Consider the following 46,343-nt stretch of genomic DNA (forward strand, 5'->3'; position numbering starts at 1 on the left):
AGGTGCGGACGGCAATGAGATCGTCTATGAATTCGTCGTGCGGCCATCGTTCTGGCTGGCAACGCTCAAAGCGGATTCACGCGCATTTAGCGGCCCCATCATCGACATTCTTCACGATGTCATGAGCCGTTATGGGCTGATCGAGTGGCGCCTTAGTAAGCGAATCAATCCGCAGCGCGACTATATCCGGCAGGCGTGGGAAACAGACTGGGATTTCTTCATGCGCCTGTGTGAGGAATGGGGTTTCGTCGCCTGGTTCGAGCATGACGAACAGATGCATACGCTCGTGATCGCCGATCACACCAGTGCCTGTAGCAAGCATGAACGTGCCTATGAAACGCTGCGTTATCACACCGGCGGCGGCCACATCGATCAGGAGCATATCGACGAGTTGATCCTGTGCAGCACGCTCACCAGTGGCAAGGTGACCGTTCACGATCATAGCTACAAGACGCCACGTTTAAGCCCTTACGCAACGCCGATGCGCGAAGCCTGCGATCAGCCGCGCAAAACTCAAAGCGCCGACCAGGAAATCTACGCGCGCGCGGACTTCGCACAGCCAGACACGCGGCGCGACGCTCCTTACGACGAAAGCCAGTGGCGTGAAGAGGCGCAGCATCTTGCGCGCGTGAAACTGGAGGCGCTGCGCGGTTGTGGCCTTCGTGCAGAGGCGCGCGGGGCGCTGCGCGGCGTCGAGGCAGGAAAAACGCTGTCGGTAACGCACTATTCGCACGAATCGGGCAATCGCGAATATCTCGTGATACGCAGCGACCTGGATATCCGTGCAACGGGGACGCTGTCCAGCACGCAGCGCGAGTATCAAATCAAGGCGTCATTCGTCATGCAGCCGGTGAGCGAGCCTTATCGCATGCCGCAAATTACGGTACGCCCGGTAATCGGCGCTGAATACGCCGTGATTGTCGGGCCCGAGAATGCGGAGATCTTTGTTGACGACCTGAACCGCGTGCTGGTGCAGTGCGACTGGGATCGCGATGGGAAATTCGACGGAAAATCGTGCATCTGGGTGCGGCTCGCGACGTCGTGGCAAGGCGATGGCATGGGCACCGTCACGCATGCGCGATGCGGTCAGCAGGTGCTCATTGGCCACATTCATGGCGATCCGGACAGGCCGGTCGTGACGTCCTTTTTCGTGGACGCAAACAATCTGCCGCCATGGAAACTGCCCGCGAACCAGTCGCTATCGGGCATCGTGAGCAAGAGCCTTGGGCGTGGCACGCAAACCAATCATCTGGCGCTGGACGACACAGAAGGCCGCATGCAGGCGCAACTGGCCAGCGACCACGGCGGTACCAGCGTTAGCCTCGGCTATATCACGCGGATTGCCGGCAGCGAAGGACGGCAGGACGCGCGCGGCGAAGGCTTCGAGTTGCGTACCGATCAGCATGGGGCGATACGCGCGGCGCGAGGCCTGCTGGTATCGACGTGGGGGCGGCGCGGCGGTGCGGGTAAGGTCAAGGAGATCGGCGAGACCATCGGCCAGTTGACCGCCGCGCGCGACGTTCATGAAGGCGCGGCGCGAGAGGCGCAGCGGCATGGCGCGCAGGAGATGCAGGGCGATCAGTCTGATGTGACGCGTGCGATGAAGGACGCCAATGCGCGCTTGAAGGGAGCTTCGGCAAACGGCCCGGATGATTTTCCGGAATTCGAGGCGCCGGATATTGCGGTTTCGAGTGCTGCGAACATGCATGTTGCGGCGAAAGGCTGCGTTCATATCGCGAGCGAAACGCACACTGCGGTGACTGCCGGTGGGCATTTGTCGATCGCGTCGGGCAAATCGTTGTTTGCGTCTGTGCGGGAAAAGATCGTGCTGTTTGCGCAGAAGGCGATTACGTTGGTTACGCCGGGGCCGGTGCGGATTCAATCGATCGATGGTTCGATGGCGCTTTCGGCGCAGGACGAGTTGGCTGTAAACAGTGCACGCGGCATCGTGCGGATCGCGGGGAAAAATGGCGTCGATATCGCTTGCGGTGGAACGCTGCTGAGGATTCGGCCCGAAGGCATTACCGGTTACACCGACGGGAAGTTTCTGGTGCACGCCGCGAATCATGCGACAGATAAACCTCAACCGCAGCCTGTTGATAACCCCGTTACGCCGGATAAGCCGGGTAGGCTCGCGGCGCATCATGTGCTGGTTGAGAAGCACGACGGCTTCGCCATTTCGAACCAGCCTTATCGCCTGACACTCGATGACGGGCAGGTTGTTCAGGGTGTCACAAATGAGTTGGGCGAAATGGCGTTGGTCACGAGCAATTCAACGACATTCGGCGTGATCGAGTTGATGTCGCAAAGCGCGCCAGACGACGTCATGGGTCTCGTCCACACGACGGTCTACCAGGATGCGAGTCCGTCAGCGTCTCCAATTGAAGCGGCCACCATGAAACGCTCAGTACAGGTTGGTGGCAAGACAGCTTCCACACCAGAAACAAGCGTGACTTCCCAAGGAAAGGAACCGATATTCCTGTCATGTGATCCGATGAATTTCGGCCTGCGAAGCTATCGATACATTAACGGCGCAAAGCCCGACCATTCACTAGGCCTTTCGCGCAAAGACGTCGAATATCCGGTTGCCAAGGCATATACGGCTGCGGTCAAGGAGACGCTCACAAAACTTGACTGGAGAGAATTGAGATCGAAAACAACAGAAAAAATTGGAGACGCGATTTTATTGGCCGTCAAACAGCCGCTCTACGACGCGCTCGGATCTGGTGCTTTTGGGTTGCCATTCACCGCAATGCCGGGCATCGTTGTTGTTACGGTTTCGAATGCAGCCGCTTACGGCTTCGCACTAGCTGGATGGGAAGCAGCCGTTTTCGGTGCCAATAGCTGGAAGATCGGTATTGCTGACCCGCCGCTTAACCTACTCTATAACGCGCTAGACAAGATCGACGCGGCCGAAGACGAAATCAAGAAGCAAGCTGCGCTCGCGAGTTTCGATGCGAGACTGGGAGACCTGGCGGCAACCATCTATCACGAATCCCGGCACTGCCAGCAGATATTCTGGATGGTGTCTCTTCTCCACACGTATCCCGACGATTACAAGCAATTCTCCGGCATCGAAATCGTATTTGAGTCCAGCGTTCTTGAGTCGCCCAGAAAGATCGCTGATAGCACATCTTTTCCAAACGACAGCCTTGCCAGGATTGGCGTGCATCGCATGCTCATTTTCTACTACTGGTGGTTTATCACCGTCAACAGAGAAAAAGGGAGCTTATACGAGCCGTGGGCGCCGATTTTCGCAGATGCAGACAAGGTACATGCAGAGGTTGCGAAGATGCGTGGCGTCACGCTGGAACAGGCCACCCAGATGGGGCAGCGCGCAGAACCCGGATACTACACTCACTATCACGAGGAAGACGCTTATGCGGCCGAGGATTCAGTTAAACAATATTGGGCTCATCCTGACCACGCTGCTTTGGTCAACCCAGGTACATGCACAAGACACTACCGGGACGCGCTTGAAAAAATCGGAGTCAGCGGCAATGGATAACGAAATTACTGAGGTTCAGAGAAACGCGATCATAGACGTACTTCAAGAGGCAATGCTAATCCTGCGGAGTAACAAAGCTATTGAATTGGAAAATTCGGCCTTTGGAAAACTATCGCGGATAGAGGATCAATACAAGCAACCTGGGTACATCTACCACTACACTAATTCTCAAATTCCAGAAGGCACGATTATTCTGGCGACAGCAGATGATCCGCTTGATTATTCAGAGGATCGTGCTCGCGTCGCGACTGTGCCCTCAAAATTCGAACTGTACTTCTACGTGACAGTCCGTGGAATCACGCCATCAATGCTGAAGGAACGGCTCAACTTGGCGGATTTCTGGATCAGTAGCAACGGGAAGAAAAACGACTATAACGATATGGGGCCAGGCATTCCACCAATGCCTCTACTTCACCGCTATCGTTACCGTGCAAATGGCGACTCTAGCAGCCAGTTTCCAGTTGACGTCGAGCTATTCTACGGAGATGGGCCACTCGACGCTCCGCCGGGCACTCAACCTAGTTTGGGGATGGTCATTATCAATCGCGCTTACCCATATCTCACGCCCGAAATGCGCAAGAAGAAGCGTGATGAAGCAGCAGCAGCACGCGCGCAGACCGCGTATGGCAAGGGCGCGAGTCAATGAGGAAGTCTGCTCACGTCGTTCCGTCCATTGCCGACCTTCTTCAAAACACTAGCGCCAATCGCACACTTGATGTCGGCGAGTCACATCGTGCGGCTACTGCGAGGCAGCGCAGTCACCAAGAAGAGCCTATTCGGCCGAAAGTGCTGCTTCGCGATATTGGGATCATCCTGACCATGCTGATCTGGTCAACCCCGGTACATGCACAAGACATTACCAGAGCGCCCTTGAAAAAATCGGAGTCAGCGGTAATGGATAACCACTTATCGGCCGTTCAGCGAGATGCGATCATGACCTTATTGCAAGAGGCACTGCTAATCCTGCGGGACGACAGACCACTGACGCCGGATGATCCAGCATTTGGGAAGATTAGATGGGTAAAGAAGTCACCGTTTTCTGAATTTGGAAACGTGTACTCCTTTGACAATGATTCGATTCCTGATTCAGAAATTAAACTAAGGAAAACAGATTATCCATTTGATTTTTCGGAGAATAGATCTCATGTTCCGATAGTACCGTCAAACTTCGAACTGTATTTTTATGCAGCCGCCCGCGGCTTCACGCCTTCGATGCTGAAGGAACAGCTAGATCTGGCGGACTTCTGGATCGATGGCGACGGAGAAAAGCATGATTACAACGATATGGGGCCAGGTATTCCACCAATGACTGCGCTGCGGACGTACCGTTATCGGGCTAACGCTCAACCTGACAGCAAGTTCCCAGTCGATGTCGAATTGTCTTTCAACGATGCTCCGCCTGGTGCGCCACCAGGTACGCAGCCTAGTTTGTGGATAGTCGATATTCACCGAGCTTACGCACATCTCACACCGGAAACACGCAAGAATAAGCACCTCGAAGCTGCGACACGCGCTCAGGCAGGCAATGGCAAAAGCAGTGGAGCAAGCCAATGAGAAAACCTGCTCACGTCGTTCCCACCATAGCCGATATGTTTCCCAATCCTGGACGGGCGATCTTGAGAGTGCTTCTGTTGCTCGCTCTATCGAATCCCTGCCTCGCGCACGCGTGTCGCGTTGCCGATGACATAACTTGGTACTTTGGATGGGAGCAAGGAATCAACGACGGGGATTTCGAGCTTGACGAAGTGGTTTCGGAGAATATTAAACGCACTAAAACGATAACCTTTGAAGAGGAACCAATCATCTTCGAACACCATCGCTTCTATCTCCGGCATGGCATGCTTTATGTAAAAGGCGTACCAACGGAATTCATAGACGGATCATTCAAATATCTCGGTAACGGCTATTTCAGGCTTCATGGGCAAATCTATTATCGAGGGCAACGCGAAGGAGACTATCCTGCTGGCGCAGTAGTAAGGACGTGGAGTTACATGCACGACGATCCGCCACCAGTTCATCAAGATGGGCCACCCATTTTGCCTATCTGCCCAAGTTTCGCACGCCCCGTGTTCGTGCTTGAAACTAGTACCGGGCTACACCTTGAACATGAAGAGCGTCCCGGTCATTCACAGCTTCCGGGCGGTAGAACCTGCAAAAGGTGGACAGGTCATACCTGCGCGGAATTACGCCGTATGGGTGAATTCGACGACAGTCGCTTTCGAATCGGCGAATAAACGAAGAATCCGTTAAACGCGCACGCTGCAGGAGCAGCACCGTTCGGTGTTCAATTGAACGGTATCTGCGCTAGACGCTCGCCTGCTCGCGCTCAAACCTTCCCCGCCAAATGAAACCGCGACGCTGCGTGCCAAAGCTGCACCGACGTCGCCACGGCCTCGCCGACCCACGTTCGGCGCTCGACCATCAAGCAAGGCTCGCCAATTTCGATATCCAGATGATGACGCACATACGCATCGGGCTTGCGTGCGTAGATGCGGAACTCCGCGCGCTGGATCGGCGCGAGCCGCACCATGTAGTGATTCGGCGTCTCCTGCGTGAAATCCTGCTGCAAATACAACGGAAACAGCGCGGGATTCACAAAGCGATCCTCATACTGGATCGCCTCGCCTTCTTCGCAATGAACGATGCGCGAGTGAAACACCGGCCCATGCGTCACATCCAGCGAAGCCAGCGCCGCCGCATCGTCGCTCGTTTGCAGCGCCAAAACACGCGCCGTATGCCGATGCCCGCGCGCCGCGATTTCATCGGCGATATTACGGATCTCCAGCACCGTCGATTCATAGTCGCGCGGCGCGACGAACGTGCCCGAACCCTGCACGCGCTTGAGCACACCTTCGTTCGTGAGTTCGCGCAGCGCGCGCGACACCGTCATGCGGGCAACGCCAAACTCCTTGACTAGCACCGTCTCGGACGGAATGGAATCGCCTGGCTTCCACGTCCCGTTTTCGACGCGCTCCAGCACGTAGCGTTTGATCTGCTCATAAGGCGGCGCGGTGCGGCGTGTCTGTGCCTGTGTCTCCAGACCACGCCGCGTATCGTCGGCCGCGAGTGCGAAAGCGTCGAGGTTCATCGTCGTTGCGTTCCCTTCTTCGGACGGTTCGCCGCGAATCAGTGGCCGATCGCGCCAGCCAGCGCATCGTTCGCCGAGGGTGCAGCGCCTGGCGCGACTTCGTGCAATGCCGGTTGCGGTGCGCAGGCGCGACGTTCGACAGGCTGCTCCGCGAGCGGCCCCGGCAGCGGCGGCGGCCCGCCGTCGGCGATCATGCGGAACGCCACCGACATATCGCCCGCCAGCGGCCGGTCGTCGCGATAGGTCGGCAGCACGGCGCGAATGCGGCCGTAGAGCGCTTCCGTGTAGTGCGCGCGCGCCGCATCGACCGGTTGCAGGTCGTAGGCCTGCGCGGCTGCCAGCAATTCGATGCCGAGAATGCGACTGCTGTTCTCGATCACCGCCAGCGCCTTGAGCGCGGCAGGCGTGGCGTGGCACAGGTGGTCTTCCTGAAGGCCCGAGGTCACGCCGCCATCGAGGCTCGCGGGCGCGGCGTCGCGGCGGTTCTGCGCGACCAGCGAGGCCGCCGTGTACTGCGCGATCATGAAGCCCGAGCGCGTGCCGCTAGCGTGCGCAAGGAACGCGGGCAGGCCGCTGACGAGCGGGTTCACGAGGCGGTCGAGGCGGCGCTCGGCCATCGCCGCGACCTGGGCGACGGCAGCGGCCAGGCTGTCCATCGCGAGTGCAATGGATGCGCCCACCGCGTGCGCCTGCGAGAACACCTGCGGCGCGTCGGGCGTGCCGTCGACGATGGGGTTGTCGGTGACCGACGCCAGTTCGCGGTTCACGACTTCGGCGGTTGCCGCCAGCACGTCGCGCGCCGCGCCGTGCACGTGCGGGATCGTGCGCATGCTCAAGGGATCCTGCGTGCGGCGGCCCAGCGCTGCGGCCAGCAGCCCGCTTTCTGCGAGTGCCGCGCGCATGCGTGCCCCCACCTGCGCCAGCCCCGGCGAGACGCGATACGCGAGCGACTGCGCGTCGAACGCCGCCATCTGGCCGCCAAGGTTTTCGAAGCTCATCGCCGCCACGGCGTCGGCCCAGTCAAGCAGGCGCTGCGCGCGTTCCAGCGCCAGCGCGGCCAGCCCCGTCACGCACGGCGTGCCATTCACCAGGCTCAAACCTTCCTTCGCTTGCAGCGACAGCGGTTGCAGGCCAAGCCGCTCAAGCGCTTGCGCGCCGTCCAGACGTTCGCCATGCCAGCGCACATGCCCCGCGCCCACGCAAACAAGCGCGATGTGCGCCATATGGCTCAGGTATCCCACCGATCCGAACGCAGGCACTTCAGGCAGGCAATCGGCTTCGAGCAATGCCTCCAGCTGGGCGACCAGCTCCACCCGCACGCCCGAATGGCCGTGCGCGAAGTTGTTGATCGCGGCGGCCATGATCGCGCGCGTTTCCTGCGCGCCCAGGGGCGTGCCCACGCCCACTGCATGGCTCATGAGGATGTTGTGCGAAAGATCGTGCTGCTCGGACTGCGAGACCACTACGTCGCACAGCGCGCCCACTCCGGTATTCACGCCATACGCGCGAATGCCGCGCACAACGATCTGGTCGACCAGTTCGCGGGCCGCGCGAATGCGCGCGCGGGCTTCATCGGCGAGGTGCAGCGGCTCGCCCGCAGCGACAGCGGCAATATCGCGCCACTCTAGCGGACGTTCGGAACGGATGACGGCCATGGTCTGGATACCTGATTATTTCATGGAGGGCCTGCACGGCCCGCTCGAATTCAAGCTGATGCTGCTCAATGCGTGCTCAACGCACGCTCAGTGCGCGTTTCGATCCTGATGGCTCGACACGAACTGGCGGAAGCGCTCCGACTTCAGTTCGCCGAACACTTCCTGCGGCGTGCCGTCCGCGTCGACCAGGCCTTGATGCAGGAACATCACGCGATTCGACACATGCTTCGCGAAGCCCATTTCGTGCGTGACGACCAGCATCGTGCGGCCCTCTTCCGCCAGTGCGCGCATCACGCGCAGCACTTCACCTACGAGTTCCGGGTCGAGCGCCGACGTCGGTTCGTCGAACAGCATGACCTTCGGGTGCATCGCCAGTGCGCGCGCAATCGCCACGCGTTGCTGCTGGCCGCCCGAAAGATGCGCGGGATAGTGGCCGCGTTTATCGGCGAGCCCGACTTTCGCGAGCAGTGCTTCGCCCTCTTCCATCGCTTCGGCGCGGGTTCGCTTGAGCACGCGCATCGGCCCTTCGATGAGGTTCTCCATCACGGTCATGTGCGACCAGAGATTGAAGTTCTGGAACACCATGCCAAGCTGCGAACGCACGCGATCCACCTGGCGGCGATCTTCGGGTTGCAGCTTGCCGTCGCGGCGACGCTTCATTTTCAGCGCTTCGCCTTCGAGGGCGACGGTGCCGTCGTCCGGCATTTCCAGCAGGTTCAGGCAGCGCAGAAACGTGCTCTTGCCCGAGCCGCTCGCGCCAAGAATCGAAATGACGTCGCCCTTATGGGCGTCGAGTGAAATGCCCTTCAGGACGTGGTGATCGCCAAAGGACTTGTGGATGTTCTTGACGGACAGGGCGACCGGTGCGGCTGCGTTCATGAGTGACTCCGTAATATCGATCAGGACGGCCGGTCAGGATGCGGCGCGAGGGGTTTCGAGCGACGTCAGCTTGCGCGCGGGCGCAGTGGGCGCGGCGCGCAGGTGGCGCGACAGGCGCTTTTCCAGCATGCCGATCAGTCGCACGATGATGAAGTTGAGCGCAAGGTAAATCAGCGCAGCGCAGGTAAAAACCTCAGTTGTCCGATAGGTTTGCTGAATGATCTGCTGGGCCACGCCCGTCACTTCCCAGACCGTCACGAGGCTCGCGAGCGCCGTGGATTTCACCAGCAGCACGGCTTCGGTCGAATAGGCGGGCAGGCACTGTCGCAGCGCAATCGGGCCAATCACGCGGCGCAGCAGCGCGAAGCCCGAGAGGCCGATCGAGTAACCCGCCTCGATCTGGCCGACCGGCACGGCCATCAGGCCGCCGCGAATGATTTCGGCGGTATAGCCCGCCGTGCACAGCGCGAGCGACAGCACCGCGCAGACATAGGGTTCGCGCAGCACGGGCCACAGAAAGCTTTCGCGGATCACGCCAAACTGCCCGAGGCCGTAATAGACGAGAAACATCTGGATCAGCAGCGGCGAGCCGCGAAACACCAGGATATAGGCGCGCGCGAAGCGGTTGGGCAGCCAGTGCGGGGACACGCGCATGGCCACGATCACGAGCGAAAGCAGTCCGCCGATGACGAGCGAGGCGAAAAACAGTTCGAGCGTGGTCGGCACCGCTGCGATCAACTGGCGCAGCGTGTCGAGCAGGAAGTCGATATCGATATGCATGTCGGGTTCCGTCGCGGGGTCGGTGGGTCGGGGGGTCAGTTGCGCGCGAAGTTGCGCTTGAAGGACCGGCCCACGTACGCTTCCGCGCGGCCGAAGATGCGGTTCGATACGCCCGTCATCGCCAGATAGAGCGCGCCGCCCGCGACGAAGAACAGGAAGTATTGGTGCGTGGAACCGGCCGCCACCTGGCTTGAGCGCAGCAACTCGGCGAGACCCGTCACCGAAATCAGTGCGGAGTCCTTGAGACTGAGCTGCCACACATTGCCGATGCCCGGCAGCGCGAAGCGGAACACCTGCGGAATCAGGATGCGGCGCGCCATCGTCAGCGTCGGCATGCCGATCGCACGTGCAGCTTCGAGTTCGCCGCGCGAGACCGCCAGCACCGCCGCGCGATAGACCTCGGCCTGATACGCACCGGAGATCATGCCCACGGCCACCGCGCCGATCAGGAACGGCGGCACGCCGACGAAGCCGTCGGCGCCAAACAGCTGGCCGATGCTCGTCACGAGCGCCGATCCGCCGAAGTAGAACAGATAGATGACGAGCAGCTCGGGCACGCCGCGAAACACGGTGGTATAGCAATCGCCGAGCACGCGCAGCACGCGAAAACGCGAGAGCTTGGCCGCCGCGATGAGCCCGCCGAAGACCGCGCCCAGCGCGAGCGCCGCAATGGTGAGCACGACCGTCATGAGTGCGCCGAGCAACAGCACGCCGCCCCAGCCTTCGGCGCCAAAGCCGAGCATTTCGATCACTGACATGGTGACTACCTCAAACGAACAAGCAGGTTCAGGCTAGATTCGGCATGGGAGACCGCGACGGCCTCCCATGCGCATCGATCAGGGCGTGACGTCGGTCTTGAACCACTTGAGCGCGAGCTTCTTGACCGTGCCGTCGGCTTGCGCGGCGGCGATGGCGGTGTCGAATTTCGCCTTGAGGTCGGTGTCCTGCTTGCGGAAGGCGAGGCCTTCGCCCGGGCCCCAGACCGGGCCGGCGATCTGCGGGCCGGCCATCACGATGCTGCTCGAATCAGGCTTGCCTGCCGTGGCGGCGTAGTAGGTGACGTCGTCAAACGAGGCGTCGATACGACCGTTGGCCAGGTCGAGGTCGCGCTCGGGCGAGGTCTTGTAGACGCGGATCGACGCGACGTCCTTGAAGTTGTCGTTCACGAAGCGCGTGTAGATCGTGCCCGATTGCAGGCCGATGGTCTTGCCCTTGAGCGCCTTGCGCAGGCCGTCGATGGCGGGCAGGTTGCTGCGCGCGTCATTGTCGAGCTTCACCTGGCTTGCGTTGGCCGCGGCCTTCGGCAGGATCTTGGTGTCGGACACGGCGAAGGTCGCGGGCGTGGCGGCGTAGGGCTTCGAGAACGCGAGGATCTTCTCGCGGTCGGGCGTGATCGAGATGGCGTCCATCAGGACATCGAACTTGCCGGCCTGGAGGCCCGGGATCATGCCGTCCCAGTCCTGCGTGACCAGGTTGCACTGCAGCTGCGCGCGGGCGCAGAGATTGGCGACGAGTTCCGGTTCGAAGCCGCCGAGCTTGCCGCCCGGCAAGGTCAGGTTCCACGGCGCGTAGCTGCCGTCGAGCGCGATCGTCACCGTTTTCCATTCCTTCGCGCTGGCGTTGCCGCCTGCCAGCAGTGCCGCGCCGAACGCGGCTCCGATCAGGGCCTTGACCAGTCTGGTGCACTTCACCTGCATGTCGCCACTCCTTGTAGTCGAGCTAACCGTGATGAGGCGGGCGCACCGTGTGGCCCGTCCGTGTTGTCTAGACAAGATTGAGGCAACAAAATGCAGGACGCAAGCGCTTTTCAATAAAAACGGGTCGATCCAGGGAATGCCCTGGGAAACCCTGTCGAATGCACTGGGATGGCGCATTCCGCGGACGAATATCGAGTCATTTCGCCGGATTGAAGCGGTTCGGACGGGGTTTGGATGCGGTTCGCAGACTGGAAATCGCCATGAGTTAACTAGACGACTTATCGCGGATCGTATTGCGCGGCACGCGCCGCGCACCAGCCGGTGTCATAGCGAGGTCACGCAAGAAAGCCATCGTTTCGCCGGCATTCAGCGACATTTCCCCTGCAAAACTCGCAGCGCGGCACGCGATCGCGCTGTCCAGTCACGAGGCGATTCGACATGACGAAGAAAAATATCCCGGATACACCGTCCCATGATGCAGCCAGCGGCGTCTCGCGCCGCGGCTTCCTGAAGCTCGCCGGCGCGTCCGGCTTCGCGAGCGCGGCGGGCGCCGCTGCCGCGCTCAGCGGCGTGGCGAAGGCCGATACGGCAACGCCCGACGGCACGCCCGAGCAGATCCACCTGACCTGGGGCGCAGACCCGACGAACGAAGTCGTGGTGTCGTGGGCGTCGCTTGCGGCCGCCACGCATCCGCGCGTGTTCTACAACCCGGATCGCGGCCGCCGCGAACGCGTCGATGCGATCCAGCGCACCTACACGGACGGCCTGACGGGCGTGGTCGTGTTCACCTATCACGCGCGCCTCACCGGCCTGCATGCGGATACGACCTATCGCTACGAGGTCACCGCCGATAACGACAGCCACGCGGGCAGCCCCTTCAGCGCGAGCTTCAAGACCGCGCCGCGCGGCCGCAAGGCGTTCCGCTTCACGAGCTACGGCGACCTGGCCACGCCCAACACGGGCTGGGTGCTGTCGTCGCCGCAAAGCCGCTTCGCGGTGGAAGCCGTCGAGCGCTTCCAGCCGCTGTTTCATCTGCTGAATGGCGACCTTTGCTACGCGAACCTGAATCCCGCGCACCAGACCGAGGTGTGGCGCGACTTCGGCAACAACGCGCAGACGTCGTCGTCGAACCGTCCGTGGATGCCATGCCCCGGCAATCACGAAATCGAGTTCTACAACGGCGCGCAGGGGCTGGACTCGTATCTCACGCGCTACACGCTGCCCGACAATGGCTCACGCTTTGCGGGCCGCTGGTACAGCTTCCGCGTGAGCAACGTGCTGTTCGTCTCGCTCGACGCCGACGATGTGGTGTACCAGGACGCCGCCGCCTTCGTCGCGGGCCCCGCGCCGCTCACGCCCGCCGCCAGCACCGGCAATGCGCCGCTCGCCGCAGGCACGTCGTTCTACGTGCGCGGCTACAGCAAGGGCGAGCAGACGCGCTGGCTCGAAAAGACGCTGCACCATGCGTCGCAGGACGACGATATCGACTGGATCGTCGTGCAGATGCACCAGGACGCGCTGAGTTCGTCGAAGACGGGCAATGGGTCGGACAAGGGTATCCGCGAGGCGTGGCTGCCGCTATTCGACCGTTATGGTGTCGATCTGGTGGTGTGCGGCCACGACCACGATTACGAGCGCAGCTATCCGGTGCGCGGCTGCAATCACCACGCGGGCGTGGACGCAAACACGGGCGAGCCGGTCGATACGCTGCAGCCGAAGCCGGTCGCGCACGCGCAACTGTCCCAGGCGAGCGCCAATACGTTCGACACGAGTCACGGCACGATTCACCTGATTCTCGGCGGCGGGGGCACCAGCGCGCCGCTCGACGTGTATGGCGTGGATATCGGCAACGGCAATCCGCAGGCAAAGATCTTCACGAAGCCCAACCGGCCGGTGCCCAATACGGCTGCGAACGCGGTGCCGGGTTCGTATGTGCGTGCCGGCGCTGACGCGCTCGAAGACGCAATCTGGTCTGCGCAACGCGATACGGGTACCGGTTATGGGATCGCGGTGTTCGACGTGGATCCCGGCGAGCACGGCGGCAAGACCACCATCACGATGAACTACTATCACGCGCCGGGCGCCGACCAGACGCCCACGCCGAACTACGAGCTCTTCGAGACGGTGACGCTCACGAAGTCGCGCGGCTAAACAGTCGCGCGCTTCATCGAGCCTAGGCGGCGCACGCGTCTCTGATGAGACTCAAGCGAGACTCAAGCGAGACTCAGGCGAGACCGGGCGCCGCCGCCTGCTGCACGTCCACGCGTCTGGGCACGAGGCCCAGTTCGTGGAAGGTATCGGCGATTTGCTGCTGTTCGCCGAGAATGGGCTTCGTGATCGCGACGGTGCCGAATTCGGTGCGATCGATTGCCTGCTGCACGATGGGCGCGGGCAGGCCCCAGAGCCTGGCCAGCTCGGCAGCGTAGTCCGCGCGATGGGTCTTGCCCCATGCATCGGTCTGCGCGATTTCGTCGATGACGATGCGCAGCACGTCCGGATTCTGGCGCGCGTAGTTCTGCGACGAAAAATAGAACCCGCGGTTGCCGTCCACGCCGCTCGCATCGGCGAGCAGGCGTGCGCCCAGGCTCGCCTGCGCCGCCGCGTAAAACGGATCCCAGATCACCCAGGCATCGATCGAGCCGTTCTCGAACGCCGCTCGCGCATCGGGCGGGGCCAGGAAAACGGGGCGGATATCGCCGTAATCGAGGCCATGCTTGCGCAGCAGCTGCACGAGGAAAAAGTGCACGTTGCTGGCCCGGTTGAACGCGACGCGCTTGCCCTTCAAATCCGCCACGTCGCGCAGGGGGGAATTGCGCGGCACGATCACGGCCTCGGAGCGCGGACGCGGCAGCGTCGCCGCCACATAGGCGAGCGGCGCGCCCGCGGCCTGGGCGAAGATAGGCGGCGCATCGCCTACGTCGCCGAAATCGATCGAGCCCACATTGAGCGCTTCGAGCTGAACCGGGCCAGCGTTGAACTCCGTCCAGGTGACGCTCACGCCCAGCGGCGCAAGACGCTTTTCCAGCGATCCACGGCCCTTCAGGAGGCTTAGCGCGCCCTTCTGGTTGCCGATGCGCAGCACACGCGGCGCGGGGGCCGCCAGCGCGCCTGGCACATGCAAGGACGAGAACGCAGGGAGCGCCGCGGCGGCGGCGCCCAGCGAGCGTTTGAGGAAATCGCGGCGTGTGCTCATGGGAGGTCTCTTGAATCGGTTCGAAAGGTTCAACCGATTCTACGAAGCACGCCGCCAAAGCCTAACGATGGAGTTTTCCAATTCAAAGCAGCGTGCGGACTAAGGCGCACGCCGCGTCCTGTTATGGCGCCGTCTCGCTGCGGATGCGCGCGGCAGCGGCGGCAACATCAGTCCACGCAGGCTGGCCCGCGATATCGGTGCGCAGATAGTTCGCCAGCGCAGCCAGTTGCGCGTCGTTGAAGTTGTAGCGGAACGCGGGCATGTAACCGAGATCGCGCGTCGCCGCATGCCCGATACCGCCCAGCAGCACGCGCAGCACGTTGTCCGGACTGTCGGCATAGAGGTTCGTGTTGAAAGCGAGTCCCGGACGCACGCCGAACAGCACCGGTGCGTCGTTCACGCGATGACAGCCCGCGCATGCGCCGCCAAACAACGCAGCGCCGGTCTGCGCACGCGCGGCCATGACGCCGTCGCTCAGGACGCCAAGCGTGACTTCACGCTGCGCGAGATCCGCAGTCGTTCCCATGTTGAGCGGCGCGAACGAAGCCACATACACGGCAATGGCGCGCACGTCGTCTTCGGGCAGCATCGACAGTTGCTCGACGACGGGCGCCATGGGCCCGGCCGCAACGCCGTGGCGAGCGCTATAGCCCGTGCGCAGATAGTCGTAAAGATCGTCGGCGTTCCAGGCGATGGGCGCGCGCGACGCCGTGTTGAGCGCGGGAACGTGCCAGCCGTCGACCACGCCGCCGCCGGCGAACAGATCCGCGCCGCCGCGTTCGGCGCCGAACGCATTGCGCGGCGAATGGCACGCCGTACAGTGTCCCGCCGATTGCACCAGATAAGCGCCCCGGTTCCACTGCGCGGAGCGCGCGGCGTCGGGCTTCCACGGCGTGCGATCGAGGAACAGGAGGTTCCAGCCCGCCATCAGGATGCGCAGGTTGAACGGGAACTTGAGTTCGGACGGCGGCGGCACCGAATGCACGGGCGCTTGCGTCATCAAGTACGCGTAAAGCGCGCGCATGTCCTCGTCGTTCAGGCGCGTGAACGACGTGTAGGGAAACGCGGGATAGAGATGGCGTCCCTCGCGGTCGACGCCGTGGCGCATGGCGCGCTCGAACGCTGCATAAGGCCACGCGCCGATCCCGGTTGCGCGGTCGGGCGTGAGATTGGAGCTGACAATCAGGCCGAACGGCGTATCGAACCGTCCGCCGCCCGCATTGCGCACGCCGCCCGGCGCGGTGTGGCAGACGGCGCAATCGCCGGTGCGCGCGAGACGTTCTCCGCGCGCAATCTGGGCGGCGCTAAAGTCATTGGTGCCGGGCGGCGCTGCGGCGATTTCCGGTTGATGCGCAAAGAGCGCGAAGCCGCCGGCTGCGATTGCGACAAAGGCGACGATGCCCGCAAGCCATCGATTTCGAAGTTTCATGCTGCGGCTCCTTGCGCGCCGCGCGCACGGGCGGCTTGATTCAGGGCGGACTTGACGCGATCGGGAGTGAAAGGCACCTCGCGCAGGCGCACACCGGTGGCGTCGAACACGGCATTGGCAATCGCCGCCGCACCGGGCACCGATGCCGATTCGCCCGCGCCGAGCGGCATCTCGTCGGGACGCTCCATCAGCAACACGTCGATCTCAGGCAAGTCGGTAAAACGCAGGATCGGATACGCGCCCCATTCGAGGCTGGTCACGCCCGCACTGTCGAAAGCCACTTCCTCCTTGAGCGTACGGCTCACCATCTGGACGACGTTGCCGTGCACCTGATGACGCACGCCGTCGGGGTTGATCATCATTCCGCAATCGTGGCCAACCACGACGCGCTTCACGCGCACGACACCAGTCGCGGTATCGACTTCGACGTCCGCGACCCATGCGGCCCACGCCGCGCCGAAGCCGGGAAACGCGCTGTGAAAGTAGCGGGCGTACGCGAACCCGCGCCCAGCGAGCACACCGGCTTTCTCGCCTGACCAGGGTTCGGGCGCCACTGCGCGCGGCTGCCAGCTGGCGCGCTGCGCCACGGCCTGCACCAGTTCGCGGGCGCGCGCATCGGGCAAATGACGCAAGCGGAACGCCACCGGATCCTGTCCGGCGAGCGCCGCGAGTTCGTCGATATACGACTCGTGCGCAAACACGCTCGGCAATGCCGACACGCCGCGCATCCACGACGCGCGCACGATGGGCGGCGTGTCGTGCACCGCCACGCGCATGTTCGCGTAACGGTATGGCGCAATGGCAGTGCGGTCGCCCATCTGCTCGACCGGCGCGGGCATTGCGGGCACCGCGCCCGTCAGCAGCAGCGCAAGCGTCACCGCATTGTTCGACGGGTAGCGGCTGCTGAAGTCGTAGGCCGCGACCTCGCCCCGGGCGTCGAGACCGCCATCTATGTCGATCAATTGCGCCGCGCCCTTGGGTTCCCAGCCGTGCTCCTGTTCGCGCATCAATTGCACGCGCACGGGCTTGCCCACGGCGCGCGAGAGCAGCGCGGCGTCGGCCGAGACATCGTCCGCGCAGTTGCGGCCATAGCAGCCCGCGGCCTCCATGCGAATCACGTGCACCTGTGCGGCAGGCAGCTTGAGCAGCTTGACGAGGTCGCCGCGCAGATCGTGCGGGTTCTGCGATCCGCTCCAGACCGTGACGCCATCGTCGCGATAGTCCGCGAGCGCGCACGAAGGGCCAATCGAGCCGTGCATCTGGTACGGCCATTGATAGGTCGCGCGCAGCCGGTGCGCGGCGTGTTCCGTCGCGTCCTGCACGTTGCCAATGGTGCTCAGCGTGCGCAGCGTCGAGGGGCTGTTGCGCAGCGCGGCTTCAAGCTGCGTGTTCAGGTCGGGCAGTTGGGCCCACGGCTTCCAGGTGACCTTCAGTGCGTGCATCGCGCGGATCGCCTGTTCTTCGCGTTGCGCGACCACACCCACGAAGTCGCCGATGGTGACGATCTTCACGATGCCGGGAAGATGCGCAATCGAACCGGCATCGACGGAAACCAGGCTGCTCCCGATGGGCGCCGTGTTGTCCATGCCGATATAGGGTGGACGGATGACGCGCCCATGCAGCATGCCAGGCACGCGCATATCGTGCACGAAGGTCAGCGCACCGGTGACCTTGGCGGGGATGTCGACGCGCGCCACCGGTTGCCCGACGACGCGATACGCGCTGCGCGGCTTCAGGGGCGCATCATCGGCGATCCTGAGATGAAACTGCTGGCCGTCGACAAGCTCGCCGTAGGTCAGCGAGCGGCCGTTTTTCGCCATGACGACGCCGTCGCTCACGCTCAACGTATCGGCGGCGAGCGCGAGGCGCGACGCCGCTTCGCGAACCAGGAACTGGCGCGCCTGGGCCGCGGCGCGGCGCATCGGCACGGCGGAAATCTGGATGCTTGAGCTGGCGATGGTCGCCCCCTGGTCAGGCGTACGCGCGGTGTCGCCGAGGATCATGGTGACGCGCTGCATCGGCACATCGAGTTCTTCGGCGACGATTTGCGCAAGCGCGGTGCGAATGCCCGTGCCCAGATCGACGTGCCCGCAAAACGCCGTCACAGCGCCGTTGCGATCGATGGCGATGAAGCTGTCGACCTGATCGAGCGCCAATGTGGCGGGGGAGTCGGTAGACGCGCCCGCTTGCTGTTGCTGGGCCGCAGTGAGCGCCGCCGCGGGCAACGCGGCGGCAATGAACAGATAGCCGCCCGATTTCAGAAAGTCTCGTCGCTTCATGCCGGGCCGCCTTTGGCGGTGCCCGTGGCTGCCTGCGCGTTCAGGTCGGCGGCGCGCTTGACCGCGTTCACGATCTCGCAGTGCGTGCCGCAGCGGCACAGGTTGTACGCGAGCGCATGACGGATCTCGTCGTCGCTGGGATGCGGATTGCGCTCAAGCAGCGCCCTGGTCGTCATGACCATGCCGTTCGTGCAGTAGCCGCACTGCGCGGCCTGGGCGTCGATAAACGCCTGCTGGACGAGATGAGGCTGCGAAGCGCTACCCAGCCCTTCAAGCGTCACGATGTCCCGTTCCAGCGCGGCTTCGACAGGGATGATGCAAGCGCGCGCGGGGATGCCGTCCATGATGACGGTGCACGCGCCGCATTCTCCCAGGCCGCAGCCGAATTTCGGCCCGTTGAGCGCGAGGTCATTGCGAAGCACATAGAGCAGCGGCGTGCCGGGCTCCACGTCGACGGTGTGCGAGATCCCGTTGACGGTCAGGTGAAAAGCTTGAGGCATAGCGATTTCGAGCAGGGACTTTGAAGTAGCACGCGGCACCAGAACGGCTTCTATATGCTTGCGGCCGCAATGATGTTTCGATGCGGATTGCGCGTGCCCGGAGAGATCGAAATGCTATTGCCCGAGATCCGATTTAGATAGCCATACGAAGCCGGGGCTGGATTTGCGTCAAACTTGCGGGCAATGAAACCGCCTGATCATGTTCTGTCAGATCGACCGGCGCGTCGCCCACCGCGTCGCCAACATTACGCACGGCTTTCGCCCCTTCCTTCAACGATTCCTGGCGTTTGTATAAACGTTTCTTCATCGTCCTGCATCGGGTTCGATAGGCTGACCTAACTATTCTCTCCTTACCGGGATGCGATCTATCGCATTCGCTCACCGGCCAACGATCAAGTTATCTGGAGGATAGTTCCATGAAGTCGCTCATGCTCGTCGCTGCATTCGCAGGTGCCATCGTCACCACGTCCGCTTTCGCCCAGACCGCCAGCACGGCCGGCGCGGCGCCGTCGCAGAACAACCTGCCGGCCACCACGACCCAGGTCGCCATGAACAACACGGCCACGTCGTTCGACAACGGCAATTGGGTAGCGCCTTATGGTCAACCGGTGCATCAGAAGACGCGCGCCGAGGTCTATCACGAGCTCGTGCAAGCCGAGCAGGATGGCCAGCTCGCATACCTGAATTCCACGCTGTACGCGCATTAAGCCCTTGTTTTGCAGGCCCGAAGCGCCGCCAGCGCGGTGCACGCTGCACAATCCAGCTCCATGCGAAAGCGGCACGCTCAATGCGTGCCGCTTTGTTTTTTGCGCGACAGGTACACGGTTCACGGCACGCATGTGACCTGAAATCCCATAGGCGGTTACCTTTGGTTCAGGCGCTGTGCTCGCAGGGTTACGCGTGCTTCGGCAGCGTGAGTTGATAGCCGTATCGGCTGATGGTTTCGATGCGCACTTCGATCGCTTCGCGTTCGAGCTTGCGACGCAGCCGCGAGACCACGAGGTTCACCGTCGAGGGATCAATGTCGTCTTTCTCGGGCCACGCATAGCGGATCATCTGGTCGCGCGGCACCGGCATGTTCGGCTGGCGCAACAGGCATTCGACCAGCAGATATTCGCGGCGCGTGAGTTCGGCGCGGCGCGCGCCTTCGACGATCTCGCGCGTGCTTGCGTCGAGCAGCGGCGCAAGAACATCGCTGTCCGTGCCAGACTGCGCGCCAAGTACACCATGCGCGCCATGTACACCATGCGCGGCGAGCGTCGTATGCGTGACGGGCGCGCCGCCCGTGCGCAGCAGCGCGAGCATGCGCTCGTGCATTTCGATGAACGAGAACGGGTAGCGGAAGCACGCATCGGCGCCCGCACGCAGCAGTTGCGAGCGCGCCTGGGCGCTTGCTTCGATGCCGAGCACCGCGATGATGGTCGCGCCGCTGGTCGCCTGGGCGAAGCGGGGCAGCAAGCCGAGCAATTCGGGCAGCATGGCGCCGTCGAGCGCCACGGCGATCACCGCATCGAATGGTTCTTCGCCTGCGATATAGAGTCCGTCGCGCAGCTCTTCCGCGCGTTGCAGGCTATGGGCGCTTTCCTGCAAGGCCTTTTGCAGCCAGGCGCCTTCGGCGTGGCAGGGCGAGATGAGGAGAATGCGCATGGGATCGGTGTACGTGTGCGGCGTGTGTGCCTGCTTTGTTGTAGCTGGTGGGGAGGGTTCAGGCGAGCGCGCGCGGCCAGCATTGCACGCTCATGCGCACGCCGGGATTGAAGCTGCCCGCAGCAAGGTCGGCGGCATCGTCGATCTGTAGCGTGAAGTCGTGCACGCGCATCACGGCCGCGACGACGCTCAAGCCCAGACCCGAGCCCGCGATATGACGCACGGCGTCGCCGCGATAGAAGCGCTGGAGCACGGCGGCACGCTCGGCGGGGGCAATGCCCAGGCCGTTATCGGCGACCGCGAGCAACGGGCCGTGCGGCGTCGCGCTCAAGGTCACGCTGACGATGCCGCCGTGCGGCGCGAACTTGATCGCATTGTCGATGAGGTTGCTGAACGCTTCGAACAGCAGCGCGCGGTCGCCGTGAATTTCGCTCACGGCTTCGGTCTGCACGCGCCAGTCGATTTCGCGGCTTTCCGCGAGCGGCTCATACAGCTCGGCGAGTTCATCGACGAGTTCGCGCAGGTCGACCGTCGCGAAGCCGCCGCGCCGATGCAGCGTGCCGATTTCGGAGATGCGCAGCATCGCGCGAAAACGTTCGAGCAGCTGGCCGGTTTCGGTGCGCGCGCGCTCCATCATGTCCGCACCTTCGACATCGGCGCGCAGGCTCTCGCGTTCGGCGATGCGCGCGAGCAGCGTATGCAGATGCACGAGCGGCGTGCGCAGGTCATGCGCGATGCCATCGCACGCGCCCTTGACTTCGCCCATCAGGCGCTCGACTTCGTCGAGCATGTGGTTCACGAGATGCGCGAGCATGTCGAGCTCGTCGTCGCCGCCCACGGGCAGGCGCTGGTCGAGGTCGCCGCGCGCGATGCACTGCGTGACGCGGCGGAATTCGCGCACGCGGCGGATCTGCCGCAGGCCAATCGCAAAGCCGCCCGCCGCTGCCGCGAGCAGCGCCAGCACCGCGCCGACCACGAGCGTGCGCACCATGAATTCGCGGATCTCCAGCACGTTGGTCATGTCGCGCGCGACCACGAGGTGCATGCCGTTGGGCCGCACTTCGCCCATTGCGCGCACGATCGGCGACTGCACGCGGTCGCGCAGCGTGAGTGTGTGGCTCAGCGTGCAGCCCACGCGATCGTAGGTAATGTTGGGCGGCGCTTCGAGCAGGTCGCCGGCGACGTACTTGCCAGCGGCTGTGAAGAGGCCGTAGTAGTTCACGTGCATGCGTTCGTGCTCAAGACGCTGATAGATCGCGTCGGGCAGTTGCGCATCGGGAATCGAATCGAAGTAGATGAGCTGCCAGCCCATGATCGTGTCGGTGTCGCGCTCGATCGAACGGGTGGCGCTCCAGGCGATGAAGCCCACGAGCAAGGTCAGCGTCACGCCGAATAGCGCGGTGTAGGCGCACAGCCAGCGGAACGTGGTGGTGTGCCAGCGGCGGCGCGGCAGCGCGGGCGCGCTCTGCGCGTTAGCGGCGGCAGGCGCAGTGGAGGAAAGCGGACGGCTCGACACGCGGTTTATCCGAGAATGTAGCCGGAGCCGCGCACCGTCTGGATCAGCGGCGGCACGCCCGGCGGATCGATCTTCTTGCGCAGGCGGCCCATATGCACGTCGATCAGGTTGGTGCCCGGATCGAAGTGATAGCCCCACACGGCTTCGAACAGCATGGTGCGCGTGATGGTCTTGCCCGCGTGACGCATCATGAATTCGAGCACGCGGTATTCGGTGGGCAGCAGCGCCACTTCCTCGCCGTCGCGGCGCACCTTGCGCGAGATCAGGTCGAGTTCGAGCGGGCCCACGTTCAGCGCCGTTTCGCGCGTGACCGTGGCGGCCTGGCGGCGGCGCAGCAGCACTTCGAGGCGTGCGGTCAGTTCTTCGGGATCGAAGGGCTTGGTGAGATAGTCGTCGCCGCCCGCGCGCAGGCCGCGCACGCGCTCGTCGACGTCGCCCAGCGCGCTCAACATCAGCACCGGCGTCTGGATGCCGACCGTGCGCATCGCCGTGAGGATCGACAGGCCGTCGACGCCCGGCAGCATCCGGTCGAGCGTGATCGCGTCGTACTCGTCGCTCATGGCGCGAGCCATGCCGTCGCGGCCGTTGTCGACCCAGTCGACCACGAAACCGCGCTGCGTTAGTTCATTGACAATTTCATTGGCTGTGACGGCGTCGTCTTCGACCGTCAATACGCGCACCTGACTCATTTCCTCGCACTCCGCCTCGCGTCACCTGCGCGGCCTCTCTCGAAATGCAAGTTTACCGTTGTGAGGCCACCGTGCCGCGCCAGCTTTCATGAAATTAATTTTAGGTTTGCAAATGCCTCACACACTTGCAAAGGGCTTACGGCCGGGGTTCGGCCGCGGCTGACGGGCCTGATGGCCTTGATCGGCCCGATGGTTACGCGCGGCCCTACGCATCGGCGCGCAGGTCGAGCTGGTAACCGTAGCGGTTGATCGTCTCGATCTGGGTGCGCGCGCCATGCGTGATGAACTTGCGGCGCAGGCGCGAGACCACGAGGTTGACGCTCGATGGCTCGACATCGCCTTTTTCGGGCCAGGCATAGCGGATCAGCTGTTCGCGCGCGACCGGCGCGTTGGCGTGGCGCAGCAGGCATTCGACGAGCAGGTATTCGCGCGTGGTGAGCGAGATGCGCCGGTCGTCTTCGACGAGGTCGCGCGTGAGCGGGTCGAGCCGCGCGAGGGCAGGGCCCCCCTGGGCGAGCGCGGTGCGGCGCAGCGCAAGCATGCGTTCCTGGATCTCAAGCACCGACCACGGTTGCACGAAGCAGGCGTCGGCGCCTGCCCGCAGGAGGCGGGCGCAGTCGGCGGGCGTGGCGCGCGTGAGCGCGATCACCACCGCGGGCGCGTCGGGCAGGCGCGTGAAGGAGGCGAGCGCGTCGGTGAGCCCGTCATGCGCGTGCGCGCCGCTCGCGCACAGGATCACCGTGTCGAACGGTTCATGCGAGGCGAGATAGACCGCGTAGTAGAGGTTATCGGCAACCTCGACGCTGTTCAGGCTCTCGCTCAGCGCCTTGTATAGGTAGCTCCGCTCGGCGTCGGAGGAGGAGCACAGCAGAACTCTCATTGATAGCGCGTGTTAGGCCGGGCATGTGAAGTCCAGCAGTCGATGGTGACAGTGGTGCCCGTGGTTATTGTTGTGTGTGCGGTTGTGCCCGCGCTTGTGTTCGCGACGGTGCCCGCGATTGTGTTCTTGACGGTGTCGATGTCCGCGGCATCCCCGATCGCCAGGCGGAAGTCGTGCAGCCGCAGCACCGCCGCGACAATGCCCAGTCCGAGCCCGGTGCCAGGCACGTGGCGCGCCGCGTCGCTGCGGTAGTAGCGGCCCAGCACGGCGCTGCGTTCGGCGGGCGCGATGCCGGGGCCGTTGTCGGTGACGCTGAACCGCGCGCCTGCGGGCGTCGCGTGCAGCGCGACGCTCACCACGCCGCCGTGCGGCGCGAACTTGATCGCGTTGTCGAGCAGGTTGCTGAACGCTTCGAACAGCAGCGCGCGATCCGCGTGGATCGGCGCGGTTGCGTTGCTCAGGTCGATGCGAAGCTCGATCGCCTTGTCTTCGGCGAGCGGCGCGTACAGGTCGCACAGCTCGGTGACGACCTCGGGCAGCATTACCTGGGCGAACGCGCTGCGCCGCTTGATCGCACCGATCTCGGAGATGCGCAGCAGCGCCGCGAAGCGCTCAAGCACCGTGTCGGCCTCGTCGCGCGCACTTTCGATCAGACCGGCCACGGCCGGCTCGCCGCGGCGCTGAAGGCTGTCGGCGGCATGCGAGAGGCGCAGGCGCAACCGCGTGAGCGGCGTGCGCAGATCGTGCGCGATGCCATCGCAGGCGCTCTTGACCTCGCCGATCAGGCGTTCGACTTCGTCGAGCATGCGGTTCACCAGATCGGCCAGCATGTCGAGCTCGTCGCGGCCCACGACCGGTAACCTTTCGCCGAGCTCGCCGTCGGCGATGCGCGCCGTCGCGCGGCGGATCTGCGCGACGCGCCGGATCTGCCGCATGCTCAGCAGCAGCCCCGCGCACAGACTGCCGCCCAGGCAGAGCAAGCCGCCGCCGAACAGCGCCTTGAGCAGTTCGCCGTGGACGTGGCGCACATCCGAGAGCGTGCGCGCGACGACCAGACGCGAGCCGTCGGCGCGGATTTCGCCCATCGCGCGCAGCGCTGTATGGGGTGCCGGCGCGGCGCCGGTGTCGAACATGAGGGTCTGGCCGCTCGCGCGCTCGTGCGGGCGGCCCCACGGGTCGAGAGCAAGGCGCGCGGGCAAGGCGTGGATGTCGCCGGCCAGCCAGCGGCCGTCGGCACTAAAGAGGCCGTAGAAGTTCTGCTGGCGGTTTTCGCGATGCAGGCGTGCGTCGATGGCGCCGCCAAGCGTGGCGTCATCGCGTGAATCGAAATAGCGCAGTTGCCAGCGCAGGCCGCTGTCGGTCTCGCGCAGCATCGCGTGGGTCACCGAATACTCGATGAAGCCGAGCAGCACCATGAAGGACACCGAGAACACCGCGGCGTAGGCAGCGAACCAGCGAAAGGTCGTGGTCTTCCAGCGCTCGTGACCCAGCGCCGCGGTGGACGTGTTGCGGGACGCGGGCGCATCAGCGGCGCTGGCCACGTCTGCGGCCTCTGCCACCTCTGCCGCTTCGGGCACGAAGGCTCCCAGGCGGCCCGCCACCCAGCCGGGCAGGTTCATAGTGCGCCCCGAGCCGGATGCGCGCGCTGCGTGGTGATGGCGCTGACTGACATGGCGTTCCTCAATGACCTTCCTCGATGACTCTTCTCGTTAGGCGCAGAGGCGCCATGATTGCGCGCGTGCCCGGCCATGATAGGGCGGGCCACTTGCCCAAACGGCATCACGGCGATGAAGAGGGGGTCATGTTCTTACCGTCGGTTGACGCGAACCTGACAGTTTGTCAATCCGGATTGACGCGGGGCGAGGGAATTCGATGGATGCGCGCGCATCGACCCGCTGCTTTTGATAACCGTTCTTTCATGCTGGTGAGCACTTTCGGCATCGGCAGGCTGCTTATTCTCGATCTCCATTGACGTGCCTTCGTTGCTCCATGCGTGTGTATCGACGCTTGCGCCTTTGCGTTTGTCGAGGCCGAAGGCATGTCGCTGTCCGCCGGCGCGTTGCCAGCGGTTCATCCACGGACGGCTCGGGCGCGTTGGCTCAGGCGCCGTCCGGAATAAAACGGAGGTCACCATGAAGCGTTGGTACAGATTCGCATTGATTCCACTCCTTGGCGCGGCGAGCGCCAGCGCGCTGGCCGCGCCCCATCTGTCAGAGCGCGCCTGCCATAGCTACCCGTTCGTCAAGCCCGCGCACGAGGTCACGCACCGCGAGCTCATGCAGGAGGTCAAGGATCTGGCGCTGGTGGGCTACGAGAGCCACGGGGTCGACAACGAGTACCCAACCGACCTGGAGGCCGCCCAGCAGCGTCTGGGCACGCTGTATCGGCATGATTGCCTCCAGCATCAGGCGGCGGCCGCCGATCCGGCCATGCAGCCAGACGTGCAGGCTCACGCTCAAAATCTGACGAACTGAGCCGCCGGCTCCAGTCGCGCAAGGTCACCGTATAGATGTGCTGCGGTGCACCTTGTAGAGCGCGACTTGACGGTCTCCCATTTCCGGTAACCTTTCCAAGGTAACGCGTTATGGGAACCGGTGACCTTTCCTGGGTTTACCCCGATTCCCGCCAATCGTTCTCCGCAGGCGCTCAAAGGTGCTGTTCAGACGCATCTTGGGTTACCTGACGCCAGGTGTCTGAATAGCCGCCCCGTCTTCAAGGAGGCGCGAGTTATCCCATAGGCGGCTACCTTTGTCACACCACTTTCTCCCATATTCTGCGACCTCAGAGCGCTAAGACTATACAAATCAGCGCTTTAGCGCGTTAACTCAATGTAGGTTCCAGGGTATTTCCCTTTAGGTAGCGCGCAATGGGAGCCCTTTAGCGACGCGTTTGCGTAAAGGTCACCACGGGTGGGATTCAGCATGTTGGTGACCACTTACATACGAATAGGATCCCGGTTTTGGGAGCTGTCTTTCTTATCGGACGCGTAGTTTGAGTGTTTACCAAATACGCTTTAGAACCTTTAGTAAACCTTTAGGCGGCTGGAAGCCTTATGGGGCAAGGGTTTGCGGCCGATTTGGTGACGCGTTATGGGGCCTGAGGTACCGGGTATGGGAGTTCTGGGCTGTGGATATGGGATTTCGGTATCCAAGGATGGGAATTCAAGGCTGTGGATATGGGGAAAAGGTCGCCCGGTATGGGAAAAATTGCCGAAACGGGCTGAGGTTCCCTTCTATGGGAACGGTTGAAGGTTGCCGATTATGGGAGGCTGGGCCCTTGTTTGAGCCATCTTCACGTCGATTTTGCTGACTATGGGTCACCAGTTATGGGAATCACCGTTGGTAACCAGTTATGGTGCCTGCTCCGCGCACACTCTGGAGGTCACCCAGTCCACTCGCAGAGGAGACTTCAGGCAAAGACTTGATGGGCCGACGTCTTCAATTTGCTGGGTAACAGCTTATGGGAACGTGCAAAGGTAACTCGCTATGGTGCCTGTCAGGTTCACGACACGCGAAACCCCCCTTGAACAGGGCTTTTGAAGGTTCCCGGCTATGGGATCAGTCAAAGGTCACTGCTCATGGGAGGTTTTCATGGCGCCAGGCCATGGCGGACGTCACATCCCCAGATCGGCAAAAAATCCCATAGTTGGCTACCTTTGGGAGGCCAAAACGAGAGTGAGTACTCACATAAGAGCCTAAAGGTCACGAGTTATGGGGGGTTTTCGACGGCTGAGATGGCTAAAGGTTACGGGTTATGGGGCGCTTCTGCAGGGCATTGCGGATTGCCTGGCGCCCTGCTCCAGCCGCTTGAGCCCGCCACGGGCGCTTCGGCTGTCAATCTTTCCCACTGTCGGTGTCGTTGCTGCGCACTGACATCTCGGCGCGCTTGAGTCACCTGGTCGCTTGGTATACAGTTACCAACCGACCAGGTTTCCTTTCACGTGGGTCATATGGCAAGAAAAAAGGCCGACGCCGGCGACGCCGACAAGCAAGGCGCACTCGTATTCCAGCAAGGCCAGCCCCCCGATCTGTTCCGCAAGGCGGTTCCCGCCATTCACATTGCGCCGAAATCCGGATCGATCAGCCTTCAGCAACGCAAGATGTTCAGCTCGTTGATCAAGAACGCAATCCGTCAGGATTCGCTTGAGCAAGGTCGCTCGTCGTTCGAGATCACGATTTCCGCCCTGTCGCAGGACGTCGACCTGAACAGTAACAACACGGAGTACGTCAAGGAAACGATCAACTCGCTCATCAGCACGGTCGTCAACTGGGACTATCTCACGCAGGACAAGCGCAGTATCTGGAAGGCCTCGGGTCTGCTTGCGGGCGCCGAACTCGAACGATCGGTGTTGCGCTACACCTTCTCCGAACAGATTCGCGGCGAGCTGCTCAATCCCGAAATCTACGCGATGATCGACATGCGGATCACGCGTCAATTCAGGAAGGCGCACTCGCTCGCGTTGTGGGAAAACGTCGTGCGTTATGAAGCGGTGGGGGTGACGGCGCGCTTTCCGCTGGCGACGCTGCGCGACCTGATTCTTGGACAGGACACTTCGGCGCAGTCGTACAAGTTGTACAAGCAGTTCAAAAGCCGTGTGCTGGTGCCCTGCATCAAGGAAGTCAACGAAATCTCGGATCACAACTTTGAGCTCATCGAGCACAAGGTTGGGCGCTCGGTGGTGGCGTTGCAGTTTCGCGTAACGCGCAAGCCGGAGACGGATCCCTCGCAGGAACTGCGCGCCAATGAGACCGTGCTGATCGGCGAGATGGCGAAGTTCAGTATTCCGGTATCGGAAGCGCGCCGACTGCTCAAGCAATACGGCGACGAAAAAATCCGGACTGCAGTGGCATATACGGCCGCGCGCGTCGCGCAGAAGAATGCCGCGCCGCTTGCCAACGTGGCGGCCTATTTCCGCAAGGCGCTCATGCAGGGCTATCAACTGCCGGGCGCCAACGTAGCCGCCACCGCGAATGCCGATGCGGGCAAGGCGCGCGAAAGTCAGGATCAGGTGCAGGATCGTTACATCGCCGCGAAGATCGCCGAGGCGCGTTCGTATTTCAACGAACTCGAATACGACGACCAGACAGCGCTCATCAAGCGTTACAACGAAACGGTCGGCATGGACAAGCTGAAGGTGTCGACTTCGAAGGTGCCGAGCAAAATGGCGTCGACGAACTTCTTCCGCTGGGTCGTGCTGGACACGTGGGGTCAACCGACGGCTGCCGATCTGCTTGAATTCCTGTTGAGTGGACAGCAGGCACCGGCAGGCGATGCACAAGGTGTGGTGGGGGACATCGAACTGGCGTTCAAGTCGCGCGAGGAATAATCGCAGCGCACCCTGTTAGCGAAATTTGCCGATTATAAAAACATAGGTAAATTTCGCTTTCTCAATTTTCTGCATACTTCGGGTTGGTGTCGCCTTTGTGGAATTTGGCACCGTCCCGATGTCTCAACTCCTGACTCGCGCGTATGCGGGTCGCGGCCTTAAGCTCTCTCCCTTCCTTTAGATGTTCATTTGAGTCTCCACGTGGAGATTGATTGTTGGTCGTCGGCCTGTCGAGCGCTGATTTGTTGCGTGGGTGTACTGGCAACGGGAGACGCGGCGGCTCGGTCTGAACTGGTAGTCACTCAATCGCCGGAATCATGCTGTTTTTTATCCGTGAGCAGGCGTGAGAGCGCCAGTCGATTGGCATGTTGGGCCGCGAATGATCAATGATGAAGCGTTTTTAGTCTCCACGTGGAGACATGACCGCATGTATCTGTGTGGGCCTGCGGTCACGCTCTCCTTTGTTCATGAACTCGTTCGACGAATGCGATATGTTGATTTTCCACGGAACGTGGACGACTTGCCCCACAAGCCGGAAGCTCTCGGGGATTTCGGCCTGTACGTGTTGATCAGTAGTGAAACGCGGATCAGATCGGTAACGTGGAGAACACCTCTTGAACGATCAGTCTCCACGTGGAGAGGCCTGCTTTGTTGAACGCAAATGCGCGTCGCTTGCCTGTAGTCGACGATGTCGTAGCTAGCGCGAATCTCATCTACGCTCAGCCTCAACCATATTCAGCGAGATCCCTAACTCGATCGATTTAGAGCAACAGCGCTGATCCACTCTCCCTCGGTTTCGAATGACTCTCCACGTGAAGATTCGCATGATTCAACGCAGATACTGAAAACCGACGATCTCCCGCAAAACAATCAGCACAGACTGCGACGTACCTCATCCAAATGGCTATTTGGTGGTCAACCGGCAACGATTTCGGCGCTAAAGCTAGAATTTACTTTAACTTGACGCTAGACTGCCAGTTGACTCTTTGGAGGGTCTCCACGTGGAGAGTACGCGTGAAGATTCTCCACCGTTGAACATTGCATGGAGAACCGAATGGGACTGGTCATCGCTGTAGCGAATCAAAAGGGCGGGGTAGGCAAGACGACCACCAGCATGAATCTGGCAGGCGCGTTTCAGTCCGAAGGCTACAAAGTCTATGTCGCGGACGCCGACGGCCAGCAATCGTGCATGAGCTGGTGTGCAGCCGCAGGCCCGGAAACCCCGTTGCCCTTCCGCGTTGGCAGCATTAACAAACTCGAAAAGATGATTGGCCCGGAAATCGCCGCTTTGGCGAACGACTACGACGTCGTGATCGTCGATTGTCCGCCGAACATCAATGACCTGACGACTGCGCGTGTCCTCGCCGTTGCCGATGCAACCGTCATCCCAACCGACGCTTCGCCCATCGATATCTGGAGTAGTGAAGGGATGATGGAATTGGTCGAACGTACGCGCGTTGCCAATCCTGCCGGTAAATTCGCAATTTTGCTGAATAAATCTAATTCGAAGACGCTGCTGCATACGCAGATGAGCGCCATCCTCGCGGAAAGCAATGTTCGTGTGCTCGCGTCGACGGTCAAGCAGCGCGAGCTTTATCGCCAGGCGGCGGCACTTGGCCGGACGGTCTTCGACGTCAAAGGCGTGCGCGGCGTAAAAGTGGCGAAAGATGAAATTGCCGCGGTTTACAACGAAATCATCGCGCTGGTGCAGGAAGAGGAGGTTGTCGATGGCAACTAAGCTGAATTTCACCAGCAAGGTTCGCGCGGGCATGGCCGTCGAGCGCGCGTCGGCCGAAGAGCGCCTGGCTGACGGTGACGTCGTCGGCATTGCGCAGCGTGACGCTGCAGTGGTGACACTCGCAGAAGTGGCTCCGGCTGTTGCGCCTGTTGCTGCGTCAGACACGCCGGTCGCAGCCGCGCCTGCAACGCCGGTCGCGCCCGCAGCATCCATCGGTTCAGCCGGTGTGACGCACGCAGTCGCACGCATTCCCGTCGAGGACGTCGTCTCGAATCCGTACAATCCGCGCGCGTTCTACAGCGCGGAAACGATTGACGAACTCGCCGACAGCTTCGGCAAGCAAGGGCAGATCACGCCGATTCTCGTGACCCGGCTTGCAGAGTTTCCCGGCAAATATGTGATTGTCGACGGCGAGCGGCGTATTCGTGCCGCCCGTTCGCGCGGCGACAAACATATCGACGTTGATGTTCGCGACGGTCTCGACAACCAGAACCTCTATCTGCGCGCCTACCACGCGAACAAGGAACGCGAGGAGCAGACCGTCTTCGACGATGCGCTCGCCTGGAAGAAGCTTCTGGACGATGGCGTGTACGTCGACCAAGTCGAGCTGGGCGTCGCGGTCAGCGAGGATCCGAAGCACATCAGCAAGGTGATCTCGCTGACGTCGCTGCCGCCGTATCTTCTGCAGCGCATGGCGCAGAATCGCAAGGATGTCGGTCTCGGCCACGCGTACAACATCAAGCTGATTTTCGATCGCGCTGGCGTGACCGTTGCCGAGCACTGGCTCGAACAGGTGATCGAAGGGAAGGCGAGCGTACGTAAGCTCGAGGCCGCTGCATCGGCTGAAGCCGGCGCCCGTCGCATTGGCCCGCGCCGCACGCACTATCAGTCGCGCGTGCAATTCAATCGTCCGGATGGCGTAGCGCTGGGCGAGCTCAAGCTGTTTGGCGATGGCCGTGCCGAGCTGAATCTCAAGGGCATTGCCGCAGCAGACCAGCAGCGTCTGGCCGAGCGCATGAAAGCCGTGATCGACGAGTGGGCCGCTGAAATGGAACCGACGGTCGCAAGCTGAAGCGACTCCACAAAGATTTTTTTGGGGCGAAGAGGGCAGGGCTTTCGCGAGCGCCTGCCCTTATCTTTAGCACCGAATAAGACGGAAAGAGGGCAGGGGGAGGGCGCTGGGGTCGAAACCGTGAAACATAGTTCGACGACTTTCATTCAAAAAAAAGCATTTTGAATCAATGGCTTGCGACACCAAACCTAGAATGTTTCACGCATAGATTCGATTTTCAGACGCATTCGTGACCCAGAAGACGAGCGCCCAGCATGAGCTTCTATCAAGTCCTCCAAATCGTACTATTTGAAATGTAATTCGTAGTTATTAGAACGTTTCTCGATAGAACCTAATGATTTGACAATTTCCCGCTGCTACGCCATTCTGTAGGAATGAACACGCGCCACTGCCCGATTACGCTGATTATTAGCACCATTCATCGAATGGTGGGTTAGCGTACGTCTGGTAGAAGCGACAACAACCCGCCCCACGAGGCGGGTTTTTTGTTTCCGCTTCCTGGGCTCTAAAAGAGACAGCACAGGAGCCGTCATGCAGGTTCAATCGAGCCGTACCGCAGCCGAAGCCGAAACACGCGCAGAAAAGAAAGACGCACAGCCGACCGATTATCTCCGCCTGATTCTCACCGCGCGTGTCTACGACGCCGCCCGCGTCACTGAACTCGAAGGCGCACCGAACCTCTCTGCGCGTCTGCGAAACACGGTTTTGCTCAAGCGCGAGGACAACCAGCCGGTGTTCTCGTTCAAGCTGCGCGGCGCGTACAACAAGATGGCGCATCTGTCGGCGGAACAATTGCAGCGCGGCGTGATTACGGCTTCGGCGGGCAATCACGCGCAGGGCGTGGCGCTCTCGGCGGCGCGGCTGGGCGTGAAGGCGGTGATCTGCGTGCCGGTGACCACGCCGCAGGTGAAAGTCGATGCCGTGCGCGCGCATGGCGGCGCGATGGTCGAGGTCGTGCAGGCCGGCGAGTCCTACAGCGACGCCTACGCCCACGCCGTGCGCCTTCAGGAAGAACGCGGCCTGACCTTCGTGCATCCGTTTGACGATCCGTATGTGATCGCCGGCCAGGGCACGGTGGCCATGGAAATCCTCAGCAAGCATCAGGCCCCGATTCACGCGATCTTCGTGCCGATCGGCGGTGGCGGTCTGGCGGCGGGCGTGGCGGCTTATGTGAAAGCGGTTCGTCCGGAAATCCGCGTCATCGGCGTGCAGACGGACGACTCCTGCGCGATGGCGCAGTCGCTCAAGGCGGGCAAGCGCGTCGAACTCAGTGAAGTCGGCCTGTTCTCGGACGGCACGGCGGTGAAGCTCGTGGGCGAGGAAACCTTCCGCCTGTGCCAGGAGTACCTCGACGATGTGCTGACGGTCGACACCGACGCGCTTTGCGCCGCGATCAAGGACGTCTTCCAGGACACCCGCAGCGTGCTCGAACCCGCAGGCGCGCTGGCCGTCGCGGGCGCGAAGCAGTACGCCGAACGCGAAGGCATTGACGGCAAGACGCTCATCGCGATCACCTCGGGCGCGAACATGAACTTCGACCGCATGCGCTTCGTGGCCGAGCGCGCCGAAGTCGGCGAAGCGCGCGAAGCGGTTTTCGCGGTGACGATTCCCGAGGAGCGCGGCAGCTTCAAGCGCTTCTGCGAACTGGTCGGCACGCGCAGCGTGACCGAGTTCAACTACCGCATCGACGACGCCGAGCGTGCGCACATTTTCGTGGGCGTGCAGATCCGCAACCGCGGCGAATCAGCGCAGATCGCGCAGAGTTTTGTGGATCACGGTTTCCCGAGCGTCGACCTTACCGGCGACGAACTCTCGAAGCAGCACATCCGCTACATGGTCGGCGGACGCTCGCCGCTCGCGCATGACGAACGCCTGTTCCGCTTCGAGTTCCCGGAGCGTCCGGGCGCGCTGATGCGCTTCCTCTCGTCGATGGCGCCGAACTGGAACATCAGCCTGTTCCACTACCGCAACCAGGGCGCGGACTACAGCTCGATTCTCGTGGGTATCCAGGTGCCCGCAGCGGAAGACGCCGAGTTCCGCCGCTTCCTCGCGACGCTCGGTTATCCGCACTGGGAAGAGACGCAGAATCCGGCGTATCGTTTGTTCCTGAAGTAAGCCAATGTGCCGCACGGGAGATGTCCAGCATCGCGCGGGACGTCTCTCGCCTGAAAAAGCAAAAGGAAAAATTAGAAAGGACGCCTATTCAATCGGGCTGGGAAATACCGAATTGAACCGTGCCTGGATGCGACGACTAAAACTCAAATTAGCGGCAAAATAGCGGTTCAATGCCACTTCTCGCGCTTCAAGAACATACACCATGACACTTGCCGATCCCGCCAGCATTGCCAGCTGGCACGCCCACATTTATTTCGATGCCCCGACGCGCGACACCGCATGGGCCTTGCGCGAAACCATTGCCGCTGAAATCGGCGATACGGTGGAAATCGGCCGCTTTCACGAGCGTCCGGTGGGCCCACACCCGATGTGGTCTTATCAGCTTGCCGTGACGAACGAGCGCTTTGCTGCCGTGTTCGCCTGGCTCGTCGTCAATCACGGTGAGCTCGATGTTTTCGTGCATCCGAACACAGGCGACGCGCTGCGCGATCATCGCGATGCAGCGGTGTGGATCGGTCATTCGCACACACTCAATCTCGCCGCGCTCGGTGGCTGAGCCACGCGAAAACACGCGAAAAAAATAGCAAGCACATCAAACTAAAAGTCAGACAAGACTTTCCGCATCCGTCGCTGAATCGTCAGTCGGATCACCACTGAAACGAAGTGTAAAAGTCCGTTCCAGCCCCCTTTGCATTCCTGCATAATCGCGCGTTTTGCCGGGCAATCCGGTAAAACGTGCCTGTTTTTCCTCAGCTGTTTCAATTCAAGTTCGTTCGTGTATTGCCGTTAGTCAGGACGCGCAATCAAATTCGCGCAATCGTTTTCTGTAGACGAATTGAAAGCGATTAGCGGAATTTGGGGTCGACAAGACCCGAAGCAGCAACGGGGGGCGCGCCTGCATCTAGCGGCGGCATATTGGCCGACGCTGCTTCAATAAAAAACCTTTACAAGGCACGATATGCGGTTTTCCAAATTCAGATTCGAAGCGGTTGCGGTGCTCGCAACCGCCTTGCTCGCGGCTTGCGGCGGTGGTGGCGGTGGTGGTTCGTCTGGTAGCTCGGGTAGCTCGGCGACCAACAACTCGTCGAACGGCAGCGGCAACACGGCGCAGGCCACGACCACCACGACGACGACTTCGCAGTCCAACTCGACCACCAACAGCGCGCTCCTGATCACGCCGGCGTCCAACCTCACCGCGCTGCCGAGCGCGAGCGGCAACGCCAGCACCGACGGCACGGCCTATATCAACGCGATGCGCCAGAACGTCGGCCTCGCGGCGCTGCCGTCCAATTCGGGCCTGGTGACCGCATCGAGCGATCACGCGACCTATCTCGTCGACAACCAGGCCTACGGCCACACCGAAACGGCCGGCAAGACCGGCTTTACCGGCGCCGATCCGCAGACGCGCATCTCGGCCGAAGGCAGCTTCCAGATGATGGGCGAAGTGGTCGTGGCGGGCCAGCCCGCGGCGTTCAGCGACAGCCTGTCGCCGGTCGAGACGCTCTTCGACGCGCCGTTCCACCGCATCGTCATGCTCGACGACTTCACGTCGATGGGCGTGGGCTACATGGCCAACGCGAGCTGGGAAGCGTTCAACATCGACTTCGGCTCGACCAGCGCCGATACGTTGTCGGCGACGGCGCTCGTCGCTTACCCGTACGCGGGCGAGCAGGGCGTGCCGACGAGCTGGTTCGCCAACGAAGATCCGAACCCGTTCGCCAGCGCCACGCAGTACGAAATGACTACGGTCGGCTATCCGGTGACGATCCAGAGCGCGTTCGGCTCGACGCTGAGCTCGATGAGCTTCACGATTACCGCGACCAACGGCACCAGCATTCCATGTCTCGCGCAGACGCCGCAGACCACGCCGAGCGAGCTTTCGAACGCCGCGCTGTGCGTGCCGTACTCGCCGCTCGCGGCCAGCACGACCTACACGGTGCGCGTGACCGGCACGTTGACCGATGCCTCGAACCAGACGCACCCGATCAATGTCGGCTGGACGTTCACGACGGCTGCATCGGGCGTGTCGCACAACGCAGTGCAGGATGGCCTGACGAATCGTCCGCTGCCGAAGTTCTGATCGGCGTGATTGGCGTGACTGAAGCAGGCTGAAATGCAAAGGGGCCGCAGTGAAAACTGCGGCCCCTTTTTCGTTGCATGCGATTGAAGCGCGACGCTCAGTGCCCGAACGACTCCTTCGGCGCATCCGATGCGGCTTCCACGGTATGCGGCCGCGCGGCCTGTTTCACGAGCAGTGCGGCGCAGGAGACGAGACCGGCGACGGCGATCGTCGCGAAAATGCCTGCGAACGAGAAATGCCGGCGCGCCAGTTCGGCGACCAGGAACGAGCCGGCAATGCCGCCGAAACGCCCGATCCCCAGCATCCACGCCACGCCCGTGCCGCGGCCCGAGGTCGGATAGAACGCGGCGGCCAGCGCGGGCATCGACGATTGCGCGGTATTCATCAGCACGCCCGCCGCGAACACCACGAGCACCAGCGCGCCCACATTGCCCACGGCCTGGCCGATCAGCCAGACCGACAGCGCGGTCAGCGCATAGCAGGCGGCAATGATGCGGTTGGCGTTGAAGCGATCCATCAGCACGCCGCACAGCACCGCGCCGATACCGCCGAGCGGGAACAGCGCCGCGATCAGCGTCGCGCGCGCGGGCGGCAGGCCGGCGTCCTTGAGCAGCAGCGGCATCCAGTTGATCGACGCGTAAAAGATCACGAGGCCCATGAAATACGCGATCCACAGCATCAGCGAGCCGACCAGATAGCGGCCCGACAGCACCACGCCCATGCCCTTGCCGTCGGCGTGCGGAGCGGTCTCGGTCATGGTGAACGACTGTGCGGCGGCGGCATCGGCGGAAATGCGCGCGAGCGCGGCGCGGATGCGCTCAGCGGGCTTCGCGTTCGCCACCATGTAGCGCACCGATTCCGGCATGCGCAGCGCGAGCGGGATCGCCAGCACGAGCGGCGTGACGCCGCCGAGCAGCAGCACGCTGCGCCAGCCGAAGTGCGGGATCATCCACGCAGCGAGAAAGCCGCCGAACGCCGCGCCCAGCGGAAAGCCGCAGAACATCAGGTTGATGATGGTGGCGCGGCGGGCGTCGGGGCAGTATTCGCCCATCATCGTGACGGCGTTCGGCATGGCCGCGCCCAGGCCGACGCCCGTGACGAAGCGCAGCCACACCAGATGGTCGATGCTGTCGGCAAACGCCGAGGCGAAACAGGCCACGCCAAACACCAGCACGGAGCCGAGCAGCATGGCGCGGCGCCCGAGCCGGTCTGACAGCGGCCCCGACGCGAGCGCGCCGAAGGCAAGACCGAACAGCGCGGCGCTCAGCACCGGTGCGAGCGCGGGCTTGGCCAGTCCCCATTCGCCAAGCAGCGACGGCGCGATAAAGCCGATGGCCGCCGTATCGAAACCGTCGAGCAGCACGATGGCGAAGCACATCAGAAAAATGAACCACTGGAACGGCGAAAACGGATGCTCGTTGAGGAACGTCTGGACGTTGACGGCACTGCGGCTCATGAAAGGTCTCTCCATTGTCTTATGCGTGGTTCGCAAATAGCGCACACAAATTCGCTATGCGAACTCTGGTCGCCATCCTACCCGTCTGCGGGCAGGCGCGATATCGGGGACTTTCTTGAGTGCATCCGTGCGGGAGCGAGGTGCGTATCTTCGTGATGGCTTCGATCGAACATGCCGCGCGGCGGCGTGTCGAACGTAGACGTTGCACAGCCTCAGCGGCCCAAATGCGGGCCTGAAGGAGATCGACGTGAAGAACCGGACGCTTTTTTCGACGGCGCGCGTGGGCGCGCTCGCCCTGACGGTGGCGCTTGCGGCGGGGCTGCCCGCGCGCGGCGCGTTCGCGCAGCTTTCGCAGAATGACGATCTGCGCTCGCCGCAAAACAGCCTCGCATTGATGCCCAATGCGCCGCTCGGCAGCGAATATCCGACGCACGGCAATCGCCAGGCGGGCGAGCTGCCGGTCGGGCCGACCGACCCGCGCGGCCAGCTGGCCAACGGATTGCCGAACAATTCCCAGGCGGGCGGCTATGGCGCGCCGCAGGCGGGTATTCACCCGCCGCAGGGCATGTGACCTAAATACGTTCCGGCACCCAGCTCAGCTGGGTTTCTACGCTCTCGCCGGGCGCGAGCGCCGTACCGCCCACGTCGAGCCGGCCCGCCAGACCGTCTAGCTGGAGATTGAGCCAGTCGGTCGTATTGCTGACGGGTTCGGCGCAAAACCACGGCAAGCCCTGCGCACTGTAGAGCACGAAATAGTCGAGCGGCGCGCCCGCCCGCAGCGCGAGCCGACGGCCCTCGTCTGGCCATTCGATCAACGCCTCGCGGCGCCAGCCCGAGAAGTTGTTATCGAGATCGAAGTCGTCGACGATCATGCCGTTTTCCAGCGCATCGACGGCCGGATGCGCGCTCAGCGCGACCGGGAGCACCTCGGCGTCGATTTCCCACATCGCGCGCACCCGCGCGCTCAGGCGCGTGCCGGGCGGCTTCGGGTAATAGGGATGATGGCCGAAGCCGAACGGCATCGTGCGCGTCCCCAGATTACGCGCCCAGAGCCGCACCGACAGCCCGGTCTCGTCGAGCGTGATGTGCTGGCGTGCCTCATAGCTGAACGGCCAGCCCTCGCCGCCGTGCGCGGCCGCTTCGTGCACGAAGCGCAGCGTCACGGTATTGCGCTCCTGCGACTCGACCTGCCACGGCCGCCGCCACGCGTGGCCATGCAGCGCGTGGCGCAGCGCGCCGGTGCCGCTTGGCAGATCGATCATCTCGCCTTCGAAGCGAAAGCGTCCGTCGCGGATCCGGTTGCAGTAGGGCATCAGCGGGAAGCTCGCCATGCCGAGCGGGTCGCGTGCGTCGATGGCTGCGCGCGTCGCGGGGCGCAACCAGTGATGAGTGGCCGCGGTCGCGCTGTCCTGCTCGTACCAGGCGGCAATCGAGCCGCCCACGTGCGGTGCGATCAGTGCATGCGCGCGACCGTGCGCGAGCGCAACGAGCTGGCCATCGTCGAGCGCGGCGGCGTCGAAGGACGGGGCGGAAGTCAAGGAGCGGGGCGTCGGGGCGGCGGTCAAAGGCGCGATCTCCGGATGGCTCAGAATTATTACTAATAAAAGATAATATAGTCCGGAAATGGCGTGCTGGTACCGTCAGCGAATGCCGACTTACGCCAATTGTTCGCCAAAAATATTAATGCTACGCTTCGGCCCACCAGCGCCCGCCCGGGACGTGGCCGTTCCTCTGCCGCCGGGCTGCGCAAGCTCATACCCATCCGATGAAAAAATCGACCCAGCGCCGCCCGACCATGACCGACATCGCGAAGGCCGCGGGCGTGTCGCAATCGACGGTTTCGCTCGTCCTCAATGGCGCGGTCGGCGCCAAACTGTCCGAGGCCACGCGCGACAAGGTGCACGAAGTCGCGCAGTCGCTCGGCTACCAGTTGCCCGTGCGCGCGGCGCAGCCACCTGCGCCGGCGGGCGACCGCAACCTGATCGTCTATATCGCCGACGAAATCTCCACCAGCCCGCATCCCGTCGTGAGTATCGACGGCGCACGCGACGCCGCCTGGAACGCGGGCTGCGTGCTCGCGGTGTTCTCGACGCACGGCAATGCGCAGATGGAACAACGTGTGTTGCAGGCACTCGCAATGCCCAATGTGCTCGGCGTGATTTATGCGACCGTCTATACGCGCAAGGTCGCTGTGCCGCCCGCGCTGTTCAAGGTGCCCGCGGTGCTGCTCAACTGCTACGCGTCGGATCACGCACTGTCGTCGGTCGTGCCTGCCGAAGTGGCGGGCGGCCATACGGCCACGGAGCACCTGATCGCGGCAGGGCATCGGCGCATCGGCTTCATCAACGGCGAGACCTGGCAGGATGCGGCGAAGGATCGCCTCAAGGGCTATCGCCAGGCGCTGGCGACGTCCGATCTGCTCTACGACCCGCAGCTCGTGCGCGACGGCGACTGGAGCCCGGACAAGGGTTTCGAGCTGACGCTGTCGCTGATGCGCGAACCCAACCCGCCCACGGCGATCTTCTGCGCCAACGACCTGATGGCGATTGGTGCGATCGAGGCGCTCAAGCAACTGGGTCTGCGCGTGCCGGAAGACGTCTCGGTGATGGGCTACGACGATCAGGAAATCGCCCGCCACACGCATCCCCCGCTCACCACGGTCGTGCTGCCGAACTACGAACTGGGCCGCTGGGCGGTCGATACGCTGCTGCAGGAGGAGCAGAACCGCAGCGCCGGTGCTCCGGTGCGCCACCGCACCGTGAAGCTGGACGGCCCGCTCATCGAGCGCGCCTCGGTCTGCGCGCCGAATCCCGCTGTCCCCGTGAATACCCTCATTAATATCTCCTAATTGTGGCTGGTAATATTAGTTGAAGCAGTGCTCGTAATAAGGCGGCCGATCGACAGAGCCGCACGGTAAGAAAGACAAGACAGGAAAGACAACAAAGCCGCGGCAGGGCGCAGCCCATACCGCCAACGTCATTCACCGCTTTGCATGGGGCCGCGCCCGACGCCTGAGCGTCGATCGCGGCCGACAGGAGACAGCCATGCGTCGTCAACGAATCCAGTCCGCCCTCATTGCCGCCGGTCTGTGTGCGGCGCTTGCCGCCGCTGTGTCGGGCAGCGCCTACGCGCAGTCCGATTCCGGTGCGCAGAAAGTCCAGTCGAATTCCAGCGAAACCTGCACCAATCCCAAGCCTGGCGGCAAAAAGCTGAGCGACATGGTGGTGGGCTTTTCGCAGTCCGAGAACGAACAGAATCCGTTCCGCGCGACGGAAACGGCTTCGGTGCGTGCGGCGGCCAAGGCGGCCGGGGTCAAGCGCCTGCTGTATACGAACGCGAACGCTAACCAGGCCAAGCAGGTCGCCGATATCGAAAGCATGATCAACCAGGGCGCCGAAGCGCTCATCATCGCGCCGAACGATTCCACTGGCCTGCAACCGGCCTTCGCGCAGGCGCGCGCCAAGGGCATTCCGGTCGTGACGATCGACCGCCTGACGGCGGGCACGTTCTGCCAGGACTACATCACCTTCCTCGGCTCGGACTTTTACAAGCAGGGCGAGCGCGCGGCGAAAGCGCTCGCGGACGCGACCGGCGGCAAGGCCGTGATCGCCGAAATCCAGGGCGGTTACGGCAACACAGTCGAAAGCCAGCGCACCGACGGCTTCGCGGCCGGGCTCAAGGCCTACCCGAACATGAAGATCGCCGCCGCGCAGACGGCCAACTGGTCGACCACCGAAGCGCAGAAAGTGATGGAGCAGATCCTGCTCGCGCACCCGGACGTCGACGCCGTCTACACGCACGCCGACACCATGACGGTCGGCGCGATCACAGCGCTGCGCCAGGCGGGCAAGCTCAAGGGCGTGAAGATCGTGTCGATCGACGGCACCAAGGAAATCGTCACCGATATCGACCAGGGCACCGTGGCCGCCGACGTCGAGACGAATCCGCGCTTCGGCCCGCTTGCATTCAAGTCGCTGGAAGACTGGATCGCGGGCAAACCGGTGCCGCAAAAGCAGATCATGGACGACGCGCTGTTCGACAAGACGAACGCGAAGTCCTCGCTGGCGGCGGGCAAGGTCTACTGAGCGGGCCTCCCTGGCGACGAGCACAACATGAGGCGATGACGATGAGCGCAGCACGCGACGCATCCCTGGCGGGTGCCCAACCGCGCGTCGTACTGGAGACGCGCGGCGTGTCGAAAACCTTCGGCGTGGTGCGCGCGCTGCGCGATGTCTCGCTGACGTTGCGCGCGGGCGAGGTGCATGGCCTTGTCGGCGAGAACGGGGCGGGCAAGTCGACGCTCATCAAGGTGCTCACCGGCTTTCATCAACCCGATGTCGGCGCGGTGACGCTCGATGGCGCGGACGTGTCGTTCGACAGTCCGCGCGCTGCGCAAAGCGCGGGTGTGTGCGCCGTGTATCAGGAAATCAACCTGATTCCCGAGCGCAGCGTCGCCGACAATATCTTTCTTTGTCACGAGCCCAAGCGCTTCGGCATCCTGACGGATCGAAAGCGCATGCTCGATGGCGCGGCCGAAATCGTCCAGCGTTACCGGCTGGCCGTCGATCCGGCTGCGAAGCTCGGCACGCTGGGGCTGGGCGCGCAGCAGATGGTGGCGATCGCGCGCGGCGTGTCGCTGGGCGCGCGCGTGCTGATTCTCGATGAACCGACCTCGGCGCTGAGCGGCGCGGAAGTCGACGTGTTGTTCGGCGTGGTGGATCGACTGCGCGCGGAAGGCATCGCGCTGCTGTTCGTGAGCCACCGGCTTTCCGAGTGCTACCGGCTGTGCGACCGCTTCACGGTGATGCGCGACGGCGCGGTGGTGCGAACGGGCACGCCGCAGGAGTTGCCGCGAGCGGCGCTGATCGCCGCGATGCTCGGGCGCGAAAGCGCTGGCGCGCATGCGTGGGCCGACCGCTCGGGCCGCGCCGATCCCCATGCCGATGTGACGCCCGCCTTGCAGGTCGACAGCCTGCAATGGGGCAACCGCGTGCGCGATGTGTCCCTGCGCGTGGCGCCGCGCGAGATCGTGGGGTTGGCGGGTCTGCTCGGCTCGGGGCGCACGGAAACCTTCAAGACGATCTTCGGCGCGCAGCGGGCCGATGGTGGCGAAGTGAAGCTCGCCGGTCAGGCGCTCACGCACGCGACGCCTGCGCGCTCGATTGGGCGTGGGCTCGCTTTTCTTTCCGAAGATCGCCGTGCTGAGGGCATTTTTCCGCGGCTTTCGGTGCGCGAGAACCTTGTCGCGAGCCTGTTGCCACGTATTTCGCGTTTCGGCTTTATCTCGCGCGCGAAGGAAGATCAGGTGGTGCGCGAGGCGATCGCGCGACTCGGCGTCAAGACGGCGGGGCCGGGCGCGTTGATTACGACGCTGTCCGGCGGCAACCAGCAGAAGGTGCTGATCGCGCGCTGTCTGTCCACTGAGCCCGGCGTGCTGCTGCTCGACGATCCGACGCGCGGCATCGATGTCGGCGCGAAGGAGGAGGTGCATCGCGTGGTGCAGCAGCTCGCGCAGGAAGGGCTGGCGGTGGTGGTGACGTCGTCGGAAATGGAGGAGCTGCTCGCGCTCACCGACCGGCTCGTGATGCTCAACGAAGGCGCGACGCAGGGCGGCATGCCCACGGCGGGCGCGCATCCCGACGACGTGCTCGCCGTGCTGGCGGGGCAAGGGCCGCAAGGAGCACAAGGATCAGACGGCAATGGCGATCAATCTTGAATCGAACGAGGAACGTTTGAGCCCCTCGAACTTTCCCGCACCGAAAGTCCCCAACGCGCCGCGTGCGCCCGGCGAGCCGCCGCGCGGTCGTACCGCGTGGCTCACGATACTGCGCGAAAACAGCGTCTATTTTGCGCTGGCCGCGCTCGTGCTGTTCAACCTCGCCATCACGCCGGGCTTCTCCAACCCGTTTGCCGCGCGCAGCCTGCTGTTCGAGGCGGCGCCGATCGTGCTGATCGCTCTGGGCCAGAACCTGGCGATTGCGACGCGCGGCATCGACCTGTCGGTCGGCTCGGTGATGGCGCTCGCGAGCGCTTCGATCGCGGTGTTCCTGCCGTATGGCGTGGGCACGGCGCTGGTGGGGGCGGTCGCGGTGGGCGCAGTGGCCGGGTTGTGCAACGGCGCGCTGGTCGCGCTGCTCGCCATTGATCCGCTGATTTCGGGGCTGGCGCTGCTGGTGGCGGCGCGCGGACTTGCGCAGGCGCTGCTTGGCGGCTCTCGCGTGAACCTGCCCGAAGCGCCGGCCTTCGATCTGCTCGGCGCGGGTGCGCTCGGGCCGGTGCCCATCGTCATGCTGATCGCGCTGGCGCTTGCTGTCGTGGTGGCGTTCGTGGTGCGTCGGACGACCTTCGGGCGCTACACGATTCTCGTCGGCGCGAGCCGCAGCGCCGCGTTTCTTGCGGGTATTCCGGTGCGCCGCACGCTATTCCTCGTCTATGCGGTGAGCGGCACGCTGGCCGGGTTGGCGGGCTTGTTCGCCTCGTCGCGGCTGGGTGCGGCCGATCCTAATTACGTGGGCGTGAACTTCGAACTCGATGCCATCGCCGCATCGGTGATCGGCGGCACGCCGCTCTCGGGCGGGCGCATTTCGATCGTCGGCGCGGTGTTTGGCGTGCTGCTGCTCCAGGTGCTCGACGCGAGCTTCATCATGAACAACATCAGCTTTACCTACGCGCAGATCCTGAAGGCGGTGTTCATCGTCGTCGCGCTCTATCTGCAACGCTCGGGAGGCTGACGACATGGCAAACGACGCAATGCAGGGTGCCGGTTCTTCGACTTCTGCCAGTTCTTCGGCTTCTTCTGCGCCCGTGGCCGCACCGCGCGCGAGCCGCCGGGCGCAGGTCATCGCGCTCGTGCAGTCGCGCGGCGCGATCGGCATGCTCGTGGTGGTCGCGCTGATCGCGGGCTTCGTGTTCCCCGACTTCCTGCGCCCGGCCAATCTCGCCGATATCGTGTCGAACAGTGCCTTCCTCGGCCTCGTCGCCGTTGGGCAGAGCCTCGTGATCATTCTTGGCGGCTTCGATCTGTCGGTTGGCTCGATGGTGGGCCTGGGCACGGTGCTCTCCGCTTATGCCGCGCCGTATGGGTGGGGCGCGGCGATGCTTGCGCCGGTTGCGGCGGGGTTTGTCATCGGCATCGTCAATGGCTTGTTGATCGCGCGGGCACGCATGGCGCCGTTCATCGTGACGCTGGCGGCGCTGCTCGGGCTCAAGGGCTTTGCGCTGGTGCTCGCGAGCCAGGATCTGCTGATTGCCAATCCGGGGTTCTTTGCGCGCATCGCCAATGGTTCGCTGTTCGGCGTCAGCAATCTGATCTGGGTGCTGGCGGTGGTCTATGCACTCGGTGCGCTGCTGCTCAATCACACGCGCTTCGGTGCGGCGATCTTCGCGGTTGGTGGTAACGAGGAAGCGGCGCGCATGCTTGGCGTGCGGGTGGAGCGGGTGAAGGTGCTCGCTTATGGTTTGTCAGGCGCGCTGGCGGGACTGTCGGGCGCGTTGCTGGCCTCGCATCTGGATTCAGGGCTGGCGGCGGCCGGGACGGGCTATGAATTGCAGTCGATCGCGGCGGCGGTGATCGGCGGCGTGCTTTTGACGGGCGGTGTCGGCACGATGGCGGGGCCGCTGGCGGGGGTGTTGCTGCTGGGGGTGATCGACAACGTCATCAATCAGGTGGGTACGCTCAGTCCGTACTATCAGAATCTCGCGAGTGGGGCGTTTCTGCTTGCTGCGGTGATTGTGCAGACGGTCTTGACCGGGCGGCGGCATGGTGCGGCTCGCGCGGCGAGTGGCGTTCGCAAGGGCGCCGCGTCGCGGGGTGCGGCGCGGACTTGAATGTTGCTGCTGGTTACCGTTGGCTGCGGTGGATTATTGCTTCGAGACGGTCAGCTTCACGTGGTTCGCGCCGGCGGTTTGGGCGGTGATCTCGGTGCGGTTGCCGCGATCTCCTAGATAGAAGTGCTGCCGGCCTGGCGCGTTGCCGTCGTGTGTGGCGTTCGGCAGGCAGGAGGCGATGTCGGCGCCTACGCCTTCGAGCGCATCGGATCCTGATCCGGCGTCCGCGTTGCGCGTGCTCCAGGTGCATTGATAGGCGTCGTGCGTGGCTGCGCATTGGGCATCGTCGCTGTAGGGCTGGGCGACGGCGCGGCCATCGGCCGGGCTCAGCGAGGTGAAATGCTGCGGAGCGGCTGCGACGATACGCTTGAGCGCGGCGCAGGGGCTGGCGCTGTCGTCGGCGTGAGAGACGAGCGGCGCAAGAGACAGGAACGCGGTGGCGGCAAGTCGGAGAGTGTTGGCTCGCATGCTGGATTCGCTGCCTTAAGGGGCAGCGCCTCTTGGTGGTGATATCGGGTAGCTGCAAACGTCGTGCCGGGAACGACGTTTGCAGTTGATCGACGAGAACAATCACCACGAGGATCGCGCCATGAACAGAAAAATCCGATACCCGATGCGCGCCGGCGCAATGCTTGCGGCGACTCTCGCGCTGGCCGCGGTGACGTCATCCGGCTATGCCGCATCACAGGACGACGAAGATCACGCATGTCGGAGCGACGCTTTTCACTTCTGTGCGAGCGAGATTCCGAACAAGGAGAAGATCACGGCTTGCATGAAACAGCACTATGCCGAGCTGTCGCCGCCGTGCAAGGCGATGTTCAAGAAGCCGCCGAAGGGCGGCGCGAGCTGACAGAAGATAAAGCGGGCGGAGGGTTAAGGCGCGACGAGAGTCGCGCCTTTTTATTTTGGCCGGCTGCAAATTTGTGCTTGCGCACTGTGCGAGAGGCAAGCTAAGATTCGCCCCCTTCGCTGCCTGCCGTACCGGCTGC

The 46,343-nt window shown here is 63.0% G+C and carries 40 protein-coding genes; 20 read left to right on the forward strand and 20 right to left on the reverse strand.

What is annotated here, in order from left to right; all coding sequences use genetic code 11:
• The 4 genes from BBA01S_RS44350 to BBA01S_RS47315 form a co-directional block, all read left to right on the forward strand.
• Window positions 1-3,508, forward strand: a 3,508-nt coding sequence (locus tag BBA01S_RS44350) for a type VI secretion system Vgr family protein (RefSeq protein ID WP_042298471.1), incomplete at its 5' end; no start/stop codon positions are given.
• Window positions 3,501-4,154, forward strand: a complete 654-nt coding sequence (locus tag BBA01S_RS45430) for a hypothetical protein (protein WP_052392051.1) — start codon at window positions 3,501-3,503, stop codon at window positions 4,152-4,154. The genes BBA01S_RS44350 and BBA01S_RS45430, both read left to right, overlap by 8 nt.
• A gap of 248 nt (window positions 4,155-4,402) precedes the next feature.
• Window positions 4,403-5,062 (forward strand): hypothetical protein, encoded by a 660-nt coding sequence (locus BBA01S_RS47310; protein WP_156966215.1) that lies wholly within the window; start codon window positions 4,403-4,405, stop codon window positions 5,060-5,062.
• Window positions 5,059-5,742, forward strand: a complete 684-nt coding sequence (locus BBA01S_RS47315) for a hypothetical protein (RefSeq protein ID WP_156966216.1) — start codon at window positions 5,059-5,061, stop codon at window positions 5,740-5,742. The genes BBA01S_RS47310 and BBA01S_RS47315 overlap by 4 nt, the downstream gene beginning before the upstream one ends.
• 92 nt (window positions 5,743-5,834) lie before the next feature.
• Here the strand turns inward: BBA01S_RS47315 and hutC are convergent, their stop codons facing one another.
• The 6 genes from hutC to BBA01S_RS36230 all read right to left on the reverse strand — a co-directional run bounded on the left by hutC (window position 5,835) and on the right by BBA01S_RS36230 (window position 11,607).
• Complete coding sequence (gene hutC, locus BBA01S_RS36205) at window positions 5,835-6,596, reverse strand: histidine utilization repressor (RefSeq protein ID WP_027820691.1); 762 nt, start codon at window positions 6,594-6,596, stop codon at window positions 5,835-5,837.
• Window positions 6,597-6,634: 38 nt separating this feature from the next.
• Window positions 6,635-8,251 carry an HAL/PAL/TAL family ammonia-lyase gene (locus BBA01S_RS36210; RefSeq protein ID WP_027820692.1) on the reverse strand — a complete coding sequence of 539 codons (1,617 nt, stop codon included), beginning with the start codon at window positions 8,249-8,251 and terminating at the stop codon, window positions 6,635-6,637.
• 87 nt (window positions 8,252-8,338) lie between these two features.
• Entirely contained in the window at window positions 8,339-9,130 is a 792-nt protein-coding gene (locus BBA01S_RS36215; protein ID WP_027820693.1) for an ABC transporter ATP-binding protein, read from the reverse strand.
• A gap of 33 nt (window positions 9,131-9,163) precedes the next feature.
• Complete coding sequence (locus tag BBA01S_RS36220) at window positions 9,164-9,910, reverse strand: ABC transporter permease (protein WP_027820694.1); 747 nt, start codon at window positions 9,908-9,910, stop codon at window positions 9,164-9,166.
• 35 nt (window positions 9,911-9,945) lie between these two features.
• The gene (locus BBA01S_RS36225) at window positions 9,946-10,668 is read right to left on the reverse strand and encodes an ABC transporter permease (protein WP_027820695.1); all 723 of its coding nucleotides are present in this window, start codon (window positions 10,666-10,668) and stop codon (window positions 9,946-9,948) included.
• 78 nt (window positions 10,669-10,746) lie between these two features.
• Window positions 10,747-11,607 carry a transporter substrate-binding domain-containing protein gene (locus BBA01S_RS36230; protein ID WP_027820696.1) on the reverse strand — a complete coding sequence of 287 codons (861 nt, stop codon included), beginning with the start codon at window positions 11,605-11,607 and terminating at the stop codon, window positions 10,747-10,749.
• A 438-nt stretch (window positions 11,608-12,045) separates the two neighbouring features.
• Between BBA01S_RS36230 and BBA01S_RS36235 the strand changes: the two genes are divergently transcribed.
• Window positions 12,046-13,758 (forward strand): purple acid phosphatase family protein, encoded by a 1,713-nt coding sequence (locus BBA01S_RS36235; protein WP_027820697.1) that lies wholly within the window; start codon window positions 12,046-12,048, stop codon window positions 13,756-13,758.
• Window positions 13,759-13,831: 73 nt separating this feature from the next.
• Here the strand turns inward: BBA01S_RS36235 and BBA01S_RS36240 are convergent, their stop codons facing one another.
• From BBA01S_RS36240 to BBA01S_RS47325, 5 genes are all read right to left on the reverse strand, one after another.
• Window positions 13,832-14,800 carry a sulfonate ABC transporter substrate-binding protein gene (locus BBA01S_RS36240; RefSeq protein ID WP_027820698.1) on the reverse strand — a complete coding sequence of 323 codons (969 nt, stop codon included), beginning with the start codon at window positions 14,798-14,800 and terminating at the stop codon, window positions 13,832-13,834.
• 121 nt (window positions 14,801-14,921) lie between these two features.
• Complete coding sequence (locus tag BBA01S_RS47720; RefSeq protein ID WP_027820699.1) at window positions 14,922-16,229, reverse strand: cytochrome c; 1,308 nt, start codon at window positions 16,227-16,229, stop codon at window positions 14,922-14,924.
• Entirely contained in the window at window positions 16,226-18,508 is a 2,283-nt protein-coding gene (locus BBA01S_RS47725) for a xanthine dehydrogenase family protein molybdopterin-binding subunit (protein ID WP_027820700.1), read from the reverse strand. The genes BBA01S_RS47720 and BBA01S_RS47725 overlap by 4 nt, the downstream gene beginning before the upstream one ends.
• A complete protein-coding gene (locus BBA01S_RS36255) occupies window positions 18,505-19,008 on the reverse strand; it encodes a (2Fe-2S)-binding protein (RefSeq protein WP_027820701.1) in 504 nt (167 codons plus the stop codon). The genes BBA01S_RS47725 and BBA01S_RS36255 overlap by 4 nt, the downstream gene beginning before the upstream one ends.
• A 133-nt stretch (window positions 19,009-19,141) precedes the next feature.
• Complete coding sequence (locus BBA01S_RS47325; protein WP_156966217.1) at window positions 19,142-19,315, reverse strand: hypothetical protein; 174 nt, start codon at window positions 19,313-19,315, stop codon at window positions 19,142-19,144.
• A 109-nt stretch (window positions 19,316-19,424) separates the two neighbouring features.
• Here BBA01S_RS47325 and BBA01S_RS36265 point away from each other — a divergent pair, with 109 nt between their 5' ends.
• Window positions 19,425-19,715, forward strand: a complete 291-nt coding sequence (locus BBA01S_RS36265) for a DUF4148 domain-containing protein (RefSeq protein ID WP_027820702.1) — start codon at window positions 19,425-19,427, stop codon at window positions 19,713-19,715.
• A 187-nt stretch (window positions 19,716-19,902) separates the two neighbouring features.
• Here BBA01S_RS36265 and BBA01S_RS36270 read toward each other — a convergent pair whose 3' ends face one another.
• The 6 genes from BBA01S_RS36270 to BBA01S_RS47330 form a co-directional block, all read right to left on the reverse strand.
• Window positions 19,903-20,655, reverse strand: coding sequence for a response regulator transcription factor (locus BBA01S_RS36270; RefSeq protein WP_027820703.1), 753 nt, complete (start codon window positions 20,653-20,655; stop codon window positions 19,903-19,905).
• Between the two features lie 58 nt (window positions 20,656-20,713).
• Window positions 20,714-22,108 carry a sensor histidine kinase gene (locus tag BBA01S_RS36275; protein WP_027820704.1) on the reverse strand — a complete coding sequence of 465 codons (1,395 nt, stop codon included), beginning with the start codon at window positions 22,106-22,108 and terminating at the stop codon, window positions 20,714-20,716.
• A 68-nt stretch (window positions 22,109-22,176) separates the two neighbouring features.
• Window positions 22,177-22,851 (reverse strand): response regulator transcription factor, encoded by a 675-nt coding sequence (locus tag BBA01S_RS36280; protein ID WP_027820705.1) that lies wholly within the window; start codon window positions 22,849-22,851, stop codon window positions 22,177-22,179.
• A 214-nt stretch (window positions 22,852-23,065) separates the two neighbouring features.
• On the reverse strand, window positions 23,066-23,740 hold the full coding sequence (locus BBA01S_RS36285; protein WP_027820706.1) for a winged helix-turn-helix transcriptional regulator: 675 nt from the start codon (window positions 23,738-23,740) through the stop codon (window positions 23,066-23,068).
• Window positions 23,737-25,359 (reverse strand): sensor histidine kinase, encoded by a 1,623-nt coding sequence (locus tag BBA01S_RS44360; protein WP_063750593.1) that lies wholly within the window; start codon window positions 25,357-25,359, stop codon window positions 23,737-23,739. The genes BBA01S_RS36285 and BBA01S_RS44360 overlap by 4 nt, the downstream gene beginning before the upstream one ends.
• A 188-nt stretch (window positions 25,360-25,547) precedes the next feature.
• The gene (locus BBA01S_RS47330; RefSeq protein WP_156966218.1) at window positions 25,548-25,814 is read right to left on the reverse strand and encodes a hypothetical protein; all 267 of its coding nucleotides are present in this window, start codon (window positions 25,812-25,814) and stop codon (window positions 25,548-25,550) included.
• Between the two features lie 58 nt (window positions 25,815-25,872).
• Here BBA01S_RS47330 and BBA01S_RS44365 point away from each other — a divergent pair, with 58 nt between their 5' ends.
• The 7 genes from BBA01S_RS44365 (at window position 25,873) to BBA01S_RS36325 (ending at window position 36,071) form a co-directional block, all read left to right on the forward strand.
• Window positions 25,873-26,214 carry a hypothetical protein gene (locus BBA01S_RS44365; protein ID WP_042298472.1) on the forward strand — a complete coding sequence of 114 codons (342 nt, stop codon included), beginning with the start codon at window positions 25,873-25,875 and terminating at the stop codon, window positions 26,212-26,214.
• A gap of 1,475 nt (window positions 26,215-27,689) precedes the next feature.
• Entirely contained in the window at window positions 27,690-29,066 is a 1,377-nt protein-coding gene (locus BBA01S_RS44370) for a replication initiation protein (protein WP_042298473.1), read from the forward strand.
• Window positions 29,067-30,120: 1,054 nt separating this feature from the next.
• Entirely contained in the window at window positions 30,121-30,804 is a 684-nt protein-coding gene (gene parA / locus BBA01S_RS36305) for a ParA family partition ATPase (protein ID WP_027820707.1), read from the forward strand.
• On the forward strand, window positions 30,794-31,876 hold the full coding sequence (locus tag BBA01S_RS36310) for a ParB/RepB/Spo0J family partition protein (RefSeq protein ID WP_052392052.1): 1,083 nt from the start codon (window positions 30,794-30,796) through the stop codon (window positions 31,874-31,876). The genes parA and BBA01S_RS36310 overlap by 11 nt, the downstream gene beginning before the upstream one ends.
• 531 nt (window positions 31,877-32,407) lie before the next feature.
• Window positions 32,408-33,991: a threonine ammonia-lyase, biosynthetic gene (ilvA, locus tag BBA01S_RS36315; RefSeq protein ID WP_084162760.1), complete on the forward strand. Its 1,584-nt coding sequence runs from the start codon at window positions 32,408-32,410 to the stop codon at window positions 33,989-33,991.
• Window positions 33,992-34,193: 202 nt separating this feature from the next.
• Window positions 34,194-34,547, forward strand: a complete 354-nt coding sequence (locus tag BBA01S_RS36320; protein ID WP_027820710.1) for a DOPA 4,5-dioxygenase family protein — start codon at window positions 34,194-34,196, stop codon at window positions 34,545-34,547.
• A 438-nt stretch (window positions 34,548-34,985) separates the two neighbouring features.
• The gene (locus tag BBA01S_RS36325) at window positions 34,986-36,071 is read left to right on the forward strand and encodes a CAP domain-containing protein (RefSeq protein ID WP_167336083.1); all 1,086 of its coding nucleotides are present in this window, start codon (window positions 34,986-34,988) and stop codon (window positions 36,069-36,071) included.
• A gap of 97 nt (window positions 36,072-36,168) precedes the next feature.
• Here BBA01S_RS36325 and BBA01S_RS36330 read toward each other — a convergent pair whose 3' ends face one another.
• Complete coding sequence (locus tag BBA01S_RS36330; protein WP_027820712.1) at window positions 36,169-37,527, reverse strand: MFS transporter; 1,359 nt, start codon at window positions 37,525-37,527, stop codon at window positions 36,169-36,171.
• A 247-nt stretch (window positions 37,528-37,774) separates the two neighbouring features.
• Here BBA01S_RS36330 and BBA01S_RS36335 point away from each other — a divergent pair, with 247 nt between their 5' ends.
• Window positions 37,775-38,098, forward strand: a complete 324-nt coding sequence (locus BBA01S_RS36335) for a hypothetical protein (RefSeq protein ID WP_407668369.1) — start codon at window positions 37,775-37,777, stop codon at window positions 38,096-38,098.
• Window position 38,099: 1 nt separating this feature from the next.
• Here the strand turns inward: BBA01S_RS36335 and BBA01S_RS36340 are convergent, their stop codons facing one another.
• Entirely contained in the window at window positions 38,100-39,065 is a 966-nt protein-coding gene (locus tag BBA01S_RS36340) for an aldose 1-epimerase (RefSeq protein ID WP_027820714.1), read from the reverse strand.
• 227 nt (window positions 39,066-39,292) lie between these two features.
• Here BBA01S_RS36340 and BBA01S_RS36345 point away from each other — a divergent pair, with 227 nt between their 5' ends.
• From BBA01S_RS36345 to BBA01S_RS44385, 5 genes are all read left to right on the forward strand, one after another.
• On the forward strand, window positions 39,293-40,375 hold the full coding sequence (locus BBA01S_RS36345) for a LacI family DNA-binding transcriptional regulator (RefSeq protein ID WP_084162761.1): 1,083 nt from the start codon (window positions 39,293-39,295) through the stop codon (window positions 40,373-40,375).
• 196 nt (window positions 40,376-40,571) lie between these two features.
• Window positions 40,572-41,612, forward strand: a complete 1,041-nt coding sequence (locus BBA01S_RS36350) for an ABC transporter substrate-binding protein (protein WP_027820716.1) — start codon at window positions 40,572-40,574, stop codon at window positions 41,610-41,612.
• Window positions 41,613-41,653: 41 nt separating this feature from the next.
• Complete coding sequence (locus BBA01S_RS44375) at window positions 41,654-43,243, forward strand: sugar ABC transporter ATP-binding protein (protein ID WP_245641702.1); 1,590 nt, start codon at window positions 41,654-41,656, stop codon at window positions 43,241-43,243.
• Window positions 43,227-44,258: an ABC transporter permease gene (locus BBA01S_RS44380; protein ID WP_084162762.1), complete on the forward strand. Its 1,032-nt coding sequence runs from the start codon at window positions 43,227-43,229 to the stop codon at window positions 44,256-44,258. The genes BBA01S_RS44375 and BBA01S_RS44380 overlap by 17 nt, the downstream gene beginning before the upstream one ends.
• A 4-nt stretch (window positions 44,259-44,262) precedes the next feature.
• Entirely contained in the window at window positions 44,263-45,354 is a 1,092-nt protein-coding gene (locus BBA01S_RS44385) for an ABC transporter permease (protein WP_245641703.1), read from the forward strand.
• A 33-nt stretch (window positions 45,355-45,387) separates the two neighbouring features.
• On the opposite strand, the gene BBA01S_RS36370 is transcribed toward BBA01S_RS44385, so the two are convergent.
• Complete coding sequence (locus BBA01S_RS36370; RefSeq protein ID WP_027820717.1) at window positions 45,388-45,822, reverse strand: hypothetical protein; 435 nt, start codon at window positions 45,820-45,822, stop codon at window positions 45,388-45,390.
• A 79-nt stretch (window positions 45,823-45,901) separates the two neighbouring features.
• Between BBA01S_RS36370 and BBA01S_RS36375 the strand changes: the two genes are divergently transcribed.
• Entirely contained in the window at window positions 45,902-46,204 is a 303-nt protein-coding gene (locus BBA01S_RS36375) for a hypothetical protein (protein WP_322787852.1), read from the forward strand.
• Window positions 46,205-46,343 lie beyond the last annotated feature (139 nt).

Source organism: Paraburkholderia bannensis NBRC 103871 (assembly GCF_000685015.1).
In the GTDB taxonomy this organism is placed as follows: domain Bacteria; phylum Pseudomonadota; class Gammaproteobacteria; order Burkholderiales; family Burkholderiaceae; genus Paraburkholderia; species Paraburkholderia bannensis.

Excerpts from the sequence above, each read along its gene's own strand:
- BBA01S_RS36240 (WP_027820698.1), bottom strand. The coding sequence starts at position 14,800 with ATGAGCACACGCCGCGATTTCCTCAAACGCTCGCTGGGCGCCGCCGCC.
- BBA01S_RS36350 (WP_027820716.1), top strand. The coding sequence starts at position 40,572 with ATGCGTCGTCAACGAATCCAGTCCGCCCTCATTGCCGCCGGTCTGTGT.
- BBA01S_RS47720 (WP_027820699.1), bottom strand. The coding sequence starts at position 16,229 with ATGAAACTTCGAAATCGATGGCTTGCGGGCATCGTCGCCTTTGTCGCA.
- BBA01S_RS36215 (WP_027820693.1), bottom strand. The coding sequence starts at position 9,130 with ATGAACGCAGCCGCACCGGTCGCCCTGTCCGTCAAGAACATCCACAAG.
- BBA01S_RS36255 (WP_027820701.1), bottom strand. The coding sequence starts at position 19,008 with ATGCCTCAAGCTTTTCACCTGACCGTCAACGGGATCTCGCACACCGTC.
- BBA01S_RS36270 (WP_027820703.1), bottom strand. The coding sequence starts at position 20,655 with ATGCGCATTCTCCTCATCTCGCCCTGCCACGCCGAAGGCGCCTGGCTG.
- BBA01S_RS36210 (WP_027820692.1), bottom strand. The coding sequence starts at position 8,251 with ATGGCCGTCATCCGTTCCGAACGTCCGCTAGAGTGGCGCGATATTGCC.
- parA (WP_027820707.1), top strand. The coding sequence starts at position 30,121 with ATGGGACTGGTCATCGCTGTAGCGAATCAAAAGGGCGGGGTAGGCAAG.
- BBA01S_RS45430 (WP_052392051.1), top strand. The coding sequence starts at position 3,501 with ATGGATAACGAAATTACTGAGGTTCAGAGAAACGCGATCATAGACGTA.
- BBA01S_RS36285 (WP_027820706.1), bottom strand. The coding sequence starts at position 23,740 with ATGAGAGTTCTGCTGTGCTCCTCCTCCGACGCCGAGCGGAGCTACCTA.
- BBA01S_RS36225 (WP_027820695.1), bottom strand. The coding sequence starts at position 10,668 with ATGTCAGTGATCGAAATGCTCGGCTTTGGCGCCGAAGGCTGGGGCGGC.
- BBA01S_RS36235 (WP_027820697.1), top strand. The coding sequence starts at position 12,046 with ATGACGAAGAAAAATATCCCGGATACACCGTCCCATGATGCAGCCAGC.
- BBA01S_RS36310 (WP_052392052.1), top strand. The coding sequence starts at position 30,794 with ATGGCAACTAAGCTGAATTTCACCAGCAAGGTTCGCGCGGGCATGGCC.
- BBA01S_RS47315 (WP_156966216.1), top strand. The coding sequence starts at position 5,059 with ATGAGAAAACCTGCTCACGTCGTTCCCACCATAGCCGATATGTTTCCC.
- BBA01S_RS47325 (WP_156966217.1), bottom strand. The coding sequence starts at position 19,315 with ATGAAGAAACGTTTATACAAACGCCAGGAATCGTTGAAGGAAGGGGCG.
- hutC (WP_027820691.1), bottom strand. The coding sequence starts at position 6,596 with ATGAACCTCGACGCTTTCGCACTCGCGGCCGACGATACGCGGCGTGGT.
- ilvA (WP_084162760.1), top strand. The coding sequence starts at position 32,408 with ATGCAGGTTCAATCGAGCCGTACCGCAGCCGAAGCCGAAACACGCGCA.
- BBA01S_RS44380 (WP_084162762.1), top strand. The coding sequence starts at position 43,227 with ATGGCGATCAATCTTGAATCGAACGAGGAACGTTTGAGCCCCTCGAAC.
- BBA01S_RS47310 (WP_156966215.1), top strand. The coding sequence starts at position 4,403 with ATGGATAACCACTTATCGGCCGTTCAGCGAGATGCGATCATGACCTTA.
- BBA01S_RS44385 (WP_245641703.1), top strand. The coding sequence starts at position 44,263 with ATGGCAAACGACGCAATGCAGGGTGCCGGTTCTTCGACTTCTGCCAGT.
- BBA01S_RS36220 (WP_027820694.1), bottom strand. The coding sequence starts at position 9,910 with ATGCATATCGATATCGACTTCCTGCTCGACACGCTGCGCCAGTTGATC.
- BBA01S_RS36230 (WP_027820696.1), bottom strand. The coding sequence starts at position 11,607 with ATGCAGGTGAAGTGCACCAGACTGGTCAAGGCCCTGATCGGAGCCGCG.
- BBA01S_RS36320 (WP_027820710.1), top strand. The coding sequence starts at position 34,194 with ATGACACTTGCCGATCCCGCCAGCATTGCCAGCTGGCACGCCCACATT.
- BBA01S_RS44370 (WP_042298473.1), top strand. The coding sequence starts at position 27,690 with ATGGCAAGAAAAAAGGCCGACGCCGGCGACGCCGACAAGCAAGGCGCA.
- BBA01S_RS36370 (WP_027820717.1), bottom strand. The coding sequence starts at position 45,822 with ATGCGAGCCAACACTCTCCGACTTGCCGCCACCGCGTTCCTGTCTCTT.
- BBA01S_RS44365 (WP_042298472.1), top strand. The coding sequence starts at position 25,873 with ATGAAGCGTTGGTACAGATTCGCATTGATTCCACTCCTTGGCGCGGCG.
- BBA01S_RS36265 (WP_027820702.1), top strand. The coding sequence starts at position 19,425 with ATGAAGTCGCTCATGCTCGTCGCTGCATTCGCAGGTGCCATCGTCACC.
- BBA01S_RS36330 (WP_027820712.1), bottom strand. The coding sequence starts at position 37,527 with ATGAGCCGCAGTGCCGTCAACGTCCAGACGTTCCTCAACGAGCATCCG.
- BBA01S_RS47330 (WP_156966218.1), bottom strand. The coding sequence starts at position 25,814 with ATGAACCGCTGGCAACGCGCCGGCGGACAGCGACATGCCTTCGGCCTC.
- BBA01S_RS44360 (WP_063750593.1), bottom strand. The coding sequence starts at position 25,359 with ATGAACCTGCCCGGCTGGGTGGCGGGCCGCCTGGGAGCCTTCGTGCCC.
- BBA01S_RS44375 (WP_245641702.1), top strand. The coding sequence starts at position 41,654 with ATGAGCGCAGCACGCGACGCATCCCTGGCGGGTGCCCAACCGCGCGTC.
- BBA01S_RS47725 (WP_027820700.1), bottom strand. The coding sequence starts at position 18,508 with ATGAAGCGACGAGACTTTCTGAAATCGGGCGGCTATCTGTTCATTGCC.
- BBA01S_RS36345 (WP_084162761.1), top strand. The coding sequence starts at position 39,293 with ATGAAAAAATCGACCCAGCGCCGCCCGACCATGACCGACATCGCGAAG.